The sequence below is a fragment of the Luteibacter anthropi genome, assembly GCF_023699965.1.
Taxonomy (GTDB): Bacteria; Pseudomonadota; Gammaproteobacteria; order Xanthomonadales; family Rhodanobacteraceae; genus Luteibacter; species Luteibacter anthropi.
On record NZ_CP077072.1, the window covers coordinates 3,165,081 to 3,222,751 of the forward strand.

At 64.8% G+C, this 57,671-nt stretch carries 45 protein-coding genes (2 of these 45 cut by a window edge); 21 read left to right on the plus strand and 24 right to left on the minus strand.

The genetic code is table 11. The features are described from left to right. The 4 genes from KR767_RS13790 to KR767_RS13805 all read left to right on the plus strand — a co-directional run. Positions 1–845: the 3' portion of a 1-phosphofructokinase family hexose kinase gene (locus KR767_RS13790; protein ID WP_250876678.1), read on the plus strand. The gene continues 79 nt to the left of window position 1, outside the view; the window shows 845 of its 924 coding nt (coding positions 80–924); its start codon lies off the left edge, out of view; it ends in the stop codon at positions 843–845. A gap of 22 nt (positions 846–867) precedes the next feature. After that, positions 868–2,826 (plus strand): enterotoxin, encoded by a 1,959-nt coding sequence (locus tag KR767_RS13795; protein WP_250876679.1) that lies wholly within the window; start codon positions 868–870, stop codon positions 2,824–2,826. A 130-nt stretch (positions 2,827–2,956) separates the two neighbouring features. After that, positions 2,957–5,950: a TonB-dependent receptor domain-containing protein gene (locus tag KR767_RS13800; protein ID WP_250876680.1), complete on the plus strand. Its 2,994-nt coding sequence runs from the start codon at positions 2,957–2,959 to the stop codon at positions 5,948–5,950. Between the two features lie 12 nt (positions 5,951–5,962). Continuing rightward, positions 5,963–7,795, plus strand: a complete 1,833-nt coding sequence (locus tag KR767_RS13805) for a glycoside hydrolase family 35 protein (RefSeq protein WP_250876681.1) — start codon at positions 5,963–5,965, stop codon at positions 7,793–7,795. 173 nt (positions 7,796–7,968) lie between these two features. Here the strand turns inward: KR767_RS13805 and KR767_RS13810 are convergent, their stop codons facing one another. Then, positions 7,969–9,576, minus strand: coding sequence for an ABC-F family ATP-binding cassette domain-containing protein (locus tag KR767_RS13810; protein ID WP_250876682.1), 1,608 nt, complete (start codon positions 9,574–9,576; stop codon positions 7,969–7,971). Positions 9,577–9,964: 388 nt separating this feature from the next. Here KR767_RS13810 and KR767_RS13815 point away from each other — a divergent pair, with 388 nt between their 5' ends. After that, complete coding sequence (locus tag KR767_RS13815) at positions 9,965–11,284, plus strand: ABC transporter permease (protein ID WP_250876683.1); 1,320 nt, start codon at positions 9,965–9,967, stop codon at positions 11,282–11,284. A 9-nt stretch (positions 11,285–11,293) separates the two neighbouring features. Beyond that, a complete protein-coding gene (locus KR767_RS13820) occupies positions 11,294–12,550 on the plus strand; it encodes an ABC transporter permease (protein ID WP_250876684.1) in 1,257 nt (418 codons plus the stop codon). Positions 12,551–12,627: 77 nt separating this feature from the next. Here KR767_RS13820 and KR767_RS13825 read toward each other — a convergent pair whose 3' ends face one another. From KR767_RS13825 to KR767_RS13865, 9 genes are all read right to left on the minus strand, one after another. Continuing rightward, positions 12,628–13,353, minus strand: coding sequence for an energy transducer TonB (locus tag KR767_RS13825; protein ID WP_250876685.1), 726 nt, complete (start codon positions 13,351–13,353; stop codon positions 12,628–12,630). Next, a complete protein-coding gene (exbD, locus tag KR767_RS13830; RefSeq protein WP_250876686.1) occupies positions 13,350–13,772 on the minus strand; it encodes a TonB system transport protein ExbD in 423 nt (140 codons plus the stop codon). Before exbD ends, KR767_RS13825 begins: the two co-directional genes overlap by 4 nt. Continuing rightward, positions 13,769–14,482, minus strand: a complete 714-nt coding sequence (exbB, locus tag KR767_RS13835; protein ID WP_250876687.1) for a tonB-system energizer ExbB — start codon at positions 14,480–14,482, stop codon at positions 13,769–13,771. Before exbB ends, exbD begins: the two co-directional genes overlap by 4 nt. Further along, positions 14,479–15,060, minus strand: coding sequence for a biliverdin-producing heme oxygenase (locus tag KR767_RS13840; protein ID WP_250876688.1), 582 nt, complete (start codon positions 15,058–15,060; stop codon positions 14,479–14,481). The genes exbB and KR767_RS13840 overlap by 4 nt, the downstream gene beginning before the upstream one ends. Positions 15,061–15,066: 6 nt before the next feature. Next, complete coding sequence (locus KR767_RS13845; protein WP_250876689.1) at positions 15,067–16,494, minus strand: surface lipoprotein assembly modifier; 1,428 nt, start codon at positions 16,492–16,494, stop codon at positions 15,067–15,069. Between the two features lie 85 nt (positions 16,495–16,579). Then, positions 16,580–17,350, minus strand: a complete 771-nt coding sequence (locus KR767_RS13850) for a Slam-dependent surface lipoprotein (protein ID WP_166949282.1) — start codon at positions 17,348–17,350, stop codon at positions 16,580–16,582. A gap of 94 nt (positions 17,351–17,444) precedes the next feature. Further along, a complete protein-coding gene (locus KR767_RS13855) occupies positions 17,445–20,552 on the minus strand; it encodes a TonB-dependent receptor (RefSeq protein ID WP_250876690.1) in 3,108 nt (1,035 codons plus the stop codon). 241 nt (positions 20,553–20,793) lie between these two features. Next, a complete protein-coding gene (locus tag KR767_RS13860; protein ID WP_250876691.1) occupies positions 20,794–21,747 on the minus strand; it encodes a FecR family protein in 954 nt (317 codons plus the stop codon). A gap of 103 nt (positions 21,748–21,850) precedes the next feature. Then, entirely contained in the window at positions 21,851–22,399 is a 549-nt protein-coding gene (locus KR767_RS13865; RefSeq protein ID WP_250876692.1) for an RNA polymerase sigma factor, read from the minus strand. A gap of 74 nt (positions 22,400–22,473) precedes the next feature. Between KR767_RS13865 and KR767_RS13870 the strand changes: the two genes are divergently transcribed. After that, positions 22,474–23,226 carry an AraC family transcriptional regulator gene (locus KR767_RS13870; RefSeq protein ID WP_250876693.1) on the plus strand — a complete coding sequence of 251 codons (753 nt, stop codon included), beginning with the start codon at positions 22,474–22,476 and terminating at the stop codon, positions 23,224–23,226. Here the strand turns inward: KR767_RS13870 and KR767_RS13875 are convergent. The 3 genes from KR767_RS13875 to KR767_RS13885 are packed head-to-tail and all read right to left on the minus strand — an operon-like array spanning position 23,223 to position 27,320. Next, positions 23,223–24,758: a DHA2 family efflux MFS transporter permease subunit gene (locus KR767_RS13875; protein ID WP_250876694.1), complete on the minus strand. Its 1,536-nt coding sequence runs from the start codon at positions 24,756–24,758 to the stop codon at positions 23,223–23,225. The two genes, KR767_RS13870 and KR767_RS13875, sit on opposite strands and share 4 nt — an antisense overlap. Continuing rightward, a complete protein-coding gene (locus tag KR767_RS13880) occupies positions 24,751–25,860 on the minus strand; it encodes an HlyD family secretion protein (protein WP_250876695.1) in 1,110 nt (369 codons plus the stop codon). The genes KR767_RS13875 and KR767_RS13880 overlap by 8 nt, the downstream gene beginning before the upstream one ends. Continuing rightward, positions 25,857–27,320, minus strand: a complete 1,464-nt coding sequence (locus tag KR767_RS13885; RefSeq protein ID WP_250876696.1) for an efflux transporter outer membrane subunit — start codon at positions 27,318–27,320, stop codon at positions 25,857–25,859. The genes KR767_RS13880 and KR767_RS13885 overlap by 4 nt, the downstream gene beginning before the upstream one ends. A 290-nt stretch (positions 27,321–27,610) precedes the next feature. Here KR767_RS13885 and KR767_RS13890 point away from each other — a divergent pair, with 290 nt between their 5' ends. Continuing rightward, a complete protein-coding gene (locus KR767_RS13890; protein WP_250876697.1) occupies positions 27,611–28,276 on the plus strand; it encodes a response regulator in 666 nt (221 codons plus the stop codon). Between the two features lie 10 nt (positions 28,277–28,286). On the opposite strand, the gene KR767_RS13895 is transcribed toward KR767_RS13890, so the two are convergent. Continuing rightward, positions 28,287–29,381 carry a glycosyltransferase family 9 protein gene (locus tag KR767_RS13895; RefSeq protein WP_250876698.1) on the minus strand — a complete coding sequence of 365 codons (1,095 nt, stop codon included), beginning with the start codon at positions 29,379–29,381 and terminating at the stop codon, positions 28,287–28,289. A 698-nt stretch (positions 29,382–30,079) separates the two neighbouring features. On the opposite strand from KR767_RS13895, the gene KR767_RS13900 reads away from it, so the two are divergent. Continuing rightward, positions 30,080–30,508: a hypothetical protein gene (locus tag KR767_RS13900; protein ID WP_250876699.1), complete on the plus strand. Its 429-nt coding sequence runs from the start codon at positions 30,080–30,082 to the stop codon at positions 30,506–30,508. On the opposite strand, the gene KR767_RS13905 is transcribed toward KR767_RS13900, so the two are convergent. Then, positions 30,465–31,550: an ATP-binding protein gene (locus KR767_RS13905; RefSeq protein ID WP_250876700.1), complete on the minus strand. Its 1,086-nt coding sequence runs from the start codon at positions 31,548–31,550 to the stop codon at positions 30,465–30,467. The genes KR767_RS13900 and KR767_RS13905 overlap by 44 nt on opposite strands. Then, positions 31,550–32,299, minus strand: a complete 750-nt coding sequence (locus tag KR767_RS13910) for a response regulator (protein WP_166949640.1) — start codon at positions 32,297–32,299, stop codon at positions 31,550–31,552. Before KR767_RS13910 ends, KR767_RS13905 begins: the two co-directional genes overlap by 1 nt. A 122-nt stretch (positions 32,300–32,421) precedes the next feature. Between KR767_RS13910 and KR767_RS13915 the strand changes: the two genes are divergently transcribed. From KR767_RS13915 to KR767_RS13925, 3 genes are read left to right on the plus strand one after another with little or no spacing between them, the layout of a single operon-like run. After that, positions 32,422–33,570 carry an efflux RND transporter periplasmic adaptor subunit gene (locus KR767_RS13915; RefSeq protein ID WP_250876701.1) on the plus strand — a complete coding sequence of 383 codons (1,149 nt, stop codon included), beginning with the start codon at positions 32,422–32,424 and terminating at the stop codon, positions 33,568–33,570. Positions 33,571–33,573: 3 nt separating this feature from the next. After that, positions 33,574–36,711, plus strand: coding sequence for an efflux RND transporter permease subunit (locus tag KR767_RS13920; protein ID WP_166949308.1), 3,138 nt, complete (start codon positions 33,574–33,576; stop codon positions 36,709–36,711). Between the two features lie 4 nt (positions 36,712–36,715). Then, the gene (locus KR767_RS13925; RefSeq protein WP_250876702.1) at positions 36,716–38,113 is read left to right on the plus strand and encodes an efflux transporter outer membrane subunit; all 1,398 of its coding nucleotides are present in this window, start codon (positions 36,716–36,718) and stop codon (positions 38,111–38,113) included. A gap of 210 nt (positions 38,114–38,323) precedes the next feature. Here KR767_RS13925 and KR767_RS13930 read toward each other — a convergent pair whose 3' ends face one another. Together KR767_RS13930 and ald are read right to left on the minus strand one after the other, a co-directional pair. Beyond that, positions 38,324–40,327, minus strand: coding sequence for a phosphocholine-specific phospholipase C (locus KR767_RS13930; protein WP_250876703.1), 2,004 nt, complete (start codon positions 40,325–40,327; stop codon positions 38,324–38,326). A 337-nt stretch (positions 40,328–40,664) separates the two neighbouring features. Beyond that, positions 40,665–41,783 (minus strand): alanine dehydrogenase, encoded by a 1,119-nt coding sequence (gene ald / locus KR767_RS13935; RefSeq protein ID WP_166949310.1) that lies wholly within the window; start codon positions 41,781–41,783, stop codon positions 40,665–40,667. 154 nt (positions 41,784–41,937) lie between these two features. Here ald and KR767_RS13940 point away from each other — a divergent pair, with 154 nt between their 5' ends. Continuing rightward, positions 41,938–42,411 (plus strand): Lrp/AsnC family transcriptional regulator, encoded by a 474-nt coding sequence (locus KR767_RS13940; protein WP_166949312.1) that lies wholly within the window; start codon positions 41,938–41,940, stop codon positions 42,409–42,411. 6 nt (positions 42,412–42,417) lie between these two features. Further along, on the plus strand, positions 42,418–43,821 hold the full coding sequence (locus tag KR767_RS13945; protein WP_250876704.1) for an ATP-binding protein: 1,404 nt from the start codon (positions 42,418–42,420) through the stop codon (positions 43,819–43,821). Here KR767_RS13945 and KR767_RS13950 read toward each other — a convergent pair. Further along, positions 43,794–45,896, minus strand: coding sequence for a TonB-dependent receptor (locus KR767_RS13950; protein WP_250876705.1), 2,103 nt, complete (start codon positions 45,894–45,896; stop codon positions 43,794–43,796). The two genes, KR767_RS13945 and KR767_RS13950, sit on opposite strands and share 28 nt — an antisense overlap. Positions 45,897–46,078: 182 nt before the next feature. On the opposite strand from KR767_RS13950, the gene KR767_RS13955 reads away from it, so the two are divergent. Then, positions 46,079–46,510, plus strand: coding sequence for a DUF2231 domain-containing protein (locus KR767_RS13955; RefSeq protein ID WP_250876706.1), 432 nt, complete (start codon positions 46,079–46,081; stop codon positions 46,508–46,510). Next, positions 46,503–47,816, plus strand: coding sequence for a PQQ-dependent sugar dehydrogenase (locus KR767_RS13960; protein WP_250876707.1), 1,314 nt, complete (start codon positions 46,503–46,505; stop codon positions 47,814–47,816). Before KR767_RS13955 ends, KR767_RS13960 begins: the two co-directional genes overlap by 8 nt. Before the next feature lie 14 nt (positions 47,817–47,830). On the opposite strand, the gene KR767_RS13965 is transcribed toward KR767_RS13960, so the two are convergent. After that, the gene (locus KR767_RS13965; RefSeq protein ID WP_250876708.1) at positions 47,831–48,541 is read right to left on the minus strand and encodes an HAD hydrolase-like protein; all 711 of its coding nucleotides are present in this window, start codon (positions 48,539–48,541) and stop codon (positions 47,831–47,833) included. 107 nt (positions 48,542–48,648) lie between these two features. Between KR767_RS13965 and KR767_RS13970 the strand changes: the two genes are divergently transcribed. Together KR767_RS13970 and KR767_RS13975 are read left to right on the plus strand one after the other, a co-directional pair. After that, positions 48,649–49,566, plus strand: coding sequence for a LysR family transcriptional regulator (locus tag KR767_RS13970; RefSeq protein WP_250876709.1), 918 nt, complete (start codon positions 48,649–48,651; stop codon positions 49,564–49,566). A gap of 153 nt (positions 49,567–49,719) precedes the next feature. Next, complete coding sequence (locus KR767_RS13975; RefSeq protein WP_250876710.1) at positions 49,720–51,084, plus strand: DUF418 domain-containing protein; 1,365 nt, start codon at positions 49,720–49,722, stop codon at positions 51,082–51,084. On the opposite strand, the gene KR767_RS13980 is transcribed toward KR767_RS13975, so the two are convergent. The 3 genes from KR767_RS13980 to KR767_RS13990 form a co-directional block, all read right to left on the minus strand. After that, a complete protein-coding gene (locus KR767_RS13980; protein ID WP_250876711.1) occupies positions 51,051–51,797 on the minus strand; it encodes a siderophore-interacting protein in 747 nt (248 codons plus the stop codon). The two genes, KR767_RS13975 and KR767_RS13980, sit on opposite strands and share 34 nt — an antisense overlap. 188 nt (positions 51,798–51,985) lie before the next feature. Further along, positions 51,986–52,372 carry a cell division protein FtsL gene (gene ftsL, locus KR767_RS13985; protein WP_243853234.1) on the minus strand — a complete coding sequence of 129 codons (387 nt, stop codon included), beginning with the start codon at positions 52,370–52,372 and terminating at the stop codon, positions 51,986–51,988. A gap of 131 nt (positions 52,373–52,503) precedes the next feature. Beyond that, positions 52,504–53,073 (minus strand): lipocalin-like domain-containing protein, encoded by a 570-nt coding sequence (locus tag KR767_RS13990; protein ID WP_166949324.1) that lies wholly within the window; start codon positions 53,071–53,073, stop codon positions 52,504–52,506. Between the two features lie 139 nt (positions 53,074–53,212). Between KR767_RS13990 and KR767_RS13995 the strand changes: the two genes are divergently transcribed. Beyond that, positions 53,213–54,130, plus strand: a complete 918-nt coding sequence (locus KR767_RS13995) for a LysR family transcriptional regulator (RefSeq protein ID WP_250876712.1) — start codon at positions 53,213–53,215, stop codon at positions 54,128–54,130. Positions 54,131–54,394: 264 nt separating this feature from the next. Further along, entirely contained in the window at positions 54,395–55,909 is a 1,515-nt protein-coding gene (locus tag KR767_RS14000) for a PAS domain-containing sensor histidine kinase (RefSeq protein ID WP_250876713.1), read from the plus strand. Positions 55,910–55,924: 15 nt separating this feature from the next. Here the strand turns inward: KR767_RS14000 and KR767_RS14005 are convergent, their stop codons facing one another. Then, the gene (locus KR767_RS14005) at positions 55,925–56,494 is read right to left on the minus strand and encodes a TetR/AcrR family transcriptional regulator (protein ID WP_166949330.1); all 570 of its coding nucleotides are present in this window, start codon (positions 56,492–56,494) and stop codon (positions 55,925–55,927) included. A gap of 94 nt (positions 56,495–56,588) precedes the next feature. Between KR767_RS14005 and KR767_RS14010 the strand changes: the two genes are divergently transcribed. Continuing rightward, on the plus strand, positions 56,589–57,671 hold the 5' portion of the coding sequence (locus tag KR767_RS14010) for an MFS transporter (protein ID WP_166949332.1). It continues 126 nt past the right edge of the window; the window shows 1,083 of its 1,209 coding nt (coding positions 1–1,083); it begins with the start codon at positions 56,589–56,591; its stop codon lies off the right edge, out of view.

The window sequence follows — 57,671 nt, forward strand, 5'->3', positions numbered from 1 at the left end:
GTGCCCGTGATGCGGTGGCGCGCCCCGGCGGCAAGGGCGTGCACGTGGCGCAGACCATTGCCGCCCTTGGCGTTCCCTGCACCCTGGTGGGTCTTTGCGATACCGCGAATGCACGATGGTTCGAGGAATGGCTTGCCATTCGTGGCGTACGTTTTCGTGGCGTGCATACGACCACGGCGCTGCGCCAGTGTCTCGCCCTTCGCGAGGCGGACGGTCGCATGACCGAAATCCTCGAAGCCGGTCATGATCCGGGCGAAGATGTGCGTCTCGTGCTCGACCAGACCTTGCGTCACTGGCTGGCCGAGGCCATGGCGCTGGTGTGCACCGGCAGCCTGCCACAAGGTTATTGCACCGATTACTACGCTGCCCTGGCGCGTGACGCCGTAGTGCCTTGCTTTGTTGATGCCAGCGGTGCGGCGCTTCGTGCAGCGGCGAATGCATCGCCCTTCCTGCTCAAACCCAATGCGCAGGAAGCCGGCGAACTGGTCGGCTGTCCCGTAGGCGATGGCGACGCAGCGGCCAACGTCGTTCGCGACCTCAGGGATCGTGGCGTCAGGCATCCGGTCGTGACGCTGGGCGGGCAGGGCGCCGTGGGTGGCGACGGCAGTGGCATATGGCACGCACGTCTGGATGTGGATGGCGTGCGCAATGCGGTCGGTTCGGGCGATTGCTTCCTGGCCGGCATGGTTGTCGCGCTGATGCGCGGCGAAGGGATGGACGAGGCACTGCGCCTTGCAGTGGCCTGCGGCGCGGCAAACGCGCTGGGCGACGAAACGGGATACGTGAAGATGGATACGGTGCGCGAGCTGTTGCCGCGCGTGCGTATCCGTCGCATCGATCGATAGAACCACAGCGGGAGAAGACACGATGGGGAAGGCAAGTCAGGGGCTGCGTTTGCTGGTGGCGGCCTGCGCCATGGCGCTGGCATCCACGGCGGGTGCGGAGGACTTCGGCAAGGGCGGCATGTCGGTGCGCTGGACGCTCGATGACGGACATCTGGGCGATGTGGTGGTCACCGACCGGATCAACGCGCGCGAACTGCCGGTCACGCTGCCGTTCCAGATCACGCTGGCCGACGACAAGGTGCTTGGTCCGAAGGATTTCCATCTGGACGGCAGGATCGTCGAAAGCACCCTGCGTGCCGACCCGAAAGCCTCCCGCGCAGCGGAACGCCTGCCGGGCAAGGTAGCCAGGGTCAGCTTCACCGACGCCGAAGGACGCTTCCGCATCGACCTGTCATGGGTGCAGCGCGACGGTTCCGACTATCTGCGCGAGATCGTCACCATCACGGCGCTGCGCGCCGACGAACCGATCCGTCGCGTCGACCTGCTCGGTGCGAAGGTGACCGACTCCGAAGTACTGGGTTCGGTGGACGGCTCCCCGGTGGTCTCGGGCCACGACTGGTTCGGTTTCGAGAACCCATTGTCGAAGAGCCAGGTACGCGGCGGCACGCAAGTGCAGCTCTGGGTCGAGCGCGAACTGCCCTTGCGCAAGGGCCAGTCCGTGACGTATTCGGCAGCCGTGGGTGCTACCCACGACAACCAGTTGCGCCGTGACTTCCTCACCTATATCGAGCGCGAACGCGCCCATCCGTATCGCACCTTCCTGCATTACAACTCCTGGTACGACATCGGCTACTTCACGCCGTACACGGCCGACCAGGCGGTGGAACGCATCAACACCTTCGGCAACGAACTGGTGACGAAGCGCGGCGTGAAGATCGATTCCTTCCTGTTCGATGATGGCTGGGACGATCGCAGCGGCAGCTGGTCCTTCAGCAAGGACTTCCCGAACGGCTTCCATCCGCTGGCCGAAGCGGCGAAAAAGTACGGCGCAGCGCCCGGCATGTGGCTATCGCCCTGGGGTGGCTATGGTCCGCCGGCGAAGGAGCGCGCGAAGCGTGCGGGTGACGCTGGCTACGAGATCGTGGACCACGGCATGGCCTTGTCGGGGCCGAAGTACTACCAGCGTTTCCACGACGTCACGATGAACCTCGTGAAAGAACAGGGCATCAACCAGTTCAAGTTCGACGGCACCGGCAACGCCAACAAGGTGTTCCCGGGCAGCGTGTTCGACAGCGACTTCGATGCCGCGATCCACCTCATCGACGACCTGCGTGCGGCAAAGCCCGACCTCTTCATCAACCTCACCACCGGTACGCTGGCCTCGCCGTTCTGGCTGCTCTATGCCGACTCGATCTGGCGCGATGGCGAGGATGACGAGCTGACCGGCGTCGGCAGCAAGCGCGAGCGCTGGATCACCTACCGGGATCGCGAGACGTTCCACAACATCGTGGAGAAAGGCCCGCTGTTTCCTCTGAATTCGCTGATGCTGCACGGAATCATCTACGCCCGCGAGAATCGCAAGCTCAATGCCGATCCGGGGCATGACTTCGCCAACGAAGTGCATTCGTACTTCGGCAGCGGCACGGCCTTGCAGGAGCTTTACATCACCCCCGACCTGCTCACGCCGCAGGACTGGGACACGCTGGCCGAAGCCGCGCGCTGGTCGCGCGACAACGCCGGTGTGCTGCGCGACACGCACTGGGTCGGCGGCGATCCCGGACGCCTCGACGTCTACGGCTGGGCGTCGTGGACGCCGGCCAAGGCCATCCTCACCTTGCGTAATCCTTCCGACAAGCTGCAGCTGGCCGTGATCGACCTCGACCGCCAGCTGGAACTGCCGCCCGACGCGAAGCGCCGGTTCCAGGCGCACAGCCCGTGGAAGGCCGATGCCGGCCAGCCCGCGCTGGCGCTGGATGCCGACAAGCCACAGACGATCACGCTCCAACCGTTCCAGGTACTCACGCTGGAACTGACGCCGTAGCACCGCGCTCCCGGTTCCGGGAGCGCATCCATCGCTGGCTCATCGCAACGCGGGGGAGACGCCGCGGTGGGCCGGCTTTTGCCTCGATCCGGCCAGGGCGACCGGGGCAACCACACTGGGGAGACAAACGATGAGGTACCGCAAGTGTAGGCTCGCGCTGATGATCGCGATGGGGTTGGGCGCGGGGGGCGCCTTTGCACAGTCCACCACCGGCAGCATTGCCGGCCAGGTGGCGCCGGGAGCCGGCGACAGCGTACATATCGAAAGCGATACGGGATTCCAGCGCGACGTGCCGGTGGATGCCCGTGGGCGTTATGCCATTCCACAGCTGCCGCTGGGCAGCTACACCGTGACGCTGCGCAAGGGCGGCAACGCCGTGCAGTCACGGGGCAACGTGAGCCTGCGCGTGGGTGTTGCCACGGATGTGTCCTTCCAGGCGCAAGCCGCGCAGAACCTCGAAGGCGTGGCGGTATCCGCCAATGCCACGCCGCCCATCGACGTGACCAGCGTGGATTCGCGCACGGTCATCACCTCGCAGCAGATGGCACGCCTGCCGCTGGGCTTTTCCGCCGAATCGGTGGCGCGGCTTGCACCGGGTGTCGTCGGCAATGCCGGTGGCTTCACCAGTGACACGGGCAATTCGCTGATCAGCTTCGGCGGCTCGGCGGCCAACGAGAACGCGTATTACATCAACGGTTTCAACACGACCGATCCCTTGCAGTCGGCCGGCGGCCTCACGCTGCCGTATGGCTCCATCGAGCAGGAGCAGGTGTATACCGGCGGCTACAGTGCGCAGTACGGTCGCTCGGACGGCGGCGTGCTGAACATGGTGGGCAAGCGCGGCAGCAATGAGTGGCATTTCGGCGGCAAGCTGAGCTGGGACCCGGCCTCGCTACGTGCGTCCTACAACAACACGTATTACCAGAACGGTCTGCCGCCCGTGCCCGTGGCAGGCTCGCTGTATGTGCCGCGCAGCCGTAACAGCACCTGGAACACGGTATATGACGCCTACGTGGGCGGCCCCCTCATCAAGGACAAGCTGTTCTTCTTCGCCAGCGCGGAAATGGCGAAGAGCGAAGGCACCCGACTGGGCGACGTGACCTCCACCAGCCCCTATACGTCGTACACGTACAAGATGCCCAAGTGGTACGGCAAGCTGGACTGGAACATCGACGATAACAACATCCTCGAACTCACCGGCGCCGCCAACAAACGCCAGACCAGCGGCGATATCTACCGCTACGACTACAACGCCTTGCGTCGTGGTGACCTGCTCGGCCAGTCGGACGAAACCAAGCGCGGCGGTACGCTGTGGACCGCGAAATACACCGGTTATCTCACCGATTCGCTCACGCTGTCCGCGCAGTACGGCAAGATGCGCACGACGAACTTCGTGCAGCCCGTGGGCTACAACCCGGGGCTGACCTATATCAGCGGCACGCAGAACCAGAACCCGCTGTATACCGGTGGCTCGCCGCGCACCATGGGCCAGACCACGTCGAGCATCTACGATCCCGGGCAGGGCAACCGTTCGTCCAACCTGCGCGTGTCGCTGGCCTGGGCCATTGGTGACCACACCATCACGGCCGGCATCGACAACCTCGATTCCCAGGCCGTGGACCAGGGATCGAGGACGGCCGGCCCCGGCTACTCCTGGTCATACGGCTACACGGCCAATCCGGGTAACGGGCTCGCGCCGAAGCTGGGCGTGGGAGCACCTTCGGCATTCCCGAACGGTGCCGGCGGTTACTACGTGATGAAAAACGTTTCGTACGCGGTGGCCAGCGTGCGCTCGCGGCAGCGGGCGCAATACCTGGAAGACCAGTGGCAGGTGAACGACCGCCTGCTGTTGTCGCTGGGCCTGCGCAACGACCAGTTCACCAACTACAACGCCAACGGCCAGGCCTATATCGCGCAGACCAAGCCGCAATGGGCGCCGCGCCTGGGATTCAGCTGGGACGTGAACGGCGATGCCTCGTTCAAGGTGTACGGCAACGTGGGCCGCTACTTCCTGGGCTCGCCGCTGGCGCCGGCCCTGAGCGCAGCCGGTGCGTATACCAGCACCACGCAATACTTCACCTACTCGGGTATCACGCCGGATGGCATCCCGACGGGACTGACGCCGATGTCCGGCCCCGTCTCGGCGAACAACGCCTTCGGCGTGCTGCCCGACCCGCGCACGGTCACCGCCAAGGGACTCAAGTCGGAATACCAGGACGAATACATGCTCGGCTTCAGCAAGAGCGTGGGCGATCAGTGGGTGTACGGCGCGAAGCTCTCGCGTCGCGTGCTGCGTACCGCCATCGACGACTTCTGCGACGTGGATCGGATCAAGGATGCGGCACGCGCCCAGGGTGTGCAGGCGGCGTCGGTCAACAGCTGCTATCTCATCAACGGCGGGGCGGGCAACACCTTCGTGGTGCTGGACGCGGCCGGTGCGGCGCATGACGTGAAGCTGACCCGCGATGAGCTTGGCTTCCCGAAAGTGAAGCGCAACTACTATGCGCTGGACACGTTCTTCGAGCATCCCTTCGACGGCAAGTGGTACGGTCGCGTCGATTACACCTTCTCGCGCAGCTACGGCAACACGGAAGGCCTGACGCAGTCGAACGTGCAGTCCGATGGGCCGTCGCAGTCGGAAGACTGGGACTTCGCCTCGCTCATGGTGTACAGCGGCGGCTTGCAGGGCAACAACCACAAGCATCAGTTGAAATTGTATGGCTATTACCAGTTCACCCCAGAGTGGCTGGTGTCCGCCAACCTGTCGCTGATCTCGGGAAGCCCTGCGGTGTGCCTGGGCCTGTTCGGTCCGGACAACACCGATCCGTCCGGCTACAACTCCAACTACCACTTCTGCAATGGCCGTCCGGCGCCCCCGGGATCGACCGGCAACATGCCCTGGCAGCGCCAGCTGGACCTGGGCGTGAAGTATGCGCCAGCCTTTGCGGACAACAAGCTCGGCTTCCACCTCGATATCTTCAATGTGACCAACAACCAGGTGGCGCTCAACCTCAACCCGCACTATTACCTGGACGCGACAGCCTCGCCGAATCCGTTGTACCGTACGCCGCTGGTCCTGCAGGACCCGCGTTACGTCCGTTTCTCGGTTACGTACGACTACTAGGGGAGTCAAGCGATGAAGGGTGGGGTGGTGAGCGTGCTGGCTGGCATGGCGCTGGCTATGGCCATGCCGTCGTGGGCGGGGTCGCCGCTGGCGATCGATGGCGATCATTTCGTGCGTGACGGCAAGCCCTGGCTGGTTCGTTCGGGCGAGATGCATTACCCGCGCATTCCGCACGAAGCCTGGCGCGATCGCCTGCGCAAGGCGAAGGCCATGGGCCTCAATACGATCACCACCTATGCCTTCTGGAACGTCAACGAACCGGAGCCCGGGAAGTTCGACTTCTCGGGCGACGGCGACATCGCCTCCTTCATTCGCATCGCGAAAGAGGAAGGGCTCGATGTGATCCTGCGCCCGGGCCCCTATGTGTGCGCCGAATGGGATTTCGGTGGCTTCCCTGCGTGGTTGCTGCGTACTCCGGGCCTGCGGGTGCGTAGCTACGATCCGCGTTTTCTTGCGGCCACGGATGCATGGTTCAAGCGGCTGCATCAGGAACTGGAACCCCTGTTGTCCAGCCACGGCGGCAACATCGTGATGGTGCAGGTGGAGAACGAGTACGGTTCCTACGGTGAAGACCGTGACTACCTCGAAGCCATCCACAAACAGATCGTGGCCGCGGGCTTCGATGTGCCCCTGTTCATGTCGAACGGGCCGGGTCCGGGACGCATGGAGCCGGGTACATTGCCGGGCCTGCTGCCGGTGATCAATTTCGACGGCGATGCGGCCGATGCGAAACAAGCCTTCGACGAGTCCGCGCCATATCTGGCCGGTCACCCGAAGATGACCGGTGAATACTGGTCGGGGTGGTACGACCGCTGGGGCGAGCCGCACCAGACCCGCACGGCCGCCGTAGCCACCAGCGCCGTGGGCTGGTTCATCGAGAACAACGTGTCGTTCAACCTGTACATGGTCGACGGTGGCACCAACTTCGGCTGGATGGCCGGCGCCAACGAGGAAAACCACGTCTACAGGCCGGTGACCACCAGCTACGACTACGATGCGCCCATCGACGAGGCGGGGCGTCTTACGCCGAAGTACATGGCGTTGCGCAAGCTCATCGGCGCGCACCTGAATCCGGGAGAGACGCTGGCGAAGCTGCCGGCGTCGTCGCCGACCATGGCCATTGCGTCGTTCAAGCTCGACACGTCGGTATCGTTGCTGGATGCGCTGCCTGTCTTGTCGAAGCCGCAGTCATCGGTGCGTGTGCGTTCGATGGAGGCTTTTGGACAAAACCATGGCCTGATCCTGTATCGCAAGCGCCTGGATACGAACGTCACGGGTAAGCTCGATCTTGGCCCGGTCCGCGATCTGGCGACGGTGCTGGTCGATGGCGAGCCGCGTGGCACGCTGGATCGTCGCCTCGATCAGCGCACCCTCGACACACCGTTGAAGTCGGGCGATACGCTCGACCTGCTGGTGGAGAACATGGGTCGGGTGAATTTCGGCTCCGCGGTGCCGGATGAGTACAAGGGCCTGCGCCACGAGGTGACCATCGGCAAGGACACCTTGTCGAACTGGCAGGTGTATCCGCTGCCGTTGAACGACCTGTCGGCGCTGCCGTTCCATCCGGGCACGGACGCGAAGGGACCGCGATTCCTGCATGGTGGCTTTGAGCTGGCGAAGGTTGCCGGCGGGAGTTTCCTCGACATGCGTGCGGGTTCGCAGGGGCACGTGTGGATCAACGGGCATCACCTCGGGCGCTACTGGAACATCGGCCCGCAACAGACGCTGTTCGTTCCCGCCGAGTGGTTGCGCAAGGGTCACAACGATGTGGTGGTGTTGGAGATGGGGGCCAGGGGGCCCGCCGATCTCGCCGGCCTGACTGATCCCATTTTCGCTACCCACTGAAGACATTCCCGGCGAAAACCGGTCGCGCGCGAGGCGCGCTCCTACAAGGCGCATGCGCCGGTCGCGCGCGAGGCGCGCTCCTACAGGGAGATTTGTAGGAGCGCGCCTTGCGCGCGACAGCAGCGGGCGACTGAAGCCATGCGCATCACGCTCGATAACGCCTGACCCGCACATCAAACCACCACCACCCTGCAGCCATGACTCCCCAACTCAAGCCGGTGCGTCAACCCGATACGCTCAAGAAACACATCATCATGCGACACGACGACCAGCGTCCCGTCGTACTGACGAAGCATCTCCTCCAGCGCCTCGATGGCCGGCAGGTCAAGATGGTTCCCCGGCTCATCCAGCAACAATAAACGAACCGGCGGATCCGCCAGGATGCCGCGCGCAAGACACGCTGCAAGCCGCTGCCCGCCACTCAATGCCCCCGACGGTGCGGTGGCAGCATGCGCATCGATCCCCATCAGCGCCAGACGACTGCGCAGCGCGCCTTCATCCATGCCGGGCTGCTCCCCCATCACGGTGTCGACGAGCGACCTGTCAGGATCAAGGCCCTCCATATGCTGGTCCAGCCACGCCATGGGCACGGCCACGTGACAGGTGCCGCTGACTGGCCGGAGCTGGCCTGCCAGCACACGCAGCAAGGTGGACTTGCCCGAACCGTTGCTACCGACCAGCCCGATACGCTGGCCGGCCTGTATCGTCAGCGAGATCCGCTGCGGAGCACCGCGAAGATAGGGTAGTTCCACGTCGTCCAGCACGGCGACGCGTTGCGGACCACTCTCCGTCACCGTTGCCGTCATGTGCAATGCAGGGCGTTGATCCACCCGCGCAGCCGCATCGCGCACCCGCTGGTCCAGCGCTTCACGACTGCGCTCGTTCTGCACACGCAGGCGAGCGGTGGAATGCTCGGCCTGCTCCTTTCGTCGCCCGAGCAGGATGGGAGCCTGATTGGCTTCCTTTCCGTCTTTCGTACCGCGTGCCTGACGTCGCTCGGCCCGTTCGTTGCGCTCGCGCAGCCATCGTTCTTCGCGTCGGCGCTCTGCCTTGCGCTGGGTCAGCTGTGTCAACGCGGTGTCGCGCTCTGCATCCCGGGCCTGGGCGTAATCGTCGTAGTTGCCGCCGTAGACACGCAATCCATGCCCTGACAACTCGACGATGCGCTCCATGCGTCGCAGCAGGGTACGGTCATGACTGACGACGATCAGGCCTTGTTTCCACTCGGCAAGGCGTTCAAGAAGGGCCTGACGCGATGCCCGGTCGAGATGATTGCTCGGCTCGTCGAGAATCAGCATGTCGGCACCTGACAGGAACGCGCCGGCCAGGGCGACGCGCGTGGCTTCGCCGCCACTGAGTGACGTCGCCGGAGTGTTGCCGTGGAGATAGCCAAGGCCATGCCGCCCCAGTTCGTCATCGAGACGACGCAAGCCATTCCATTGATCGCCCACGGCATCGAAGTCGGCAGGGTCGGTGCTTCCCGCTTCGATACGGGCCAGTGCGCGCAGGATCACGCCCTGGCCGGCGATATCCGCAACGGTGAGTCCCGGGTCGCGAGGTATGTCCTGTGCGAGGTAATGCACCGCGCCATGCGCCACGATGCGGCCGCTCGTGGGCACGAGCAGGCCACCCAGCAGACGCGCGAGCACGCTCTTGCCGACGCCGTTGCGTCCGACGAGGCCGGTAGGCGCGGTATCGAAGGAGAGATCCAGTCCGCTGAACAGCGAGCGGCCATCTGGCAATACAAAAGAGACGCTGTCGAGCGTCAGGAGAGTCGTCATGCGATGAATTCCAGGGATGCGAAAAGACGCCCGCGAGGGCGGACTTCCTGGCCGTAGAAAACGGCGGCATCACTGGCGCATCGGACGAGTTCCTCTATGGGAAGGATGGTGGCGGGATGGTACCACGCAGGCGCTGCCGCCCTGGTGGGTGCCGCGGTTGCCCGTGTCCCGCCTGGATGGTGTTCCTGTCCGTCACCCGTCCGTAGGTTGTCCGCGGACAGCTTCCCGCCCCGGCCCGTGCCGAGGAAAAACGGCGCATGGCAGGGCTCAACGCCGATGGCCCGCTATTTGCTAGACGCTCAGGGGGCGGGCAGACACAGGCAGGCACGCCCGTCAGGGGAGGCCCCGCGGAAGCGGGGGCAACATCGGCACGTAAAGGAATGACTGCATGTTTGGCTATTACCTGCATCTTGCATTGCGCAGTCTCAAGCGAAGCCCGGGGCTTACGGCGCTCATGATCATCGCCATCGCGTTCGGCGTGGGGGCATCGATGACGACGTACTCGGTCTTCCGTGCAGTGTCGGGCGATCCGATTCCCTGGAAATCGTCGCGGCTCTTCGTGCCGCAGATCGACGCATGGGGCCCGCAGGCGCGGACCGATGGCTCGACGGAGCCACCGACCGCCATGGGCTATATCGATGCCATGGCCTTGATGAAGGACCACCGTGCGCAGGCGCAGTCCGCCATGTATGCCATCTCGCCGTCGGTCGTGCCGCCCGGCGGCGGCAGCCATCCGTTGAACGTCAGTGGTCATGCCGTTTTCGGTGAATTCTTCCCCATGGTCGATGCCCCCTTCCTGTTCGGTAGTGGATGGAGTGCTGCCGACGATAGCCAGCGAGCCACGGTCGCCGTGATCAGCAGCAAGCTGAACCAGAAACTGTTTGGCGGAAAGAACAGCGTCGGGATGGCGATCAGCGTGGAGGGCAAGGACTATCGCGTCGTGGGCGTGCTGAAAGACTGGAACCCGCAGCCGCGCTTCTACGATGTGGTGAACACAGGCGGTTTTACCAGCAGGCTGGATGAGATATTCGTGCCGTTCGAGCGCGCCATCGAGTCCAACCTGCCCAATGCGGGCAATACGAATTGCATGGAGCCCGCCAAGGAACCCGGTTTTGCAGGCCTGCTACGCTCGTCCTGTGCGTGGATTCCGTTCATGGTGCAGCTTGATGATGCGACTGCCGTCTCAGCGTATCGCGATTACCTGGACAGCTATGCGCGCAACCAGAAACAGGCAGGTCGCTTTGCCTGGGCGCCGAACAATCGGCTTCGCGACATCCCGGCGTGGCTGGAGTGGCAGCAGGTGGCTCCCAGGGATACGAAGGTGTCCCTGATGGTGGCGGTCGGGTTGTTGGTGGTGTGCCTGATCAATACGGTGGGTCTGCTGCTCGCGAAGTTCCTGCGTCGCAGTGGCGAGATCGGTGTCCGGCGTGCGCTTGGTGCGCCGCGCAGGGCGATCTATGCCCAGTTCCTTACCGAGGCCGGCATGATCGGCATCGCCGGAGGCTTGCTTGGCCTCGTACTGACCGGCGTGGGTGTCCTTGGCGTGGGCTGGGTGCTGCCCAGCAATATCGCCGTGCTGGCCCGGCTCGATGTCGGCCTGCTGGCCTGGACCATGCTCGTGGCGCTGGTTGCCGCCCTCGTGGCCGGTGTCTATCCGACCTTCCGCGCCTCGCGCGTCCAGCCTGCCTTGCAGCTCAAGTCGAACTAGGGGATTTCCATGAGCCTGCATCCCATTCTCTCCGCGCTACGGAAGCACAAGTCAGGTGTTGTCCTGATCACCCTGCAGATCGCCTTTACCCTGGCGATCGTCTGCAATGCACTCTTTATCATCGGCAAGCGTATCGACACGATCGGCCGCCCTACGGGCATCGATGAAAGCGACCTCTTCCTGGTGCAGCAGCAATGGGTAGGAGCTCCCAGCGAAAGCGACGCAAAGGGCGCGCAAGTGCTGGACAACATGCAGAAGGAGGATCTGGCTGCCCTGCGTGCCATGCCCGATGTGGCCGCTGTCAGTCCCACCAATTCGCTGCCGCTGTTCTCGTCGGCGTGGACGGGTGCCGCCGGCCTTCGCCCGGGTAACGGCACGCTCGATTCAGCCAGCGCAGGTACGGCACACGTTGTTTATTACTTCATGGATGACAAGGCCTTCGATGTGCTGGGGACGCGTGTCGCGGCAGGCCGGCCCTTTCGGCCCGACGATGTGGTGAATGTCAGGGCGACGGACCCTCGCCGGCCCAGCGTGGCCATCATCGCGCGCGCCTTGCAGGACAAACTGTTTCCCGGTGAAAGCGCCATCGGCAAGGTGTTGTACCTGGATGGTGCCACCACGCCGGTGCGCGTGATCGGCATCGTGGATGCGCTCCAGGGGCCGAGCTGGGTGAAGGACTTCGAATGGAATACGGTACTGCTGCCCTTGCGGGGCAACGGCAGCTTCACGCGCTATGCGGTGCGGGCCAAGCCGGGGAGGCTTGAGGCTGCCATGAAGGCCGTGCCTTCCGCGTTGTATGCAGTCAACCCGATGCGGGTACTCGGCGAGGACAGCATCACGCCATTCGCGGATATTCGCGCCAAGGCGTATGAGGAAGACGTGGGCATGGCGATCATCATGGGTATCGTATGCGTCATCCTGCTTGCCGTGACCACGGCGGGCATCGTGGGCCTCACCAGTTTCTGGGTGGGCCAGCGTTACCGGCAGATCGGTGTCAGGCGTGCACTGGGAGCGAGGAAGATCGACATCCTCCGGCATTTCCAGATGGAGAACCTGGTCATCGCCGGCGGTGGAGCATGCCTGGGTATCGTGCTGGCCGTGATGCTCAACGTCGTGCTGATGCACTACTTCGACATGGATCGCCTGTCCATGCCCTGGGTATTCGTCGGCGTGGTGGTGGTGCTCCTGCTTGGCCAGGTCGCGGTGTTCGTCCCCGCGCGCCGCGCCTCCAATGTCCCCCCCGTAGCCGCAACCCGGGCCTTGTAGGAGCGCGCCTCGCGCGCGACCGGTCGTCGCGAAACCATTCATGTGTTCGCCATACCGGTCGCGCGCAAGGCGCGCTCCTACAGGGGGGTGAGGAAGAAGTTGATTGGTACGAGCACCATCACGGGGTTGCCGGGAACGTCGGTGGGCGGAGGGGGCAGCGGGCTGGAACGGCGCACGGTGGCCAGCGCTTCTTCATCCAGCAGGGGATATCCGGAAGCCTTCTGAATGACTGGATCGGCGACTCGACCCTGGCGGTCCACGGCGAAGCGCACCCATACGACGCCTTCCTGGTGCAGGCGTTCGGATTGCCTCGGATAGCGGCGATAGCGCTTCAGCCACGCTAGCAAGGTGCTCTGCCATTCGGCTTTCAGCAATGCACCATCCGCCGCTTGGGTAGACGGTGCCGCATAACGCTCCGAAGCAGGGGCATCGACATGCGGCGGTGCGCTGCTTTCGTCGGATGCCTTTTCGGCTTTTGCGGTGTCTGCGGATACGACGGGTTCCGGCGTGCCTGCAACCACGTCCTTCACGGGAGCAGGTGGCGGTGCGATATGGCGCGGGGGAGTGGGTCTGGAGGCAGTGCTGGAACGAGCTTCCTTCAACGGGCCGGTCTGCTGTTGCGTCATGGGTGCCGGGGGCGCCGAGGGCATCGGCGCCGGTTCGATGGCAATGGCTTCCATCGGCAGCTCCGCCGGCACCACCGGGCGATCCATGCCCAGCCACGCGACGACGGCAATCAGCAGGGCGAAGGCCACCGCCACCACGAAGGCGCTGATGCTCCAGCGCAGACGATCGGCATTCATCCGTGATCGCGCTCCAGCCCGACCAGTGCCATGTGTGTATAGCCCGCGTCGCGCAAGGCATTCATGGCATCCATGAGCCGCTCATAGGACAGGGTGCGATCGCCACGCAAAAGCACGCGACGCTCATGGTCGGCCTGCGTGCGCCGGTCCAGTGCATCTTTAAGCGTAGCCGGCTGCACGGTTTCATCGTCCAGCTTCCACCCGCCGTCGGCGGCAACGGTGAGATAGAGCGGACTGTCATCACGGGGCCGCACGCTCGCGTTGCTTGCAGGCAGGTCGACGGGTGCATCCACCGTGGCGAGCGGTGCCGCCACCATGAAGATGATGAGCAATACCAGCATCACGTCGATGAACGGCGTGACGTTGATCTCATGCGCCGGTTCCAGTTCCTCGCTGTCATCCTCGGTGCGAAAGCTCACGGCACGGCCTCGCGGCGACGCTGCGAGAACGCATCCGGTGCTTCGTGCTGGCGGTCGAGGTCGCGCGATACCAGTTCCATCACGCGTGAGGACAGATCCGCAATGGCCGAGCGCAAGGCGCCTACCGAGCGGGTGAAGTGGTTGTAGATGATCACGGCGGGAATGGCGGCGGCCAGGCCGATGGCGGTCGCCATCAGGGCTTCTGCGATACCGGGCGCCACCACGGCGAGGCTGGTGGTATGCGCACGGGCGATGCCGGTGAAGCTGTTCATGATGCCCCATACGGTGCCGAACAGGCCGACGAAGGGGGCAGTCGAGCCGATCGTCGCCAGCAGCGCCGTACCGTGGCGGAGCTTGCGCACCCATGCGCGCTCGACGCTGGCCATGCGTGATGCCGTACGTTCCTTGATGCCCTGGCGTTCGCGCAGCCCGGCAGAATGACGGCGTTCGTTCCAGGCTGCCTCGACCAGTGCCTGCACGACCCCCGGTGGCAGGGAGGCGGCCGTGGGCAGCACGCTGGATTGCTGGAGGTATTCACTGGCATCTTCCACCCGTCGTCGGAAACCGCGCAGTTCCCACGTCTTGGCCAGCAGGATGGTCCAGGTGGCGAAGGAGGCGAGGGCGAGCAGCAGCATCACGGCCTGGACCACGCCGTTGGCGTGGACCAGCATCGACCATGCATCGGTGGCCGGCATATCCTGGGTGTTCATGCGAAGCATTCCCGGGTGAGCACCAGGGCGTGCGCAAAGGCGGCCTTGGCGCCCTCGACCGCGCGACGCTCCTGGTTGTCGTCCAGTTCGGCGGCATCCAGTGCCGACACGAAGCCACGCCAGTGGCCGGCCCGGCCGTCTTCAGGCGTGGCGAGATGGCTCGCGCCAAAACCGGGGGTGAGATCCAGTTTCGCCGCTAGCTTGAGCAGAATGGCCGCGCCGAGGTTGGAACCCTCGATGACGTAGAGCCAGCCCAGACCTGTTGCCGGGTCGATGCCGCCGGCGAAGGGAGATGCATCCTTTTCCGGGCGTTCGACGCCCAGGGCGATCATGTCATCCATGAGAGCGGGAAGCCGCCGGCGTTCGGGCAGGTCAGGCAGCATCACGGCGTATGCCGCATGGTGAAAGAGCGGATCGGCGGCGCGATGCAGCCGGTACTGCATGCGCAGGAAGCGCGTGTAGTTCTCGCGCGAGGCGAAGGGCTGCCCGGCCATGATGAGCTTATCCAGCTCGCTGTGCATGGGGCGGGTGGCTTCGGCGAGACGGCGGGCACGTGAGGTGATGTCGATGGTAGTCATATCGGTTCAGAAGGTGTGTTCGAGACGGAAACTGACCTGGCGCCGCTGATAGCTGTACAGCCAGCCCACATTGCTGCGCACGCGGTTGATCTGGGCGGTGACACTCGGTGTCAGCCCCATGAAGCGGAACCTGGGCATGCCAAGGATGAAGATGATGTTGCGTTCGACATCGTGGCGACGTGCTTCCAGCATGTCGCTATACGCCGCGTAGTCGCGGTAACGAAACGATGCCGACAGATAGGTGGTGAAGGCACTCCCCCAGGCGCGTACCACGCCGATGCGGGCGCCACGCTGGCGGAAACCCTGGGTGACGTCACGCGCGTTCTTATCCACGAGGTCGAGGCCACCGAACACCGTCCACTGCCGTGGCAGCTGGTACCACAGCGTGGCGAAGGCATCGCTGAGCGCGCCATCGTAGGCGTTGTAACCGGGCTGCTTGTAACGGAACTGCTTGCGATCCGTCTCCAGCTTGAACGTCGTGCTGGCATCGACGTCGTGAATCCATTCGGCATGCCCGCCCCACGCGGTGTAGAGCAGGCCGGTACCGTAGGTGCCGGCATCGAAGCTCGGCGCGATGGCCCAGGTGTCGTGGGCACTGCGATGGTCGTAACCGATCTGGGTGACGCTGGTGACCTGGTTGTAGCGTGAATAGCCGGGGTAGATGTCGCCAAAGGCAAACGAACGCAGGTAGATGCCGCTGTGCCCCGACAACGGCATGCGCCGGAGCAGGCTGCCCTCGAAATTCACGCCACGGGAGCCGATGGCCGGGGGCACCTTGCGATTGATGAAGCAGGTGCCGTCCGGACCCACGAGCAGGCAGGTCTCGCTGGCCGAGGTCTGGTTGAGGTTGTCGTTGTACGACGGTCCGATGGCAAACGAGCCCTGCCACCCACGACGTCGCTTCAAGGCATCAATGAAGGTATCCACGCTCTTGCGCACACCGGCCATCTTCTCGTCGCTGGCGGGAAGGCGCTCGCCGATGCGCCGGAACAAGGCTTCGGCGTCCCTGTCTTCCTGGTTTTCGAAGAGCACGCGGGCGAGTTCGAGCTGTCCGGGCAGGAAGTCGTCCTGCAAGGCCAGTAGTTCGCGGTACTCGCGTTCCGCGCGATCGAGGTTACCGTCTTCGCGCGCAAGGCCGCCACGTGCGTAGTGCAGCAGCATGGGGTCGGCCCCAGCCATCGTCTCGTAGCGTGCAAGAAAGCGGCGTGCGTCGTTCCAGCTGTGCTTTTCCAGGGAGACGTAGAGCGCTTCGCCCACGTCGCTGATGGTGTCGCCCACGCTATAGGTCTTGCCGTCGATGACGATGCTCGACGTATCCGCGTCTTCGACCAGGCGTTTCTCACGCGCGGCTTCGCGACGCTCGCCGGTCTGGTCGAGACGCAAGCGGGTATCGTCCACGGTCTGGGCGCGCAGGGCAGGGCAGGCGATGAGCATTGCCAACGCGAAGAGGAGCGGGGGCCCCGTGAAGGCCCCCCGCTCCCTGTCGCGTGGCGGATGACGAGGGGTCATCCTCACGGGATCACTGCTTGGCACCGCCGAACGCGGTGTTGTACTGGCGTGCATTGGCGAACGAGACGATGCCCGCCACCGATGCCGCGTTGGCGCCGAAGAAGCGACCGTTCACCGAGCCGTTCGAAGCCACGCCCACGCCACCGACGCTGGCCGAGCCGCCGGCACCCACGATGTTCGCCCCGGCGATGGTGGCGGTACCGATGTTGACGGTGTAGTTGCCGTTGGACACCGAGCCGGTCAGCTGGCGGCTGGCGAAGTTGGCCTGGAAGGTACCGGCGAGCGCACCATTGCTGGCGTAATCGCTGATGCCCTGCACGGCGTAGCTGGCCGTGCCCGTGGTCGGCACGGTGGTGCCGGCGGTGTCGCCCGCGTAGTACGTGGCGTGGGTGCCGTCGGCGGCACTGGCCGTCTGCGACCACTCACCGTAGTAGACGTTGGCGTTGCTCACCTTGGCGAAGTGGAAGGAACCCAGCTGGGTGTGGTCCGGCGGGGAACCGGCAGGCGGCGTCGGGCTGGCGAAGTTGAGGAAGGTGACGCCCTTGGCATCCGTGCTGCCGTAGGCGGTGAGGCCGGCGAAATCCACCAGGCTGCTGGTGCCGGTCGAGGGCACGCCGATGCCCGGCAGACCCGAATGGTGCGGACCGCCATTGACGGTGGAGGAACCGGCGCTGATGTTGTTGTTGCTGACCGCACCCACGACCTGGGCATGGGCGGAACCGGCGAGCAGCAGCGCGCCGACGGAAAGCAGGCCGAGGGCCTTGAGGGGGAAACCTTGCATCTGAATTCTCCTTGAGTGAGGAAGCGCCGGCGTCGGCTGAGCGCGGTATTCCCCACCATCCATGGCGGGCCAGCTGTAGCTCCATGAGGTTCAGTCAGAACCGCGCATTCACGCTGAGGCGAAGCGTCCGACCCGGGGCGGGCATCAGTGAGCGGGTGAGCGGATCGACGTAATAGCGGTTACCGAGATTGGTGCCGGCCAGCTCGAAGGTCATGCCGTTGCGCAGCTTGTAGTCGGCATAGGCGTCGTAGGTGACGATGGTGCCCCACGTGTACGGCACGTTCAGGCCGTAACCGCCGATGGTGCCCTGGCCGACATAGCGATCGAGCTGGGGATTGGAATAGCCACGGTAGTAGACCGTGCGCGTACCGACTTCCAGCGCCTTGTTGAAGAAGCGGGCGCCGAGGGTAAGGTTCGCGGAGAACTTCGGCGTGGCCTGGGTCAGCAGGTAACTGCTCACGAAGCCGTAGTTCATGCAGTTCGGTACGCGACCTCGCGCCGGGTCCAGCTGGATGGCGGTGCTCTCGTCGCAGGCCTTGTCGGTCAGCGTCTTCGCGACACCGAAATCGGTGAAGAAGCGGCCATTGTCGAATCGTCCCTGAAGCTCAAGGCCGCGAATCACCTTCTTGTCGATGTTGGTGAACTGCAGATAGGTGTTGCGCTCGATCACGTCGCGGGTGATGTTGCTGAACCAGTCGATCTTCACGTCGGCGCGGTGTTCGGTCTCCAGACCGAACAGGTCGCGCAGGTCGTGGATGTAGCCCACCTCCCAGGTGTAGGCGTGCTCGGGCTTCAGGTCGTTGAGCGGATTGATCGATGCGGAGAAGCCGATGGTGCTCTCGAACAGGCTGGGAAAACGGTAGGCCTGGGCGTAGCGCACATAGGCGCGGCTGTTCGGTGTGAACTGGTAGCTGGCCGAGAACCAGGGCGCCCAGCCGTGACCACGCTGGGTCTTTGCCGTGGCCTTCACGATGGTAGGGGCCACGGATTGCAGGCCGATGCCGCAGCTGGTGCCGGGGGCGAGGTTCTTCACTGAGGAAAGGAACCCATTGACGCAGATGTCGTCGGCACGGTGATACCTGCCGTTCGCATCCGGCTTCCAGTCCACGGTGTTGTCGAAGTTGTACGTCTGTCCTTCCATGGACTGGCGCAGGATGTCGAGGACGTCCTGGAGATCCTGGCCTGCAAGACCGGACTCGACGAGTCCGGGCCGGAGGGATTCCACGAACTTGTCCGGCGTGTTCTCGATCGTCTGGTAGCTCAGCGTGCGCTTGTCGTAGACGGTGCTGTTGAAGTAATCGCCCTTGCCCGCACGAATCTGCGCGGCCAGGAAGTCGTCATGCGCCTTGTAGCCGGAGTAACGCATGCCACCATCCAGGGTGAGTGCATCGGTGGGGCGCCACTGCACGTCGAAGTGGATGTCGTATTCCTGGCGCCGTCCGGCGCGCGGAAATTGCCGCCAGCCGTCGAAGGTGCCGTTCCACACGTCGCTGGACGACAGTTTCTCGTGCTGCCAGTTGCCGCCCACGGTGAAGTCCACGCGATCGCCGAACTGCATGCGATTGCTCAGCGTCAGCCCGACGCGGTTGTTCTGTGCGTTCGCCAGTGCGGTATTGCGGATGATCGGATCGGTCAGGCCCTGGGCATAGTTGGGGAAACCGCCGGCGCTGTACGTATGACTGGCCGTGCGCGTGGTCCATGCGTTGGCATGCAGGTCGAGCCACGGGCTGTCGGGATTCCAGCGGTATTCGAGGTTGTAGGCTTTCGCATCCACCTTGCTTTCTGGCCACTGGATGGCACCGATGTCCTGCACGCCGCTCAGGAAGATGCGCGAGGGCATGATCTCGCCATAGCGCGACAGGGTGTCACGCGCGCCTAGCTGGAGGCTCTGGTCGGGCGAGATATGCCAGGTGATCTTGCCCATCCACGACTGCATTTCGCTGGAGGTGTTCGGCACTTCGTCGCCCGGCTGATAGGCGTTGCCCAGTTGCCGGATGATGTTGTTCGAACCGGCGGCGAGGCCTTGCTGGGTGTAATAGCCCGCGTCGTTCTTGCCCGAGAAGTAGTTGCCGCGCTTGCGATACGCATAGGCGGCCAGGTAATCGAAGTCGCCTTCCTTCGCAGCAAAGGCCAGGCGATAGGCGCGGTCGCCCATGCTCAGTGTCTGCGCGTCGTCACGAACACGCTGGCGCAGCGTCGGATCGGAGTAGGGCGAATTGGGAAGCGTGCCCACCGGTCCGCTTGCCGTACCGGGGAAACCAGGCACGTTGCGATAGTCCTGACCGGTGAGCAGGGAAGGGAAGCGTGGCGACGTCGAGTTGTTCGCGCCCTCGGCCTTGATGTCCAGGCCCACCGTGTGGCCCGGCTGCAGTACATCGTCCACGTCCAGCGTCTTTACCACCACGGCGCCACCGATGCCGCCATCCACGTCGCGTGCGGTGGTGGGGCCCTTCAGTACCTGGATGCCGCCGATCAGCGAGGGATCGATATACGCGCGGTTGTTCGCGCCGTTGTAGCCACGCCATACGGTGATGGCCTGCTGCGTGCCGTCGATCAGCACGGGCACCCGACCGGGGCCCTCGATACCGCGGATGTTCGGGTCAAGCGCACCGCTGTTGCGCGCATCGCCGCTGTAGACGTTGACCATGCCCTTCAGCAGGTCGGCCGGGTTGCTGCCGCGATAGCGTTCGATTTCCTGGCGTCCCTTGTAGACGCTGGAGAAATCATTGTCGTAAACCGCATCGTAGCCCTGGCGATCACGCGCCTCACCCGTCGCCTGGCCGCGAGGCGTGCTGGATTCCACGGATAACGTGCCGGTTACCACATCCCCTTTCGGGCTGTCAGTGGCCTTCTCCAGGGTCACCACTCCGGGGCCGACCTGCTTCCAGCGCAGGCCGGAGCCCTGCAGAAGATGGTCGAGCGCTTCGGTGTCGCTGTAATTACCCTTCAATGCAGGTGCCTGGATGGCGTAGGGCGCTTCGTCGCTGTAGATCACCTGCAACCGTGTCTGCGAGGACAGCGCAGCGAGTGCCCGCGGCAGCGACTGGGCGGGGATGTCCACGGCATGCTTCGTGGACTCACCGGCGGCCGGGGCCTCCTGCGCACGCGTGGTCGCCACGGTACCGAGGGCGAGGATGATGGCGGCGGCCAGGAGCGTCGGCAGTGACGCAGGCGAGCGGCGGGGCGTGGTCTTGTAGGCCATGGGTGAGGTGCGGTCCCTGAGTGGTATTGCAGGAGATGCGAATGAGTCGCATTGCCTGCCTGCCCACATAGACGTACGGGAACCTGCGAATCCCCCAAGGAATTTTCGATTTTTTTAAAGGACGCGAAGCAATGGGCCTGCCGCGACATGTAGGAGCGCGCCTTGCGCGCGACCGTTCGTCGCGCAACACAGCACTGTTTCCGCGCATCCGGTCGCGCGCAAGGCGCGCTCCTACAACAGCTCAGTACACCAGGGTTATCAGGGGGCCCAGCCGGGTGCGTTTCAGGTGGAGGGATGCCACCACGGCGTCCAGCGCCTTGTTCGGGTCGCGCACGTCGAAGGCACCGGAGACCGGCAGCCGTCGCAGCACATCGCCGCGTACCCAGGTGGTGCCGTGCCGGTAGCGGTCGATCTCCGTCATCACGTCGGCCAGCGGCGCCCGGTAGAAAACGAGCTGGCCACGCGTCCATGCGGCGAGGGCATCGGCTTCGCCATCGACGGCCTCATGCGCACCCGACATATCCAGCGCGGCGGCGTCCCCGGCCAGAAGGGTCAAGCTCTCGCCTCCGCCTCCGCCTCCGCCTCCGCCTCCGCCTCCGCCTCCCTGCACGGCGACCCGTCCCTCCACGACGCCGACCCGTGTCTGCCTTTCATCCATCCGCACGTCGAACACGGTCCCCAGCACACGTGCCTGCCCGTATTCGGTATGCACCGTAAAAGGACGGGCTGCATCGTGCGCGACGTGGAAAAACGCTTCGCCGTGTACCAGGCGGATATCGCGATGCGTCGCGTCGATGTCCACGTCGATCGCAGAGTTCGTGTTGAGCGTGACCTTGCTGCCGTCGGCCAGCATCACGTCCTTCGACTGGCCGATGCCCGTCGAGGCATCATGCGTATCCGGCCAGTAGATGGTTGCCGTGACCGCCAGCACGAGACAGGCGGCTATGGCGAGTCCCGCCATGCCGCGACGACGTGCCGAATGCCGTTGGCGCAGGGGGCGGAGTTCCGCCAGCACGGGAGCTTCAAGTTTTCCGTAAAGGGCTTCCACCTCGTCCATGGCTTGCGGGTGGCGCGGGTCGGCAGCGAGCCAGCTGGCATGCGAAGCGCGCAGAGCCGCGTCGGCATCGCGCAGTCGCGCATGCCAGCGCACGGCTTCGGCAAAACAGTCGTCGTCGATGGTCGGTTGCTGGTCCATGTGCCTATCCGCGGTCCGGAATGGGTGGTCGGCGATGATCGCGCCCGGTGTCAGGTCACCCTTCATGAGCAATGACGTTCGGGCGGGAAGGTTTCCCCCACCCTCATGGGCCGTGTCCTGCCGATTTCACGCGTCGACGGCAGGCCAGCATGGCATGGGCGATGTGGTTCTCCACCGTTTTCGGCGAAATGCCCAGGCGTTCGCCGATCTGGCGCATGGTCAGGTGCTCGGCCCGGTAAAGCAGGAACACCTCCCGGCACTTCGGCGGCAATTCGCGGACAGCCTGTTGCAGCAGGGCGTACTCCTGCTGGCCGGCCACCACCTGGAAGGGCGAGGGTGCCGGGGTGGCCACCTGGTCGGCAGGGGCATCGTCGTGGAAGTGTCGGTCGTGCAGCATGCCCTGGCGTTGCCGGTCGATGACAAGATTGGCCACGACGCGGTACACGTAGGCCAGGGGATTGCCGACACCACTGCTGTCGGCCCGGGACTGGCGTTCGGCGGACAGGCGCAGCCATGCGTCCTGTATCACGTCATCCGCCAGGCTGGGCGAACCGCCCCGGCGCAGGGCAAACTGCCTCAGTTCGCCGTATCGGCTCTCCAGCAGTGCGGCGAACGTCGGCGCCCCCGTGGCGTCCGGGTCACGGTCAGGCATCCTCTGGCCTCGTAGTGGACGGATACCCACATGGTATCCTTGTTGAGAATGACTCGCAATTGCAATAAGGTGCCATGGACATCCATTTCGATCCCATGGCGATGCCGGTCAGCGGTGTCGCTGTCGATTACCCCAACGGGCACGTCATCGCGCCTCACAGCCACGCACGCTCCCAGCTGGTCTATGCGGTGGAAGGCGTGCTCGTGGTAGTGACCGATGCCGGGCACTGGGTGGTGCCGCCCAACCGTGGCGTGTGGTTGCAGGCAGGCGTGGCGCACTCGGTGCGCATGCGCGGGCAGGCACGTATGCGCAGCGTATTCGTCGATGCCCATGCCGCGCCGGGCCTGCCGGTGCGCGATTGCGTGATCGAGGTGTCGCCGCTGCTGCGCGAGTTGATCCTCGCGGCCACGGAGGCGGGGCAGGTACGCGACGCGGACAGCAGGGACGGTCGCGTCATGCGCCTTCTGCTCGACGAACTGCGGGTATCGCCACTGCTGCCGCTGCACCTGCCATGGCCTGACGATCCGCGCATACGTCGTGTCTGCACGGAGCTGGTCAGCCATCCGGCCGACGAAACCACGGCGGGTAGCTGGGCGTTGCGGCTGGCCATGAGTCCGAAGACGTTTCACCGGCAGTTCCTGCGTGGCACCGGCATCACCTTCGGGCGCTGGCGCCAGCAGGCCCGCCTTCTGGGGTCGCTGGAGGCACTGGCGGAAGGCCTGCCTGTGCTGCGCGTGGCGCTTGAGCACGGCTACGAAAGCCAGAGCGCCTTCGCTGCCGTGTTCAAGCGCCAGTTCGGCGTGTCGCCGTCGGCGTTCTATCGCTAGCGCCGCCGCAGCATGAAACCGCCACCGACGCAGACCAGCATCGCGATGCCTGCGAGATAGAACGTGTCGCTATAGGCGAGCAGGGTGGCGTCGCGATGCACCAGGCGATCCATCAGCCACAGGGCACGCTGGCGCAGCAGGGCGGTCCCCTCGCCGCCGGCATTGGCCAGCATGTGGGACAACGAGGCGATGCGCTCGCGGGTGGCCGGCTCGAACGGATTTACCGATTCACCGATCCGCTGGGCGTGGAAGCGCGTGCGCTCCACCACGAGCTGGCTGGAGATGGCGATGCCGATGGCGCCGCCGACGTTGCGCACCATCGAAAACAGCCCGGATGCCGAGCCCAGCTGCTCCTTGCGCAGCCCCTGGATGGCGAGCACGCCCAGCGCTACCACGATCAGCGACTGTCCCACGCCACGCACGACCAGCGACGGTACGATCACGTTGGCGGAAGCATCAGGATTGAGATGGATGTTCATGAGGCAGCCCAGAGCTGTCATGGCGAAGCCGGCAATGATGACGGTGCGCGGGCTGGTCAGGCGCATCAGGCGCGGCGTGGCAAACGACATCACGAACTGGACGAGGCCGTAGGGGATCATCAGCAGGCCGATCTGCCGGGCGTTATAGCCATGCACTTCCGCGAAGTAGTTCGGTACGAGGAACACGACACCGAACACGACGGCGCCAAAGGTGAACTGCATGAGGCTTGCCATGCCGAAGTTGTAGCTGGTGAGCAGACGCAGGTTGAGCAAAGGCTCCTTGCGACGCAGTTCCACCACGATAAAGGTGATGATGCCGATCACGGCGATGGCCGTGCACCAGACGATGAACGACGACGCAAACCAGTCCTCGCGCCCCCCTTCTTCCAGCATGATCTGCAAGGCGGACAGGCCGATGGCCATGGCAGCGATGCCACCCCAGTCACCCTGCCGCAGGCGATGGACATGCGTGGGCTGCGGACGCACGGACCAGCCGATGGCCGCCAGCAGGAGCAGGCCCGGGGGTATCTGGAGATAGAAAATCCAGCGCCATGAGTAAGCATCGGTCAGCCAGCCGCCGAGCGAGGGGCCGGCGGCCTGCGCCACATTGTTCGCCACGGCGAAAAGGGCCATGCCCAGCGGGTGTTTCACCGCTGGCAGCTCTGCCACGATCAGCTGAAACGACAAGGGAATGAGCACGCCACCGAAGGCACCCTGCAGGGCACGCGCGAGGATCATCGTCTGTATATTGGGTGCCAGCGAGCAGGCAATGGAAAACACCACGAACCCCGCCGTGCCCACCATGAGCACGCGGCGCATCGTGAACACCGACACCAGCCAGCCGGTCATCGGGATGATCACGATTTCGGCGACGAGATAGGCGGTGGTGATCCATGAGCCTTCCTCGAACGTGGCGCCCAGCGAGCCGCGCACGTCCGGCAACGAGGCATTGGTGACGTGCACGTTCATGCCCGCCATGAAACAGCCGACCACGCTGCCCAGCACGGCCACCCAGGTGCGTAGCGATACGGTCTCCTGATCCTGTTCATTCATCGTGGGTGTCCACGGTGGCTATCACCGACATGCCGGGGCGGATGCCGGCCAGCGTTTCGCGCGAGGCATCGAGGCGGATGCGCACCGGCATGCGCTGCACGATCTTGGTGAAGTTGCCGGTGGCGTTGTCGGGTGGCAGCAGGGCGAACTGTGCTCCGGATGCGGGGGCGAAGCTGTCTACGTGTCCTGGCACGCTCAGGCCGCCATAGGCATCCACGTCCACATGTGCAGGCTGGCCGGGCTTCATGCGTTCGACCTGGGTTTCCTTGAAGTTGGCGATGACATAGCGCTCGTTAGGCACGACCGCGAGCAAGGGCGTACCCACATCGACGTACTGGCCGGTACGCAGGCTGCGCTGGCCGACGGTGCCATCCAGCGGGGCGCGGATCACGCTGTGTTCCAGGTCCAGTGTCGCCAGGGTGAGGCGGGCCTTCGCGCCGGCCAGTGCGGCGAGGGCCTTTGCGTGCTCCGCTTCGGCGCTGGCCCGCTCGGTATCCAGCACGGGCAAGGCTTGCCGACGCGCTTCCAGCGCGGCACGTGCAGAGGCCTCGCCTGCACCTGCACGGCGTGTATCGGCCAGTGCTACTTCGCGCTGGCGCTCGCTGCTGACCTGTTGCGCCACGAGGGTGGCCTGGCGGCGATCCTCGGTAGCTGCGCGTTCGCGCTCGGCCGAAGCCGCGGTGAGGTTGGCGACCGCTTCGTCCACGAGACTCTGCTGCTGCCTGTGCCTCGCATCGAGATTGGCAATGCGCGCTTCCTGGTCGCGCGCTTCGGCTTCTGCCGATGCCAATGCGGCTTCAGCCTGCTCCACGCGAGCCTTGTAGTCGCGGTCATCAAGGCGGGCCAGCACGTCGCCTGCCTTCACCGGCTGGTTGTCGTGCACGTCTACCTCGACAAGATAGCCGGGCACCCGGGGCGCTACGGTGACGATGTCGGCCCGGGCGTAGGCATCGTCGGTAGCAATGATGAAACGACCCGTACGCCACCAGTGAACGCCCCAGGCGAGAATCGCCACGGCAAGAAAGCCTCCGGCGTAGATGGCGATGGCGCGGTGGCGGGCGCGACGATCGATCGCGGCTTCATTGATGGTGGCGTCGGTCATGGTGTGGTTCCGGAAGAGAGGTAGGCCGTGGCCCGCTCGGGGTGAGGCAGCGCGACGGGTGGCGCATCGCGCCATCCGCCGCCGAGGGCCTTGAACAGGGCGATCTGCGTGTCGATCACACGGCCATCCGATTCGGCCAGGGCGGCCTGCGCGGACACGTCGTCACGCTGGGCGTCCAGATGCTCCAGGGCCCCGATCGCACCGGCGGCACGGGAGGCTTCCGCGAGATGCAGGCCTGTGGCACTGCGTTCGGCTGCGTTTGCCAGCGCTTCCCGTTCGTGTAGCGCAGCCTCATAGGAGAGCAGGGCCTGACGAGTGTCCTTCAGTGCATCGAGGATGCTGGCATCGAAGCGGGCGAGGGCAGCGTTCTCCCGTTCGCCGGCCTGGGTGATACGCGCGCGGACGACCGCGATATTTGGAAATTGCCAGGAAAGCAGCGGCCCGATGTTCCAGATCCGCGCGGCATGATCGTCAAGCCCATCCGGGTGATGCGCAGAGCCCGCGATGCTGGCGCCGAAGCTCACTTTCGGCCACAGTTCCGCGCGAATCTCACCCAGGCGGGCGCTTGATGTCGCAAGCTGGTATTCCGCCTCACGCACGTCAGGGCGCCGGCGAAGCATGGCCGTGGCGTCGCCATCGGGAGGCGGCAGGGTCGTCGAGGGCAGGGCGGTGCAGGCAGAGGCTTCACCGGGTACGCGATCAGGCGTGCGGCCCATCAGCGTGGCCAGCTCTGCTAAGGAGCGCTGTCGTGCGGCGTCCAGCGGTGCGAGCGATGCCCGCGTGCGCTCGACCAGCGCTTCGGCGCGTACGACGTCCAGCAACACGCCATCGCCTGCGTCCCTGCGGCTTCGCGCGACATCGCGCCCGTGTTCGACGAGGGCAAGCGAATGACGAGCTATTTCCAGGCGATGTCCGTAGGTGCAGGCGCCGAGCCACGCCCGCGTCGTTTCGGCCGCTACCGCGATGCGCATACCGTCCTCGGCGGCGGCCATGGCGCCTGACTGAGCCTGGGCAGCACCGATGGCATGGCGAAGACGTCCGAACAGGTCAACCTCCCACTCCACATCGAGGCCCGCCGTATAGCGTGTGCCGGTGCGTATAGCCTGCTGGTTCTTGAGGGCGGCTTCGATCTGGTCCTCAAGCGCGCTGCCGTATCCCGCGCCTGCGGTAAGCGTGGTGGTAGGCAGCCGTTCGCGGCGCGCCTCGCCCAGGGCGGCACGTGCTTCGCGCAGGTTGGCTTCGGCCACGCGAAGGTCGCGATTGTTTGCCAGCGCCTCGGCGACGGCTGCGTCGAGCGCGGGGAGGCGATAGAGCGTCCACCAGCGATCCGGCGTCGTGTCGGCAGCGGGTGATGTCGAGACGGGGAGCGCCACCGTGGTGTGCGGGGGCAAGGGAGGCTGTGAAGCGCAGCCGGCCAGCGCGACGCATAGCATCGCGGCAGGCCATGTTCGAGGGAGCATGGCTCGCATTCTCTTGAGGGAGTGAGGCCATGCTAGGGAGGTGTCGGGGTGTGTTCTGGCGCGATTGGGTAGATCGTTGTCTTGGAATGGTCATTTCCGGCGCTTTGGCCTGTCTGGTCGCGCGCAAGGGGGCTGCTGCCTGATCGCTGCCTCCCTGTAGGAGCGCGCCTCGCGCGCGACCCGTTGTGCCGAAAAATGTGAATCATCGCCATGCCACGCGCAGGCACGCTCCTGCGAAAGCAGGACATCGGCCTCGTATTCACGCACAATGCAAATCGACGGAGGTGCCTGTGAATATCGTAGTCGTGGAAGATGACGTGCCGCTCGGCTCAGCGATCAAACGCGCGCTGGAGCGGTTGTCCTACAACGTGACCTGGCTCACCACCGGCACGGAAGCCCTGGAAGCCCTGCGACAGGAGGCCTCCGACCTGGTGCTGCTCGACCTGGGCCTGCCACGCAAGGATGGCATCGAAGTACTGCGCGAAGCACGACGCCTCGGCGTACGCACGCCGGTGCTCGTGATGACGGCACGCGACGACGTGCGATCGAAAGTGGAAGGCCTCGATGCCGGAGCCGACGATTACGTCGTGAAACCTGTTCACCTCGACGAACTCGCGGCACGCATCCGCTCACTGGCACGCCGCGCGCAAGGCCATGCCGACAACGTCATCGAGGCCGGCGCGCTGCGCGTCGATCTCGCCTCGTTCGAAGTGAACTATCGCGGCGAACGCGTGGAGCTTACCCGCCGCGAATTCGCCCTGCTGCGCATCCTCATGGAGCGTGCAGGCCGTATCGTGCGCAGGGAAACCATCGAGAACTCCGTCTACGGCAGCGAAACCGATGTGGGCACGAATGCCCTTGAAGTACTCGTGCACGCGCTACGTCGCAAACTCAGCGCCGAAGCGATCCAGACCGTGCGTGGCTTCGGCTACATGATTCCGCTGACGCCGGTCTGATTGCTTCGGATCAGGCCTGCTTTCGCGACGACAGATGCGCGGCAACACGTCGCGCAGTACGCACGGGGCAGCCATCGTCACAGGTGAAACCGATATTGTCACCGCCGTACGGCGCATAGCGCTGCGGATCCGTCGCGCCGAACAGGCCGATCGTCGTGGCGCTGGTCGCGGCGGCAAGATGCATGACCCCGCAATCGGCACTGATATACATGCCGGCCGCGTCAATCACGGCGGCAAGCTTGCGCGGATCGCTGGTGAAATACGTGGGATAGGCGTTGCCCACGCGTGAGATGCCGTCGGCCGCCACCAGTTCCACGATGCGCCGAGGGCCTGTTTCACCAAGCAATGTATCAAGGAAACTGCGCCACCATGCTTCATCCAGGCGCTTGGCACCGGTGGCATTGGGGAAGATCGCAAGGATGGGCAAGGTGTCATCGTGTCCCTGCAAAACACGGCGCAACGTGTCGACACCGTGGCGACGCTCGCTGTCGCTCAGCCTCAGATCGGGCCGGGGCAGGGCGGTGACGGTTTCATCGCCCAATGCACGGCGCAGCGCATGGATGGCCCGTCCTGCGAAATGCACGGGCATGCCGTCTTCGAAATCACCGATTCGCAACTGGTAGCGGGCACGAGCCGTCGCAGCCGCTATACGTCCGGATGACGAACCCGCGGCCGCATCGATCACCAGATCATAGCGTCGACTGCGCAGGCGGCTCAGGACACTCAGCGTTTTCAGCGGATGCCGCAAGGCTCGGCGATCAAGCAAAAGCAATTCGCCTAGTGTGGCAAAGCCGCCGTAAATGCTGCGGGCGGCCTGCCCGGTGGCAAGCACATCCACTTCGGAACCGGGGTAATGCCGCTCAAGCTCCTGCATCAGCGGCGTCATCAGCACGGTGTTCCCCAGCCGGTGATTGGGCCGGCAGACAAGGATGCGCTGGATGCCATGGCGGGGAAGGGTGCCGGCACCCACGATGTTGCCCTGGCTGGGGAACATCCGCTGGACGATCCACCCCATGGCCTTGCGGCGAAGGGCCTGCAAGCGCCCATGAAAGGGCACGCGTTTCGTGGGGGATTCAGGGTGGGCAAGCGGAATCGCAGGCGACATGACAATCCGGAACCACCCGGCCATCCGGGCGTATGGCAACGATGACAGGGCATCCTTAGCTGCGGCTGTGGGGCAGATGAAAGTTTGCTTACAACCCGCCCCTGTAGGAGCGTGCTTGCGCGCGACCGGTGGGATCGAATCGATGAAGGTATTCGCGACAACCGGTCGCGCGCAGGCGCGCTCCTACAACAGCCCGCGATCACGTTCGACAGAGGCGGCGGGGGCGGCCCTTGGCGCGACTTGATGGAGGTGAGGGGAGTGGGCGGAAAAGGCCCGAAGGGGGCCGGCCAGGAAGGCCGGCCTTTTTCGCCGAGGCAGGAGCCGAGTCGAAAAACCCCGCCCGCTCCCCGTGCCCGAAGGGGCGCAAGCCATCAAAACACTGAGCCGCGCAGCGGCTCCTCCTTTCCCGAGGGACACCGCAGGCCGGAGCGCCAAGGGCCGCCCCCGTCGCCTCTGCAACGCCACGTACCAGCGCCGAGCGCGAGGCCGATAGGCGAGCCCTTGCTACGGAGCGAAACACTACAAGGGCTGCTTTACTCCGGAGCGACACCATTCCAACAGGTCGCGCGCGAGGCGCGCTCCTACATGGTGGGGGTGGGTCTTCCCGTGGCGGGGTGGGGCGGCTATCTTCCTAAGGTCCGCCTCAGCTTCCTTTGGCAGCGTGGTGCCATTGCCCTCCCGGAGGAAGCTTCCACTCCATGATGTCGTTCCTGAAACTTGCGATGCGGGCCATGCGCCGCTCACGGCACATCCGGCTGGCCACGGCGCTGCATCGCGGGGGGCAACCGGCCCGGGCGCTGATCACGGCGGCAAGTTTTCACCGGGATGACGGCCAGCTGCTGGAGATCATGCGCAGATATCGCGCCGAGTACGCGGCGCTGGGCCAGGCCGTGGCGACGCTGGAGCACGCCGGGGCCGGTGAAAGCGTGCAGGGGCATTACGTGCCGGTCAGCGCCATGTTCTTCAGCGATACGCTGGAACTGTGCCTGTCGTTTTCCCGGGGCGAAATCGAGTCACAAGAGGCCGTGCACCTGCTGCGCGATTATTTTGCCAACGGACGCATCGCCGTATCGCGTGCCTCCGCTACGCGAACACATCCTCGATCGCCGGGCCACGAGGCAGGTTGAGCCGGAAGACGGTGCCGCCCTTGCGGCCCTCTTCGCATACCGCATAGCCCCCGTGGGCCTGCACGATGGCCTGAACGATGGCGAGACCCAGGCCGCTGCCACCACTGTGGCGTCCACGCGATTCCTCGCCACGCCGGAAGATATCGAAGACGTGGTCACGCAGTTCGGCGGGCATGCCCGGGCCCTCGTCTTCCACACAGATCGTCGCTGCGTCGTCCTGCATGCGCAGACGGATGCACACCGTTCCCGGTGACGCATAGCGCTCGGTGTTGTCGAGCACCGCAAGCAAGGCCTGGCGGATACGCACGCCATCGCAGTGGATGGTGTCCTCGTCGAGATCCAGGTCGAATTCCAGCTGGCGCGCGGAAAAGCTGGGCTGCACCAGGGCCACGAGCATGCGGATTTCCTCCGCCAGGTGCACGTCGGTGAGTTGCAGGCCCAGGTGTCCGCTGTCGGCGAGGTTGATCACGCGAAGGTCATCGATGAGGCGCGACAGCCCCTCCACCTGGACAAGCAGGTTGCGAAACAGGCTTTCGTCCGGCTCGAACACGCCTTCTGCGAGACCCTGAAGCCGGCCGCGCAGGATCGACACCGGTGTGCGCAACTCGTGCGCGATGGCGGCATTCCAGGTGGTGCGTTCGTACGAAATCCGCTCCAGGCGCTCGGCGAGCGCGTTGAAGTCGCGTACGAGCTCGGCGGTTTCGCCAAGGGACTCGTCGCCAGCATCGGCGCGCGCGCTGAGATCGCCGGAAGCGGCGAGCCGGATGCTGCTGGCGACGGAATTCAGGGGTTTCAGGATGCGCCGTGCGAGTTTCTGGGCCGAAAGCGTGGCAAGGATGAGGCCCACCAGGGTGACCGTGCCCATCCACACCAGCTCGGTATTGGTGGGTAGCCAGTCGTTTTCCGTCTGCTCGGGCACGATCATGTCGTCGAACAGGAAGGCGTAGAGCACGTACGAGGTGACCAGGAACAGGCCGATCACCGTCAGCACGACGGCACCCGTGGACAGTACGATCTGCCGGCTGAGACTGCGTCGTTGCATCAGCCCGACGACTCCAGGCGATAGCCCACGCCACGCACGCTCACCGGCATGCCGGGCACGCCGGCATCCTCCAGTTTCTTGCGCAGCTTGCTGACATGGCTGTCCACCGTGCGCTCCAGCGTGTCACCTTCGGGAAGGCAGGCAGCCAGCAATTCGGAACGGCTGAACACGCGTTGCGGCGTGCGCGCCATGCGGGCAAGCAGCTTGAATTCGGTGAGCGTCAGCGTGAGCGACAGGCGCGATTCGCCCTGTATCACGTACACCGAATGCGTTTCGAGATCGATCTCGACGGGGCCGACGCGATGCTGCTGCACGGTTGACGATTCACTACGGCCGCTGCGCCGTAGCACCGCGCCGACACGCGCCGCGACTTCGGCCGGATTGAACGGCTTGACCACGTAATCATCCGCACCGATGCGCAGGGCCATCAGCTTGTCGATGTCCTGGTCGTAGGCCGTGAGCATGATCACTGGTGTCTGCCCGCGACGACGCACTTCCGACAGCACGTTCCAGCCATCGACGTGCGGCATGCCCACGTCCAGGACGATGAGGTCGGGTTTCAGGCTGTGATGCATGTCGAGCGCGGATTGTCCGTCCGCCGCATGCACCACGCGATAACCGTCGCGCGTGAGGTAGGAGCGGATGATGTCCGCGATGTCGGGGTCATCTTCCGCCACGAGCACGAGTTGCGCAGCGCGCAGCCGGTCGTTCGGTTCGGGATGACCCGGTGTGGGAGAGGGAGCGGCCATGGCGGAAATGCACGGACGAAAACCGGGGTTCTCCATCGTATCTCCACGAACTACCCACGGAAAGCCCAAGACAGGCGCCTAGGATGCATGGTTTTCCACCCGATCCCACCCCACGAATGAGCATGAAGCCCTTTTCGCGTCGTCCATGGAGACTGGCGTACCTGTTACTGCTGCCCCTGCTGGTTGCCTGTGGCAAGCAGGAGGCACCTGCCGTGCCACCTCCGGTGGTCACGGTGACCACGGTTGCACCGGTCGTCACGCAGGTGACCGACGACCTGCCCGGACGTGTGGTCGCGGGTCGCACGGCCGAAATCCGTGCCCAGGTGAGTGGCATCGTCACCCGCCGCCTGTTCGAGCAGGGCAGCGTGGTCAAGGCCGGCGAGCCCCTGTTCCAGATCAATCCGGCGCCTTTCCAGGCCGAAGCGGATAGCGCGGCGGCCACGCTGAAGCGCTCGCAGGCGGCCCTTGCGCAGGCCGAGATCACCGTACGCCGGCTTACCGGACTGGTGGATGCCGATGCCATCAGCCGGCAGGTGTACGACAACGCCGTCGCCCAGCGCGACCAGGCGGCGGCCGAGGTCGCGCAGGCCCAGGCCAACCTGGCACGGCGCAAGGTCGATCTCGGTTTCGCCACCATACGGTCGCCCATCTCGGGCCGCATCGGCCAGGAGCTGGTGACCGAAGGCGCGCTGGTTTCGCAGTCTGACGCCCAGCCGATGGCGCGCGTGCAGCAGATGGACGAGGTGTATGTCGACGTGCGCCAGCCTGCCGGCATGCTCGCCGCCGTGCGTGCGCAGGCCGACCAGGGTACGCCGCGCACGGCTCATTTCCTGGGCGATGGCAACGAACCCATGCCTCTGGAAGGGCAGATCCTGTTCTCCGACCTGCGTGTGGATGAGGGGACCGGCGACGTCGTGATGCGTATCGCCGTGCATAACGACAAGGGCCTGCTGTTGCCCGGCATGTTCGTGCGTGCACGTGTACCCCGTGGCGCGCCGCGTCCGATGCTGCGCGTGCCGCAGGAAGCCGTGGCGCGGGATACCGCCGGCAATCCCAGCCTCTGGATCGTCGATGCCCAGCACAAGGCCCATCCGCGCCCGGTCCGTCTCGGACCGCTCGTGGATCGCCAGTACGTGATCGAGGACGGCCTCGCCGCCGGCGAAAGCGTGGTGGTGGAAGGTTTCGATCGCTTGCAGGCCGACGTCGTCGTCAACGCCAGTCCCTGGAAGCCCGCCGATGCGGGCGGCCAGGCCGCTGTCGCGGAGCATTGAACCATGCCGCAATTCTTCATCAATCGCCCGGTGTTCGCCTGGGTGATCGCGATCTTCATCGTGCTGTTCGGCCTCATCGCCATTCCGATGCTGCCGATCGCGCGATATCCCACCGTGGCGCCGCCACGGGTCACCATCTACGCCACGTATCCGGGTGCCACGCCGGAAACGTTGAACGATGCCGTCGTGGGACTCATCGAGCGCGAGCTGTCCAGCGTAAAGAACCTGCTGTACTTCGAATCGACGGTGGATACCACGGGCTCGGCGGAAATCGCCGTGACCTTCAAGCCCGGCACCGATCCGGAACTGGCCCAGGTCGACGTGCAGAACCGCATCAAGACCATCGAGCCGCGCCTGCCGCAGTCGGTGCGCCAGAACGGCCTGAACCTGGAATCGTCGGGTTCGGGCTTCCTGATGGTGGTGAGCCTCAACTCCGAAGGCGGCAGGATCGACGACCTTACGCTCAGTGATTACATGGCGCGCAACGTCGTGGAAGAGCTGCGCCGCATCGATGGCGTGGGTCGCGTGCAGCTGTTCGGTTCCGAACGGGCCATGCGCATCTGGGTCGATCCCAACAAGCTCACGGCGCTGAAAATCTCGCTGGGCGACGTCACTGCGGCCATCGCGCAGCAGAACGTGCAGATATCCCCGGGACGCATCGGCGACAACCCGACGGTGCCCGGCCAGCGCGTAACCCTGCCGCTGCTGGCCCAGGGCCAGCTGACGAATGCGGAGGAATTCTCCCGCATCGTCCTGCGCAGCAATGCCGACGGCTCGAAGGTGGTGCTGGGAGATGTCGCGCGCGTGGAGCTTGGCGCACAGACCACCACGTTCTCGGTACGCGAGCACGGTCACCCCTCGGCGGGTGCCGGCGTGCAGCTGAGCCCGGGTGCCAACGCCGTGAAGACAGCCGATGCCATCCGCCAGCGGCTCGCCGAACTGGCGCCCACGATGCCCAAGGGCATGTATGCCTCGATTCCTTTCGATACCTCGCCCTACGTGAAGGTGTCGATCGAGAAGGTGCTGCATACCCTGCTCGAAGCGATGGTGCTGGTCTTCCTGGTGATGTACCTGTTCCTGCAGAACGTACGCTACACGCTTATTCCCGCCATCGTCGCGCCGATCGCGTTGCTTGGCACCTTCACGGTGATGCTCATCGCGGGGTTCTCGATCAACGTGCTGACGATGTTCGGCATGGTGCTGGCCATCGGCATCATCGTGGACGATGCCATCGTCGTGGTGGAAGGCGTGGAACGCCTGATGGCCAGTGAAGGACTGTCGCCGAAGGAAGCGGCCTCGCGCGCCATGCGCGAACTGACCGGAGCCGTCGTGGGTATCACGCTGGTGCTCACGGCCGTGTTCATTCCCATGGCCTTTGCCAGCGGCTCGGTGGGTGCGATCTACCGGCAGTTCACCATTTCCATGGCGGTGAGCATCATCTTCTCGGCCTTCCTGGCGCTGAGCCTGACACCGGCGCTCTGCGCCACGCTGCTCAAGCCGGTAGACCCGGGTCATCACGAGAAGCGTGGCTTCTTCGGCTGGTTCAATCGTCGTGTCGAACGCATGACCACGGGCTATGGCCGCATCGTGGGGGGCGTGCTGAAACGGGCAGGGCGTGCGATGGCAGGCTTTGCGGTGATCGTGGCGCTGCTGGTGGCCGGGTTCCACATGCTGCCTTCGGCCTTCCTGCCCGAGGAAGACCAGGGTTATTTCATCACCTCCTTCCAGCTGCCATCCGATGCCACGTCCGAGCGCACCCTCGACATCATCAAGCGCTACGAGAAGCATGTAGATGCACAACCGGGTATCGCCAACAACGAGTCGGTGCTGGGCTTCAGCTTTGCCGGTTCCGGCCCGAATGCGGCGCTGGCCTTCACGATGATGAAGGACTGGGGCGAACGCGACGGCGCGACGGCGCAGGAGGAAGTGGCCAAGGCGCAGGCGGCCATGGCCGATGCGCCGGAAGGCACCATCATGAGCCTGATGCCTCCGGCTATCGACGACCTGGGCAATGCCTCCGGCTTCGCGATGCGCCTGGTGGACCGCGCCAATCGTGGCAATGACGAGCTGGAAGCGGCGCAGACGAAGCTGCTGGAACTGGCGGCGCAAAGCCCGAAACTGGCGTTTGTCTATCCCGAGGGCCTGCCACCGGGTACCAGCATTTCGCTGGATATCGATCGTGACAAGGCCCGGGCCATGGGTGTGGACTTCACGGTCATCAGTGACGCGTTGTCGGCGGCCATGGGTTCGAGCTATGTAAACGACTTCCCCAACCATGGCCGCATGCAGCAGGTGATCGTGCAGGCGGATGCCCCTTTCCGCATGCAGCTGGACGACGTGCTGAAGATTTACGTGCGCAATGATCGCGGCGGCATGGTGCCGTTGTCCGAGGTGGTGCATCCGGTCTGGAAGCAGACGGCCTTGCAGATGATTCGCTACAAGGGCTATCCGGCAGTCCGTATCAGTGGCTCTGGCGCACCTGGATATTCCAGCGGCCAGGCCATGGAGGAGATGGAGCGACTGGTGGCGGAACTGCCACCGGGTTATGCGGTGGAGTGGACGGGCCAGTCGTTGCAGGAGAAACAGGCCGGTGCGCAGGCCCCGGCGTTGATGCTGCTGTCGATGCTGGTGGTGTTCCTGGTGCTTGCCGCGCTCTACGAGAGCTGGTCGATCCCGTTCTCCGTGATGTTGGTGGTACCGCTAGGCCTCATCGGCGCAATCGCCGCCGTCCTTGTGCGAGGGCTGCCGAACGATGTGTTCTTCAAGGTGGGCATGATCACGGTGATCGGTCTTTCGGCGAAGAACGCGATCCTCATCGTGGAGTTTGCACGGCAGTTGCGCGGTGAAGGCAAGGGTCTGGTCGAGGCCACCATCGAGGCGGCGAAGCTTCGCCTGCGCCCGATCCTCATGACCTCGCTGGCCTTTGCACTTGGCGTGGTGCCGCTGATGCTGGCCCGTGGCGCGAGCCAGGAGACCCAGCATGCGATCGGCACGGGCGTGTTCGGCGGCATGGTCACCGCGACCCTGCTGGCGATCTTCCTGGTGCCGGTGTTTTTCATGGTGGTCCAGCGCCTTGCCGATCGCTTCGGCAGGAAGCGCAACACACCCGAGGCGCAGGCCGGACGCCTGCCCGGAGAGTGATCCGATGTCTATGTTCCGTTTGACGACCCTGCTCGCGGTGGCCCTCACGGCCACCGCCTGCTCCATGGCCCCGGACTACGTGCGGCCCGACAGCCCTTTGCCGCTCGTGTATGCGCAGCATCCGGCCGGTGGCGGTGAGAATGCTTCCACCCTGGGCTGGCAGCAGGTCATGCCCGACCCGCGCCTGCGCTCGCTGGTCGACCTGGCGCTGGTCAACAACCGCGACCTGAAGCTTGCCGTGCTGAATGCGGAGGCGGTGCATTCGCAGTTCCGCGTGGAGCGTTCTGCGCGACTGCCGTCGCTCGGCGCTACCGGCCAGTTGCAGCGCAGCGGTGGCAGCGGGCAGCAGTCGCTGCAACCCGGCGTGCCCGGTGGACTGGACCAGAAGAGCGCCACGCTGGATCTGGCCGCGTACGAGGTGGACCTGTTCGGGCGCGTGCGTTCGCTGTCAAATGCTGCATGGGAGCGTTACCTCGCAAGCGAGGAGGGCACCCGTGCGGCGCGCATCACGCTGGTATCCGGGGTGGCGCAGGCCTATGTAGAGCAGCGTGTCGCTGCCGAGCAACTGGAACTGTCGCGGCGTACCTTGTCCGACTGGCAGGAGTCCCTGCGCATCACCCGCGCACTGCATGGTGCCGACCAGGTGGGTGGCATCGACCTCGCCCAGGCTGAAGGGCAGGTGGATCAGGCCGAAGCCGATATCCGTGCGCGCGAGCGCGAGCTGGCACAGGCTGACAACGCACTGACCTTGCTGGTCGGCGCTTCGTTGCCGGCGGATCTGCCCGCACCCGTGGCGCTGGATGCACGGCCCGTGGTGGCAAGTCTGCCTCCGGGGTTGCCGTCGGATCTGCTCGCAAGGCGTCCGGACGTGGCGCAGGCCGAGCATGAGCTGAAGGCGGCCAATGCGGATATTGGCGCGGCACGTGCTGCGTTCTTTCCACGCATTACGCTGACAGGTTCCTATGGGTTTGGCAGCGGTGAGCTGAGCAGCCTGTTCAAGGGTGCCAGCAAGACGTGGTCGTTCACGCCGCAGATCACCCAGCCGATTTTTCAGGGCGGCAAGCTGCGTGCGGAGCTTCGTCTGGCCGAGATCCGCAAGTCCAGCGCTATCGTGAGCTATGAAAAGGCCTTGCAGGTAGCCTTCCGCGAGGTATCCGACGGGCTGGCCGGGCAGGCGACCTACGGCGATCAGCTGGGCGCACAGCAGCGCGTGGTGGATAGCGCCACGCGCAGGGCGAAGCTCTCCGGGCTTCGCTACGAGGCCGGGCAGGACAGCCGTCTCGAACTGCTCGACGCGCAGCGGCAACGCTACGCGGCGGAACAGTCCCTGCTGGACTTGCGTCGTGCGGCGTTGACCAACACGGTAAACCTCTACAAGGCCCTGGGCGGCGGCACAACGTAACACCCCGTGTAGGAGCGCGCCTTGCGCGCGACCGCTACGAAGCCGATGACCTCATGGCTCCGCAGGTGTCGCGCGCAAGGCGCGCTCCTACAGGGTTTTACTCGGGGTGTAGGGCGACCCGTGAACGCAATGCTTTTGTAGGAGCGCGCCTCGCGCGCGACTGCCCGATGAGGCGATAACGCACCATCGTGTCGCGCGCAAGGCGCGCTCCTACATGGGTTCGCTGGTGCTGGGGGCGCCGGTTTCCATATGGCCTGCCACGCGTCGCGACCATCCCGACACTTCGGCCACCGTCACCGTGAGGTCGTACCAGCACGCGTTGTCTGCGATATCCCAGCTGTCCCCACGCGAACCCCGCGCGGGCACCGGATAGATCCGCACATCCTCCGCCACATAACCATTGCTGACGGTAAACGTGCACGGACCGTCACCCGCATTGGTCAGGGTCAGCTTCAACCGTCCGTTTGCCGGGTCATAGGCAAGAACGATTTCCGGCATGGTGGCCGCCGTGGCGACCTGGCCGTTCCAAACGCGCAGGAGGCCGTTGGGGCCATGTGCTTCCAGCTGGTAGATACCCTTGGTATAGGTCTTCGCGCTCCAGTAGTCGGACAGCGTCTTGCCCGCCTCGACCGTATAGCGCCACGGCCCGTCGCCGCGGTTGGCCGCATAGACCTGAAACACCGCGCCCGCACTTCCCGTGTTGAGGAATTCCAGCACGTAACGCCCCGTCGATGCTTCTACATGGCCCTGGATATCCAGCTCATAGGGCAGGGCACGGGCAGGCCGGGTACGCGTGGACTCGGGTTGCGGCATCGAAGGCGTGGCGGGTGCCACCGGCGATGGCAGGCTCTTGCATTGCGTATCGGCAGCCGCCGTGTAGCCGCTGGTATCGGGTAACGAAGGCCATGCCGTACTGGCGCCGCTGAAGTCGAATGCAGAGGTGAGGTCGCCGCAGACGGCCCGGCGCCATGGACTGATGTTGTCTTCCTTGACGTCGAAGCGTGCCTCGAGGAATCGCAGTACCGAGGTATGGTCGAACACCTCCGAGCAGACCCAGCCGCCGCGCGTCCATGGCGAGACGATGGTCATCGGCACACGGAAACCCAGGCCGATCGGCTTGTCGTCCTGGATCTCGCCCTTGGTGCTTACCGTGGACAAGCCATTGGCCGACGACGAAGGCGGTGTCGGCGGGGGAACGTGATCGTAGAAGCCGCCGTTCTCGTCGTAGTTGAGGATGAACACGGTCTTTGCGTAGACCGCCGGATTGGCCACCAGCGCGGCAAGCAGGCGTGCGCTCAGGTCTTCGCCGTAGGCTGGCTTGTAGTTGGCATGCTCGGAAAGGTAATCCGGCGCCACGATCCACGACACCTTGGGCAAGGTATCGTTGGCGACATCCTGTGCGAACGCCTTCACCAGGTCGGTGCTCACGGCGATGCCGCGATCGTAGAGCGGCTGCCCGGACTTGGCCTTCTTGAACGATGCGAACCACGCAAGCGCGTTGTCGTCGAAGTTGTTGCTCTGCTGGTAGACCTTCCAGCTGATGTTGGCCTGCTGAAGACGCTCGGCATACGTCATCCAGCCGAATCCGGCTGCGGGCTCGGTATTGTCCAGCACGGCGGCCTGTCCCACGGAGAGCCCATTGCTGCCGGAGAACAGATGCAGCCGGTTCGGGTTGGTCTGGGTGAGCGTGGAGCAGAAATACTGGTCGCAGATGGTGAACTGATCGGCGAGGGCGTAGTAGAACGGCAGGTCGTCGCGCGTGAAGTAGCCCATGCCAAGGCCCGGCGAGCGTGCGGTGTTCCACGCATCGAAGCGGCCGTTGTTCCATATGGCGGTGTCCACCGGATAACTCATGGCGGGTGCATTGATGCAGATGCCGCTGGTGGTTTTCGTATCCATGTGAAAGGGCAGCATGCGGCCCTGGCCGTAGGGCTGCTGCCATACGTTGGCGGTGCCGCCGGGCAGGGGAGCGGGCACGCGATCGCCGAAGCCGCGCACGCCGGCGAGGCTGCCGAAGTAATGATCGAAGGCGCGGTTCTCCTGCATGAAGATCACCACGTGCTGCACGTCCTGGATGCTGCCGGTGACCGTCGCCGCCGGTGTCGCCAGCGCCTGCCGGATCGCCGGAGGCAGCACGGATACGGCCAGCCCGCCTGCCGAGGCGGCTGTCATCTTGAGGAACCTGCGTCGCTTGACGTCGTCGATGCTGCTCATGCCAATCTCCCTGCTGGATGTCGTCATACGACACCGCGAGGGCGTTTCAGCAGCATGCCGCAGGCGCGTCAGCTTTCTGACCGTGGCTGGACAATCCCCGCCACCTGTCTACCCGTCATTCCAGCGAAGGCTGGAATCCAGCGCCCCGGTTCGCCAGTCAACACGAGCATGTCTCATCGGCTCGTGTACAGGCGCCCTCTGGCTAAAACCGGTCGCACCGCCCTGGGTTCCTGCTTTCGCAGGAACGACGTGAGGGATGGTCACGATGGTCGTTATGCTGGATGTTTCGGCATGTTGGCATCGACCGGGCATTGCGCCCGGGCGATGGTGTTGCGGCTTACTGCGCGAGGAAGCTCTCGGCCTTCACGTACGGCAGGTTGTGTGCCTGGGCGACCGGTTCGCAGGTGACCTGGCCCTCGCAGACGTTCAGGCCGTTGCGCAGGTGACCGTCCTGGGCCAGCGCCTTCTTCCAGCCGTGGTTGGCCAGGGCGAGGGTGTAGGGCAGGGTCACGTTGTTCAGCGCGAAGGTGGACGTGCGGGCGACGGCGCCCGGCATGTTGGCCACGCAGTAGTGCACCACGCCGTCGACGACGTAGGTCGGGTCGGCATGGGTGGTGGCGTGCGAGGTTTCCACGCAGCCGCCCTGGTCGATGGCAACGTCGACGATGACCGAACCCGGCTTCATGGTGCGCACCATGTCATGGGTGACGAGCTTCGGCGCGGCGGCACCCGGGACCAGCACGGTGCCGATCAGCAGGTCGGCACGACGCACCAGCTCTTCGATGGCCGAGCGCGTGGAGAACACGGTGGAGATCGAGGTGCCGAACTGCGTGGCGAGGCGCTTCAGCGCGTCAGCCGAGCGGTCTACCACGGTGACCTTGGCGCCCATGCCCACGGCGATGGTGGCCGCATGGGTGCCGGACACGCCGCCACCCAGGATCACGACTTCGGCAGCCGGCACGCCCGGGACGCCACCCAGCAGTACGCCGCGGCCACCCTGGGCCTTCTCGAGCGAATGCGCACCCACCTGCGGGGCGAGACGGCCGGCGACCTCGGACATCGGGGTCAGCAGCGGCAGCGAGCCGTTCGGCGAGGTGACGGTTTCATAGGCGATGCAGACGGCGCCCGAGTCGATCAGGTCCTTCGTCTGCTCCAGGTCCGGGGCCAGGTGCAGGTAGGTGAACAGGATCTGGCCCTTGCGCAGCTTCTTGCGCTCGACGGCCAGGGGCTCCTTCACCTTCACGATCATGTCGGCTTCGGCGAAGACCTGGTCGGCGCCCTCGACGATGGTGGCGCCGGCGGCCTTGTAGTCTTCATCGGTGATGCCTGCGCCGATACCGGCGCTGGCCTGCACCAGCACCTGGTGGCCGTGATGCACGAGTTCCTGCACGGACGAGGGGATGAGGCCCACGCGGTACTCGTGGTTCTTGATTTCTTTCGGCACACCGATGCGCATGGCGATTCTCTCTAGCTGAGGTTGGACTGCCCCGGGGGAAGGGGGCTGGCGGCGAAGTATGATTGAAGCTTCGTGCAATAGGTCGCCGATTTGCCGATGCTTTATGATGCATCTTCGAATCTCTGGCGAAAAAATCCCGGGTTGCTGAAATTTCATGCCAAGCCACGATCCAATCCTCGATGACCGCGACCGGGCCATTCTCCGCCTGCTCCAGGACGACGGCCGGCTGACCAACCTGGAGCTGGCCGCCCAGATCAACCTGTCGCCCTCGGCCTGCCTGCGCCGGGTCAAGCTGCTGGAAGATCGCGGGCTGATCGCACGCTACGTGATGCTGGTGGACGAAAAGGAAGCGGGCCTGCCTGGCACTGCCTTCGTGCTGGTGACCCTCGACCAGCAGGGGCGCGCGGCGCTGGATGCTTTCGAGTCGGCGATCCAGCGGCATCCCGAGGTCACCGAGTGCTGCCTGCTGGCCGGTGCGGCCGACTATATGGTGCGGGTGGTGTATGCCGATGCGGCCGACTTCGAGCGCATCCATACGGAGATCCTCACCCAGTTGCCGGGCGTGGTCCGCGTGCAGTCGACGCTGGCCTTGCGTACGGTAAAGAAGACCACCTCGCTGCCGGTCTGACGCCGCATGGAATCCACCTCACCCGCAGGTATCGAACGTCGCCTTTTCCGGGGCGTGGCGTGGGTGGTGATGGCGGTGCTGTTGCCCATGGGCGGCCTGGCGGCGTACCGCACGATCGCGAAGGCCAACGAACTGTCCGACCTGCGCCTGCGCGAGACCGCGCTTACCCTGGATGCCCTGCTGCGCCGGACGGGCGTGAGCGGCGTGCTGGAGCAGGCGTCGGCAGCACCGGCCATTGCCACGGAAAAAGGCATGGTGTCGCCGTTCGAAACGGAAGTGGGCTATCGCATCACCGACATGCATGGGCATGTGCTGCTCACCACGGATAACCTGCTCGAACTGCCGGCGGCCCTGCCGCAGGACGACCGCATTCATTCCGTGATGGTGCGGCGGCGCCGCTGGCATGTGTATACACGCATCGATCCCGGGCTTGAGGTCATCGTCAGTGTGGCGGAGCGTCACGATTCCCGGCGCGACATCATGAATGCCGTGGCCCTGGAGCGTACGTTGCCCGTCCTGATTACGCTGCCCTTGCTGCTGCTTGCCCTGCGCTGGGCGATTCGGCGCGGGCTGCGTCCACTTGATGTGCTCACGCGTCTGCTGGTGGCGCGTGAGCCCGGCTCGCGCGAGATCGTGGCGTTGCCGGAGACCGCACCTGAAATCCAGCCCATCGTCGATTCGCTGAACGCCCAGATCGGGCGCATCGAAGGTGCGCTGGAACGCGAACGACGTTTCAGCGCCGACGTGGCGCACGAGCTGCGCACGCCACTGGCAGCGACCATGATCAATCTCGACAGTGCCTCGGCGGCGGCCTCGGCCGAGTATTCGGCCATTGCGTTGCCGGACGCCATCGCCAGCCTGCGTCTGCTTGCACGGCGTACCGATCAGCTGCTCATACTGGCGCGCCTGGAAGATGCCGCCTCGATGCCGCAGGAGCGGCTGGACCTTTCGGCGGTGGTGCGCAACGTACTCGGCGAATGGGCACCCACGGTGGATACCGGTGCTTTTCATCTCGAGACGGTGCTGCCAGACAGCCCGTTATGGGTGGATGGCCACGATGCCGCCCTGTCGGCGATGATCCGCAATCTGCTGGAAAACGCATCCCGGCACGTACCGCGCGGCGGCACGGTACGCATCAGTGCAGCGCATGACGATGCCGACGTCGTGCTGGATGTCATGGACAACGGCCCGGGCATTCCTCCGGACCGCCGCGACGCCGTGTTCGCACGCTTCCATCGCGAGGCCAGCGGCCTTGGCGATGGCTTCGGGGTGGGGCTTTCCATCGTGCAGCGCGTGGCACAACTGCACCACGCGCGCGTGAGCCTGGAAGACGCGCCCTGGGGCAGTGGGTTACTGGTAAGGACGCGCCTCCCCCGGGCCCTTCAGAACGAACGTTCCAGGCTGGCGTAGTAGCCGCGGCGCGGACCGAACTGTGGCGCGCCGACGCCAATGCCCGTGCCATCGCGAAGCTGGTAGCCCCGGTCCAGTGCATTGATCACGGCCAGCCGCGCGTCCCAGTGCACGCCGAAGTGATGCGACAGGCTGGCGTTGAGCTGGAAATAGCCCGGCATGTGTGCACCGTTCGGCACGCCGTTGCCATCGCGCCGCAGACCGCTGCCGAAGAGGTAGTCGGCGGCGAGCTTCCAGTCCGGCGCAAACGCATAGGAAACACCGCCGGACGAGGTCAGTCGCTGCTCGTGGTCCAGGTGTACCCAGTGTGTGGCGATGTAGGCCAGGTCGTCCGGCTGGAAGTTGTATTGCCCCGAGGTCAGTTGCCGAGCCTTGGTGCGCTGCTGCGCGAGGTTGAAGAAGGCCGACCACGGGCCGCTGTCGTAGTTGACGCTCAGTTCCACGCCACGGATGCGGCCCTTTGCATAGTTGAAGGGCAGGTAGATAAGTGCCGCTCCGAACTGCCCTTCATCCTGAAGGTGTTTCGCTTCGCGATGATAGGCATCCAGTCCCACCGTAAGTGCCGGGGTTAATCGATGTTGCACGCCGATATCGTAGTAGTCCGAGCGTTCGGCTTTCACGCGGCTGTCGATGGTGCTGGATAACTGGTTGGTGGTGTCGTCGTACAGATGCAGGTTGGCAGGCGCCACCAGCTCGGTGGGGGCAGGCGTAAAGTAGCGTGCGTAGGCAATGTGCGCGGTCGTGTCGTCATCGAAACGGTAGGACATCGAAGCGCGGGGACTGACCTGGCCTTCGTCGAGGTAGGCCTTGTTGCGGTCTGCGCGTGCGCCGATGTTGACGGTAAGCTTCTCGAACGGCGTCCAGGAATCCTGCACATAGGCCGTGTACTGGTGCCCCACGATGCGCTGGTCATCACGGACGCCGACAGGTATTCCGGAGCTCTGGTGCCCGTCGGGACCTGCGGGAAACACCAGTGAATCGTTACCGCTGGTGGCTTTCTCCCGGTTGAAGTACATGCCATAGCTGAGCGTATGGGTATCCCCCAGCGACGTGGAAAAATCGGCCTGTAGCCCGGTCGCGCGACTGCCGCGTCGTACCCGCGACGCGATGCCGTTGAACATGAGGTCGCCGATGTCGTCGGGGTGGAAGTCCACGCCGCTGTAGCGCTGCGACAGCGCTACCTGGTAATCGGTTTCGTCGATCCTGCCGTGCAGGGCCAGCACGCCGAACCGGGTTATCTCGCGCTGGCGCTCGTTCAGCGTGGACGCATCGAATGTCGTGCGCCCGAGATAATCGAACGCTGGCTTCGCCAGCGGGTTGTCGGGAATGTCGAAGCGGTTGTTCGTCACGCCCGCCATGATGTCCAGGTGCATATGCGGGTCGATGGCATAGGACAACAGGCCGAAGGCATTGCGCTGGTTGCTGTGGTCATGCACCGGCTTGCGGCTGGACGTGGGGTTCTCGATCCCGATGTCGTTCTGCAGGTAACTGGCCGAAAAGAAGTAACTCCAGCCGCCCTCGTGCCCATGCAGCGACAGGTTGGGGTTCCAGGTGCCGAACGATCCCGCCGTGACGCCGGCACTGCCGCCGTTGTCCAGGTGCTCGCCACTGCGCGTGGTGATCTCGACCACGCCAGCCGTGCGGTAGCCGTATTGCGCCGGCAGTGCGCCCGTGAGCAACTGCATCGACTCGACGATATGCGTATCGAGGCTCTGGCCGAAGCCGCCGATACTGGTGGGCAGCAGCACGCCATTGATGCGGTACTGGATATTGGCGTGGTCGCCACGGATATGCAGCTGTCCGTAGGAGTCCTGCACCACGCCGGGGGCACGCAGGAGCACCTGGTTCACCGGCGTGCTGTCGCCCAGGGGCAGGGCGTCGATCGTTGTCCTGTCCAGCGTATAGCTGCTGCTGCCCAGTTCGGGCGCGTAGTCATTACGGGCGGTGCGGCTGGCCGCCACGTGGATTTCGGAAAGGCGGGTGGTCTGCGGCGTGGCGTCATCCGTCACATCGGCCGCACCCGCCCGTCCGGCCAGGCCCAGCAGGAGGGCCGCCGACAAAAGGGATCGCTTCATGGGTCACCAACTGACTCGGGTGTTATTGTTATAACATAACATTCAAGGCGTGCAGCAGGCCGTAAGTCATACCGATGAAATGGCGTCATCGTCACGTTGCCGTGCATGCACCCATGATCCAGTCATCGTGTCGCTAAACTCGCGACAGGGGCCCTTTCCCGGATTCATGATGAGGACGATCCATGACATCCCGCTCGACGCCGCAACGATCCGTGATCGCCACCGCGATCTTCGACCTGCTCGACCCGGTGCCCTATGGCGCCTTCGTGATGGCGCTGATCTTCGACGCCACGTATGCATCGACGGCGGAGATCCTCTGGGTCAAGGCCGCCGCGTGGCTCATCACCCTCGGCTTGTTCTTCGCGATCGTGCCGAGGCTGATCAACCTGGTGCAGACATGGGGGCCATCGCGATATGGCAGCAGGGCCGCGTTCTGGCTCAACCTGTTCGCCATCGTGGCGGCAGTCGTGAATGCGCTGGTGCACACCCGCGATGCCTATGCCGCGGCACCTCAGAACGTGTGGCTTTCCGCGGTGACCGTGGCATTGCTGTTTGCGGCAGCCATCACCGAGACGGTGCGCAAGTCATCGCGAAAGGAGGCTCCCCATGCATAAGGCCCGACGTTACGGCGTAGCGGTGCTTGCCATGGCGGTGTTCGCCTCGGGCTGCGGACACCGCAGCGCGATCGATCCCTCGGAGCAGATGGGCGCCGATCCGAAGCTGCCCGCGGCGCAGGATTTTCTGCTGCCTCCCATGCAGGTGCCCAAGGGCGTGGGCTGGAAAGACGGCGAGGCACCCACCGTGGCGCAGGGCCTGAAAATCGAGAAGATCGCCTCGGGCCTCATGCATCCGCGGCAACTGTATACCTTGCCCAATGGCGACGTACTGGTGGTCGAATCCAATGGCCCGGGCACCGAGCCTACCACCACACCGAAGCAGCTCATCGGCGCGCTCGTGAAGTCGGATTCGGGCAAGGGCGGAAAGGGCGGCAACCGGATCACCCTGCTGCGCCGATCGGGCGACGGGCAGTGGGAAAAGCATCCCTTCCTCGAACACCTCGATTCGCCTTTCGGGGTGCAGCTGATCGGCAATACGCTGTATGTGGCCAACACCGGCAACATCATGAAATACCGCTACGTGGAATGGGACACCCGCATCACAGATCCCGGTAGCGAATTCACCGACCTGCCCGACACCATCAACCATCACTGGACCAAGTCACTGCTGGCGAGCCCGGATGGCACGAAACTGTACGTGGGCGTCGGTTCCAACAGCAACATCGGCGAGAACGGCCTGGCAGTGGAATACCGGCGCGCTGCGGTGCTGGAAGTCGATGTGGCATCCGGTGCCAGCCGCGTGTACGCCTCGGGCCTGCGCAATCCCACGGGCCTGCAATGGGAGCCGAAGACGGGCAAGCTGTGGGCCATCGTCAACGAGCGTGACGAGATCGGCGCCGACCTCGTGCCCGATTACATGACAGCGGTGCAGGAGGGAGGCTTCTACGGCTGGCCCTACAGCTACTTCGGCCAGCACGAAGATCGTCGTGTGAAACCCCAGCGCCCCGACCTAGTTGCCAGGGCCATCAAGCCGGATTATGCGCTGACGTCGCATGTGGCACCGCTGGGCCTGTTCTTCTATCAGGGCGACAACCTGCCGGAGGCTTATCGAGGTGGCGCCTTCATTGCCGAACACGGCAGCTGGAACCGTTCGCCGCTGAGCGGCTATGCGGTGGTCTATGTCGCCTTCCAGGACGGCAAGCCAGTCGGCAGGATGCAACCGGTCGTCACGGGGTTCGTCTCGGCAGACGAAAAACTGCTTCACGGCGCTCCTGTAGGCATGGCACAGGACAAGCAGGGTGGCCTGCTCATCGCCGATGATGTCGGCAACACGATCTGGCGGGTTACTGCGGCATCGCCTTGATTGACGGAGCGTCCTTACCGGCAGGGCACCCGTTGTTCCAGCATGGCGGGAATATCCGTGAACGAGCGGGCGATCGAAGAGGCTGGCTGCGAGGAAGGCGCCTGTCCGTAACCCCATGAGGCGAACAGGCAGGGAATGCCATAGCCCGTCGCCGCCGCCACGTCCACGGCGTTGTCGCCGATCATGGCGGCGGGTAATCCTCCCAGCCCGCCAAGGCGCAGCGTCTGTTCGATATGGCGTGGGTCGGGCTTTGGCCAGGCGATCGTGTCGCCCCCGCAGACCACGTCGAAATATCCCAGCACTTCCAGGCCGCCCAGGATGCTCAGGGCAGCGTCTTCGGCCTTGTTGGTGCACACGGCCAGGCGCCAGCCTTCCTGCGCCAGGGTGCTGAGCGTGGCGGCAACTCCCGGATACAGCCGGGTACCTGTGAGCGGATCGAGGCCGTAATCGTGGATGAAATGGCGGATATCGTCGTCGGAGGGTTGTACGCCGCGAAAACGGCATGCGCGGCGGGCGAGCATTTCCAGGCCATGGCCCAGGAAGGCGGCTACCTCGCGACACACCAGGGGCGGTGCGCGCAGGCTGCGCAGCAGGCGATTCACGGCCAGCGTCATGCCTTCGACGGAATCGACAAGCGTTCCGTCCAGGTCGAATACGGCCACGCGGTCGGTATCCAGGATGAAGGCCTGGACGGTATCGGGCGGAGTGAAACGGGGCGAGGTCATGGGATGTGCTCGGGGCTTTGGAATGCCTCCATTCAAGCGCCGTCGGCATTCGGTTTCATTGCACCATCTTGAGGTTTACATTAGCCATGGACTAATGGAGCGCAGCCATGGAATTACGACACCTGAGATACTTCATCGCCGCTGCGGAAGAACTCCACTTCGCACGCGCTGCCGAGCGACTGGATATCGCTGCGCCCACGCTTACGGTGCAAATCCAGGAGCTGGAGCGCGACCTGCATGCCCGGCTGTTCCTGCGTTCGCGCAGTGGCGTGTCGTTGACCCCCGCCGGAGAGGCCTTTCTTGAAGAAGCACGCCTCACCGTTGCGCAGTTCGAGCGGGCGCGCAGCGTCGGGTTGCGGGCAGGGCGAGGCGAAGTGGGCCGCATCGAAATCGGTTACGTGGGCTCGGCGGCTTTCGCAGGCGTGTTGCAATCGCAGGTGCAGCGCTTTCGCGATGCGTCGCCGGAGGTGGCTATCGTCGCGGCGGAACGTCCCATGGACGACCTTCCCGGTTTACTGGAAGAAGGGGGCATCGACGTCGCATTCGTCAGGTTGCCCATGAGCCTGCCTGCGTCGCTTGCTTCGCATGTGCTGCTGAACGACGTCTTTTGCGCGGCACTGCCTTCGGCTCATGTGCTTGCCGGTGCATCGAGCCCGATACGCGCCAAGGCGCTGGCCGGCGAGACCTTCATCGGCCCCGAGCAGGCCCTGGGTACCCATGAAATCGGCAGGCGTGGGCGATTCACGCCGCGCATCGGCAAGGCGCCGGGCAGCCTCGTCGCCGTGCTGACCGAGGTCTCCCTGGGTGCGGGCGTTGCCATCGTGCCCAGCGTGCTGAAGGATGTCGTGAGCCTGCCTGGCGTGCGATTCAAGGCGCTGGCCGGCAAGCCGGTGTCATCCACGGTGGCCGCGGTGTTCCGGCGCCATGAACGATCGGCGGCGGTGAGCCGGTTTATCGCGCAGATTCGCGATACGCCGGCACTTTCCATCGTCTATCCGCTGCCGGAACGGTCGGGTCGAAGATAAGCCATGCCTGGCACGGTGTCATGCCCTTCGCGAAATATCCTGCGCAATCTTCGAAAATGCATGCAAGTGCGGCAAATCGCGTGGATCGGCAAAGCCCGGATCTGGGTCCTGTGTCCAAATAGACGTCCATAAACAATCCATGGCGATGCAGTGGTGAACGGTACGTCTTCTTCCTCGGCTCCGGTCGCCCTGCGCGACCGTATTGGCATGATCGATATCCTGCGTGGTATCGCCTTGCTCGGCATCCTGTTGATGAACATCGACGATTTCGCCGGTCCGGAAGGAGCCTTCCACGATTTTCCGCTGGGCCTTGCGCACCCCGCTTTCGTCGGCTGGCACGCGATGCTCGACAAGATCATCCTTGCCGTGAAGTGGACCTTCCTTGAGGGCAAGATGCGCGCCCTGTTCGGCCTGCTGTTCGGCGCAAGCACCATCCTTCTGCTGGAGCGCATCGAGCATCGGGCAGGGGCAGCGCGGGCTGCGGACATCTTCCATCGGCGCAACATGTGGCTTGTGTTATTCGGCCTCATCCACGGCCTGCTGATCTGGAATGGCGATATCCTGCTCACTTATGCGGTGATCGCCTTGCTCGTGCTGTATCCGCTGCGCGCCGTGCCGCCGAAGCGCCTGCTCATCGGCGGCTTCGCGCTATGGTTGATCGGCGGTACGGTGGGTGTAAGCGGGTTCATGGAGATTCCATCCACGCTTGCCCAGCAGGCATTCCTCACGCAGGCACGTGAAACGGCGGCCTCCGGTGCCGCCCTCACCGAGGCGCAGCGCAGCGCATTGATCGACGAGAGCAAGGCGCGCAGCGCCGACGCCCCGGCCCTGGACGAAGCACTGCACGACGGGCGCAAGGGCTATCTGGACGCCGTTGCCGCCAACGCCCAGGGCTATCTCGCGTTCTACTGGAAGCAGTGGACGGGTGGCCTGATGCTTGAATACATCGGCTGCATGATTTTCGGCATGGGCTTGTTCCGCGTGGGGTTCCTCTCCGGCGCGCTGCCTTCTCGGGTCTATGGCCGGGTGGCGCTCGCAGGGTACGCCGTTGCGCTTCCGCTGAGCCTTGGCGGCCTCTGGTACGTCTTCGCGCATGACCTTTCCACGACGGCGCTGCTGGAGGCGCTGTACTGCCCCTATACGATCCTGCAGATCAGCGCGACGCTGGCCAATGCGTCACTGCTGATCCTGCTTGTCCGCACGGGGCGGATGGCGCCCTTGCTCCGTTCGCTGGCCGCCGTGGGCCGCATGGCGATCACCAACTACCTGTTCACCAGCCTGCTGTGCTCTTTCGTCTTCAGCTGGGGGCCGTGGAAGCTTTACGGCACGCTGGAGTATTACCAGTACTTCTACGCAGTGGCCCTGGTGTGGGCGTTCAACCTGGTGTTCAGCCGCCTGTGGCTGCGCCACTTCGCGTTTGGTCCGGTTGAATGGCTCTGGCGTTCGCTGACCTACTGGACATGGCAGCCGCTGCGGCGTGCAGGTCAGTCCAGCCCTGTCTTGCCGGGTGCCCAGTAAGCCTTGTTGTGGAAGCGTCCCGCCGGGATGCCTTCGCCACGCAGTGCGCGTCGCATGCACTGGATGGAGGTGGATTTTCCCGTCAGCACGAACGACTGCCCGGGCTGGGTCTTGAGGCGATGCATTGCCCGGGCTTCCACGGCGGGAAGGTGCGCATCGTCGGGGCAGCGCAGGTGGATGTCGACATGCTCCAGCCCCAGGGCCTGCATGATCTGTGGCAGGTCGTCTGAGGGCGTCATTTCCAGGATGACGGAAGGATGGGCCAGTGTGGTCCGGAGCCCCATGAACGCGTATGCGAGGCCGAGGCTGGTTTCGTCGCCGAAGAGCAGGCCCGGTGACTCGACCGTGCGCAGGTCGATGGAGCGCCGGGGACCGAAGAGCACGCAGTCATCACCGATCCGGGTCTCGCGTGCCCAGGAGGCACCCGGGCCTGCGCCGTGCAGGTAGGCGAGGATGCGTGTGCGGCCGCGTATCGCGTCCCACTCGATGGGCGTGAAGGTTCGCTGTATCCAGCTGCCGAGCATGAGCTGCAGCTTGTCGCCGGGTGTCCAGTTCACCTGTTTCAGGGCTTCGCCGCCGAGGGTGATCAGGCGGAAGCGATCGCCGACGGGTTCGATTTCCAGCACGCGCGCATTGCGCGTGAACATTTTCTGGAACGCGGCTTCGAGCCTGCCGACCCGGGGAGCCGGGGTGGCGTGTGTGGGTTCGCGCATGGGTGGTGCCTTCGAGGATGCCGATATACGGCAGCCTACGCATGCACGGGGAAAAGCGGTTGCGATAAGCGGCCAAATAATTTCGCGTTTGGGCCAAATGTTGCAAAACCCTGTAGGAGCGCGCCTCGCGCGCGACCGGTATAGCCGGGCGGCACAAGTCTTCGACCCGTCGCGCGCAAGGCGCGCTCCTACAGGGGTTCTTGAGCCGGCGTCTGCCTGGCGCGCTCGATCATGATGGGCCAGTTGGGTGTCCGGGGCTGCCCGCGGATGAGGCGCAGTACCGGGAGTGGCCGCATGCCTAGTTCTTCGGTGGCGCGCGCCTCGACGACGTGTGGATCGGCGTAGGTCGCCTGTTCAAGCAGCAGGCGTCCGTACTCGTATTGCAATGCGTCGCGGTCCGATCGCAGGCGATTTAGCTGCATGGAGAGCGTGCGGGCCTGGTGCCTGTACCACACGACGCGGATACTTTCGGCAACATCGGCCAGCAACAACAGCACGAGCACGACGACAGTCGAGCGTCGTGCGACGGTTTTCCACGGATCGGACATGGGCAGGTGGCGCGCGTGGGCGCGCATGTAGCGGGGGACCTCCCGATGCTGGTGGCTGCACCTGCGCCTGACCTGCGGTTTTGCTGGCGTTCTGCGGGCACGGTGTTGCGTGTCATCACCGGAAAGGGCGCTTCAAGTGCGCCCTTTCCGCGCAATCATCAGGAATGCACGCGACGCCAGACGACCTCGCCGTGCGCGCCTTCCGCGGCACCGCTGGATGGCTTGGCCACCGTATAGGTCAGTTCGTCACCCTTGAGGGTATAGGTGGTATCACCGCCCTTGCCGTCCCAGTTGGGATACGAAGCGCGCACGATCTGGCTGTGCATGACCATAGTGGCGGCATTGGCGCTGACATGGCCGAAATGGGCATTGCTGTCGAGCGAGGCGGCGCGGTATTCCTCCGGCGTGCCCTTGGATTTGTCGTTGGCCGCGAACGGCGTGCGACTGGCACGCACGATCTGCATCATGTAATCGCCCTGGGCATCGATCAGCCACATGCCTTCAGGATTCGGGCCGTAGAGTTCGACGCGGCGACCGTCGGGATAGACGTTGTCGCAACGTACCAGCGTCCATGCGCCCACCAGTTCCTTCGGCAGCATGGGCATGGGCATGGGCTTGGGCCCCATGGGCATCGTGGATCCCGTCATGGGGCTGGCGGCCATGGCGAGCGATGGGGCAAGCATAAGGGCGAGCAGGGTCGCCAGCAGAGGAAGGGTCGGGCGGGACATGGCGATACCTCGATGCGTGGTGGGTGGCCGTATCGTCTTGCCCGCAGGTTCTTTTGATAATGGGTCTGGCCCTGTATTGACCTTCAAGTATTCCTTGAAGATGATCCGCGCAGGGGTATGCCACCCCGGAAGAGGGGTCATGCACCGTCTCAACGATATGCAACTGCTCGTGGACGCTGCCGACCTGGGCAGCCTGTCGGCCGCCGGGCGTCGGGCCGGTTTGTCGCCGGCCGCCGCGAGCGCCTGCGTGCAGCGGATCGAGGCCTCGCTGGGGGCGCGACTGTTCGAGCGAACGACACGGCAGCTGCGCCTGACGGACGAAGGGCGTCTCTACATTGCCTCGTGCCGCCAGGCGATCGATACGATGAAGGAGGCCGAGCAGGCCGTGCGCCATGGCACGGAACGGGTCAGTGGCACGCTCCGTGTGTCGGCTCCTTCGGATCTGGGCCGCAACCTGCTCGTGCACATCCTCGATCAATTCATGACACTGCATCCGGACGTGCGCATCGCACTGACGTTGTCGGATTCACTGTCGCGTTTCGTGCCTGATGAGGTCGATGTCGCCATTCGCGTCGGCAAGCTGGATAGCGGCGAGATGGTGGCGCGACATCTCGCGGACAGCTGGCGCGTGGTCTGCGCGTCGCCTGCGTGTATCGCAGCCCATGGCATGCCATCGTCGCCGGATGAACTCGTGGATATGCCAACGCTGGTCATCACCACGAATGCGGGGCCGCGCGACCAGTGGCGGCTGGGCGATACCGTGGTGCAGGTGCGCCGGTATCATCAGAGCACGGACAGCGAGGTGGTGCGCACCTGGGCCGTGCTTGGCAAGGGTTTCGCGTACCGGCAGTTGTGGGCGGTGGCGAAGGATGTCGACGAAGGACGGCTCGTGCTGGTCAACGCACCGGCATGGTCCGCGCCTGCGCCCATTCATGCGCTTTATCATCCCAACGTATTCCAGCCGCCGCGCGTGCGTCGCTTCGTGGATTTCCTGCACGCCGACATGGCGAAGCGGTTGCCGGCGGGCCATGCGAAAGGGTATCCGGCGGCCCGCTGACAGGGCGGCCATCGCCTGTGGCATGGGGAAACGCAGGTTCCTGGAGGGCGCGATTTCACACGACGATGGCCAATCGGGGTGTCATCTGCTGTCGCGTTATCCTTCGTCCGCTGCGGGCGTGTCATCATCCGCGGACCAGGAGTGTGCCAGGGGGCACGGAGGGCTTCAGGCCGTATGACTGACTCACATGCCACGCCGCCTGCCGAGGGAAGCGAAGCAACGCCCGTTCCAGGCACGCTCCCAGGTCATCTCTCGGGTAGCGACATGCAGTTTCGCATCCTCGTCGAGGGTGTGGCGGACTATGCGATCTACATGATCGACCCCTCGGGGCATGTGGCGAGCTGGAACTCGGGGGCGCAGCGGATCAAGGGCTATATGCCCGCCGAAATCATCGGCAGCCATTACCGTCGTTTCTATACCCCTGAAGACCAGGACGCCGGGGAGCCCGAACGCAATCTGCAAAAGGCCGTGCTCCACGGTCGTGTCGAGGCCGAAGGTTGGCGCGTGCGCAAGGATGGCACCCGGTTCTGGGCCCACGTCATCATCGATCGTATCCAGGACGCGGACGGGCACCTGATCGGTTTTGCCAAGGTCACCCGCGACGTCACCGAGCAGCGCACCGCGGCACTTGAGCTGGAAGAGGCCAGGATGGCGCTGTTCCAGGCCCAGAAGATGGAAGCGATGGGCCAGCTTACCGGTGGTGTCGCACACGATTTCAATAACCTGCTGATGGCAATCCAGAGTGCGCTGGACCTGCTCGGCCGCCGTCTGCCGGATGACGAGCGCACCCAGGCCATCTACGCCGCGGCGCTGGCTGGCGTGCAACGGGGAGCAAGCCTCACCCAGCGCATGCTGGCCTTTGCACGGCGGCAGGAGCTGCGGCCGCAGAAGGTCGATCTTGCCGGGCTGATGCGAGGCATGTCGCGACTGTTCGACCATACACTGGGCGAACGCTTCCAGCTTGCCGTCCGCATATCGCCGACGCTTGGTCCGATGCTTGTCGATCCGCACCAGCTGGAACTGGCGTTGCTCAACCTCATCGTCAACGCTCGTGATGCGTATGGCGATCAGGGAGGGCGTATCACCATCGAAGCCGACATGGTCGAGTCGTTGCGAAGCGAACTGCCGCTGGCGGGCGACCGGCGCTATGTGCGCGTATCGGTGATCGACCAGGGGCAGGGCATGGACGCGGAAACGCTCGCGCGGGCTACCGATCCGTTTTTCACCACCAAGGGCGTCGGCAAGGGTACGGGCCTGGGGCTGTCGATGGTGCATGGCCTGGCGGCCCAGTCGCAGGGCCGGCTGGTCCTGCACAGCCGGCCTGGTGAAGGCACGCGCGCCGATCTGTGGCTGCCGGTGGCGGATGAGCGCGACGTGGCGGCGGTCGCTGAAGCGCCCCTGACGCTGCCCGTGGCAGCCGCCGCTATGTCGTTGCATGTACTGGCCGTCGATGACGATCCCCTCGTGCTGACTACCCTGGCCGCCCTGCTGGAAGATCTCGGTCATACCGTGACCACGGTGGCTTCCGCGACGCAGGCCCTGGACGTGCTGAGGTCCGGTGACGCTTGCGATGTACTGATGACGGATTACGCGATGCCACATATGACCGGCAGCGAGCTGGCGGCCGAAGTGCGCAGGCTTCGCCCGGCATTGCCGATCATCCTTGCGACCGCCTATGCCGAAGTCCCCGTGACCGGATTCGATAACCTGCTGCGGCTCAACAAACCGTTTGACCGCGCACATCTTGCGTCGGTGCTTGGACGCATCGGCGGGGACTGAATCCCGCCGCGCAGTTCAACCTGCGCGACGGAGCACGTCATCCACCCAGCGGTGCACATCGCCGGGAACGGGCGTCTCGCTCGTAAACAGGATGCGGTAGAGCAGGGGCGAGATGACGTGCTCGATCACATCCAGCGTGGGCGCGACAGCCTCGCCACGTTCGCGGGCGCGCGCGGCAATGATGTCGATCTGCTGCGCGTTGAATTCCGCACATTTGCAGGCATTGACCGCGATGCCCGTGGACAGCACGTCGCGCAGCAGTTTCCGGCCGGGCTCGGAGGTCATCTCGTCGAGGTATTGCTCCAGCCATGCTTCCAGGTCGCCCCGGTAGGACCCCGTGTCGCCCGGGGACGTCTCGGGGCGCAACTGCTCCACGGCAACATCGGCGAGAAGCTGGGCCAGGTCGCCCCAGCGCCGGTAGATGGTCGACGGCGTGACACCCGCACGGGACGCGATGGCAGGGACGGTGAGGGTGTCACGCGATGCCTCGTCCTGCTGAAGGTCGCGGACGGCCTGGTGGACTGCCGCCTGGACGCGGGCGCTGCGGCCGCCGGGGCGCAGCTGGGGCTGGGGTGTGGTGCTCATGGGCGCATTGTATCACCAGCTAAAGCAAAGTATTTGCGTTAATGGAAATTCGGAGTAGGCTAACGCACATTCTTAGCTTTTACTGGCTATCCCCATGAGCACCCCTGCCATACCGGCTTCGCGCCGGTCTCTCGCGATCCATTCGGCCACACTGATCGCCTTCCTTGCGGCATCGGGAGCGCCTACGCCTTTGTATCGGCTGTACCAGGCCCAGTGGCATTTCAGCCCGACCCTGCTCACGACGATCTTTGCCGTGTATGCCTTTGCCCTGCTGCTCACGCTGCTGTTTGCCGGACGCCTGTCCGATCACCTGGGCCGGCGTCCCGTGATCGCCCTGGCCATCGGACTGGAAATGCTGTCGCTGCTGTCTTTCCTGCTGGCCGATGGCCCCGCATGGCTGGTGGTGGCCCGACTGGTCCAGGGTATCGCGACGGGTCTTGCCACGGCGGCCATCGGCGCGGCGATGCTCGACATCGACCGTGAGCACGGCGCCACCGTCAACAGCATCGCGCCGCTCATCGGCCTTGCGGTGGGCGCCCTGGGCAGCACGTCGCTGGTGGTGCTGGCGCCGTCGCCGCTGCATACGGTGTTCATCGTGCTGGGCCTGCTGTTCGCCATCGGCTTCGTGATGACCTGGACCACGCCGGAAACCTCCGGCGGACGCCCCGGCGCGCTGGCCAGTCTTCGCCCGAGCGTTGCCGTGCCGCCGCATGCACGCGGCGCACTGCTCGCCGTGACGCCGCTCAACGTGGCGGTATGGATGCTGGGTGGTTTCTACCTGTCGCTGATGCCGTCGCTGGTCGCGCAGACCACGCATTCCACGTCGCCCTGGCTTGGTGGTCTTACCGTGTCGGCCCTGACGTTCACCGGGTCCATGGCCGTGCTGGCCGCCATGCGCGTGACCGCCTACAGGGCGCTGCTGTCCGGCGCATCGCTGTTGATCGTTGGCCTGGTGATGATCCTGGTGGCTACGCGTTTCGGTTCGGGCCTGTGGCTGGTGGTGGGTTCGATCATCGGCGGCGGCGGGTTTGGTGCTTCGTTCCTCGGTTCGGTGCGCGCCGTGCTGCCCCTGGCGGAAGCGAGCGACCGCACGCGGCTCATGGCGGTGTTCTACATTGAAAGCTACCTGGCGCTCAGCGTGCCGACCATCGCGATAGGGTGCGTCGCGCAACACTAT

Excerpts from the sequence above, each read along its gene's own strand:
- KR767_RS13930 (WP_250876703.1), bottom strand. The coding sequence starts at position 40,327 with ATGAGCAGCATCGACGACGTCAAGCGACGCAGGTTCCTCAAGATGACA.
- KR767_RS13990 (WP_166949324.1), bottom strand. The coding sequence starts at position 53,073 with ATGTCCCGCCCGACCCTTCCTCTGCTGGCGACCCTGCTCGCCCTTATG.
- KR767_RS13910 (WP_166949640.1), bottom strand. The coding sequence starts at position 32,299 with ATGGCCGCTCCCTCTCCCACACCGGGTCATCCCGAACCGAACGACCGG.
- KR767_RS13915 (WP_250876701.1), top strand. The coding sequence starts at position 32,422 with ATGAAGCCCTTTTCGCGTCGTCCATGGAGACTGGCGTACCTGTTACTG.
- KR767_RS13840 (WP_250876688.1), bottom strand. The coding sequence starts at position 15,060 with ATGACTACCATCGACATCACCTCACGTGCCCGCCGTCTCGCCGAAGCC.
- KR767_RS13925 (WP_250876702.1), top strand. The coding sequence starts at position 36,716 with ATGTCTATGTTCCGTTTGACGACCCTGCTCGCGGTGGCCCTCACGGCC.
- KR767_RS13800 (WP_250876680.1), top strand. The coding sequence starts at position 2,957 with ATGAGGTACCGCAAGTGTAGGCTCGCGCTGATGATCGCGATGGGGTTG.
- KR767_RS13965 (WP_250876708.1), bottom strand. The coding sequence starts at position 48,541 with ATGACCTCGCCCCGTTTCACTCCGCCCGATACCGTCCAGGCCTTCATC.
- KR767_RS13880 (WP_250876695.1), bottom strand. The coding sequence starts at position 25,860 with ATGACCGACGCCACCATCAATGAAGCCGCGATCGATCGTCGCGCCCGC.
- KR767_RS13960 (WP_250876707.1), top strand. The coding sequence starts at position 46,503 with ATGCATAAGGCCCGACGTTACGGCGTAGCGGTGCTTGCCATGGCGGTG.
- KR767_RS13850 (WP_166949282.1), bottom strand. The coding sequence starts at position 17,350 with ATGCAAGGTTTCCCCCTCAAGGCCCTCGGCCTGCTTTCCGTCGGCGCG.
- KR767_RS13945 (WP_250876704.1), top strand. The coding sequence starts at position 42,418 with ATGGAATCCACCTCACCCGCAGGTATCGAACGTCGCCTTTTCCGGGGC.
- KR767_RS13875 (WP_250876694.1), bottom strand. The coding sequence starts at position 24,758 with ATGAATGAACAGGATCAGGAGACCGTATCGCTACGCACCTGGGTGGCC.
- KR767_RS13970 (WP_250876709.1), top strand. The coding sequence starts at position 48,649 with ATGGAATTACGACACCTGAGATACTTCATCGCCGCTGCGGAAGAACTC.
- KR767_RS13805 (WP_250876681.1), top strand. The coding sequence starts at position 5,963 with ATGAAGGGTGGGGTGGTGAGCGTGCTGGCTGGCATGGCGCTGGCTATG.
- KR767_RS13810 (WP_250876682.1), bottom strand. The coding sequence starts at position 9,576 with ATGACGACTCTCCTGACGCTCGACAGCGTCTCTTTTGTATTGCCAGAT.
- KR767_RS13980 (WP_250876711.1), bottom strand. The coding sequence starts at position 51,797 with ATGCGCGAACCCACACACGCCACCCCGGCTCCCCGGGTCGGCAGGCTC.
- KR767_RS13815 (WP_250876683.1), top strand. The coding sequence starts at position 9,965 with ATGTTTGGCTATTACCTGCATCTTGCATTGCGCAGTCTCAAGCGAAGC.
- KR767_RS13795 (WP_250876679.1), top strand. The coding sequence starts at position 868 with ATGGGGAAGGCAAGTCAGGGGCTGCGTTTGCTGGTGGCGGCCTGCGCC.
- KR767_RS13870 (WP_250876693.1), top strand. The coding sequence starts at position 22,474 with ATGGACATCCATTTCGATCCCATGGCGATGCCGGTCAGCGGTGTCGCT.
- KR767_RS13900 (WP_250876699.1), top strand. The coding sequence starts at position 30,080 with ATGATGTCGTTCCTGAAACTTGCGATGCGGGCCATGCGCCGCTCACGG.
- exbB (WP_250876687.1), bottom strand. The coding sequence starts at position 14,482 with ATGAACACCCAGGATATGCCGGCCACCGATGCATGGTCGATGCTGGTC.
- KR767_RS13865 (WP_250876692.1), bottom strand. The coding sequence starts at position 22,399 with ATGCCTGACCGTGACCCGGACGCCACGGGGGCGCCGACGTTCGCCGCA.
- KR767_RS13950 (WP_250876705.1), bottom strand. The coding sequence starts at position 45,896 with ATGAAGCGATCCCTTTTGTCGGCGGCCCTCCTGCTGGGCCTGGCCGGA.
- KR767_RS13905 (WP_250876700.1), bottom strand. The coding sequence starts at position 31,550 with ATGCAACGACGCAGTCTCAGCCGGCAGATCGTACTGTCCACGGGTGCC.
- KR767_RS13920 (WP_166949308.1), top strand. The coding sequence starts at position 33,574 with ATGCCGCAATTCTTCATCAATCGCCCGGTGTTCGCCTGGGTGATCGCG.
- KR767_RS13820 (WP_250876684.1), top strand. The coding sequence starts at position 11,294 with ATGAGCCTGCATCCCATTCTCTCCGCGCTACGGAAGCACAAGTCAGGT.
- KR767_RS14005 (WP_166949330.1), bottom strand. The coding sequence starts at position 56,494 with ATGAGCACCACACCCCAGCCCCAGCTGCGCCCCGGCGGCCGCAGCGCC.
- KR767_RS13860 (WP_250876691.1), bottom strand. The coding sequence starts at position 21,747 with ATGGACCAGCAACCGACCATCGACGACGACTGTTTTGCCGAAGCCGTG.
- KR767_RS13855 (WP_250876690.1), bottom strand. The coding sequence starts at position 20,552 with ATGGCCTACAAGACCACGCCCCGCCGCTCGCCTGCGTCACTGCCGACG.
- KR767_RS13995 (WP_250876712.1), top strand. The coding sequence starts at position 53,213 with ATGCACCGTCTCAACGATATGCAACTGCTCGTGGACGCTGCCGACCTG.
- ftsL (WP_243853234.1), bottom strand. The coding sequence starts at position 52,372 with ATGCGCGCCCACGCGCGCCACCTGCCCATGTCCGATCCGTGGAAAACC.
- KR767_RS13885 (WP_250876696.1), bottom strand. The coding sequence starts at position 27,320 with ATGCTCCCTCGAACATGGCCTGCCGCGATGCTATGCGTCGCGCTGGCC.
- ald (WP_166949310.1), bottom strand. The coding sequence starts at position 41,783 with ATGCGCATCGGTGTGCCGAAAGAAATCAAGAACCACGAGTACCGCGTG.
- KR767_RS14000 (WP_250876713.1), top strand. The coding sequence starts at position 54,395 with ATGCAGTTTCGCATCCTCGTCGAGGGTGTGGCGGACTATGCGATCTAC.
- KR767_RS13895 (WP_250876698.1), bottom strand. The coding sequence starts at position 29,381 with ATGTCGCCTGCGATTCCGCTTGCCCACCCTGAATCCCCCACGAAACGC.
- KR767_RS13845 (WP_250876689.1), bottom strand. The coding sequence starts at position 16,494 with ATGCTCATCGCCTGCCCTGCCCTGCGCGCCCAGACCGTGGACGATACC.
- KR767_RS13955 (WP_250876706.1), top strand. The coding sequence starts at position 46,079 with ATGACATCCCGCTCGACGCCGCAACGATCCGTGATCGCCACCGCGATC.
- KR767_RS13940 (WP_166949312.1), top strand. The coding sequence starts at position 41,938 with ATGCCAAGCCACGATCCAATCCTCGATGACCGCGACCGGGCCATTCTC.
- KR767_RS13825 (WP_250876685.1), bottom strand. The coding sequence starts at position 13,353 with ATGAATGCCGATCGTCTGCGCTGGAGCATCAGCGCCTTCGTGGTGGCG.